At 43.0% G+C, this 57671-nt stretch carries 52 protein-coding genes and 1 tRNA gene (2 of these 53 cut by a window edge); 25 read left to right on the top strand and 28 right to left on the bottom strand.

Features of this window, described 5'->3' with window-relative positions; all coding sequences use genetic code 11:
- The 3 genes in view from I595_RS09980 to I595_RS09970 are tightly spaced (at most 13 nt apart) and all read right to left on the bottom strand, a layout consistent with a single transcriptional unit that may run on beyond the window.
- Nucleotides 1-621, bottom strand: partial view of a peptidylprolyl isomerase gene (locus tag I595_RS09980; RefSeq protein ID WP_054559280.1) — the 5' portion only. It extends 492 nt beyond the left edge of the window; 621 of the gene's 1113 nt are visible here — the first part of the coding sequence; it begins with the start codon at nt 619-621; its stop codon lies beyond the left edge, outside the window.
- A gap of 13 nt (nt 622-634) precedes the next feature.
- Nucleotides 635-1192: a gliding motility-associated peptidyl-prolyl isomerase GldI gene (gene gldI, locus I595_RS09975; RefSeq protein ID WP_054559279.1), complete on the bottom strand. Its 558-nt coding sequence runs from the start codon at nt 1190-1192 to the stop codon at nt 635-637.
- On the bottom strand, nt 1183-2199 hold the full coding sequence (locus tag I595_RS09970; protein WP_054559278.1) for a DHH family phosphoesterase: 1017 nt from the start codon (nt 2197-2199) through the stop codon (nt 1183-1185). Before I595_RS09970 ends, gldI begins: the two co-directional genes overlap by 10 nt.
- 75 nt (nt 2200-2274) lie before the next feature.
- On the opposite strand from I595_RS09970, the gene I595_RS09965 reads away from it, so the two are divergent.
- Nucleotides 2275-3318 (top strand): alkaline phosphatase D family protein, encoded by a 1044-nt coding sequence (locus tag I595_RS09965; protein ID WP_054559277.1) that lies wholly within the window; start codon nt 2275-2277, stop codon nt 3316-3318.
- Nucleotides 3319-3366: 48 nt separating this feature from the next.
- Nucleotides 3367-3786 carry a nucleoside-diphosphate kinase gene (locus I595_RS09960; protein ID WP_054559276.1) on the top strand — a complete coding sequence of 140 codons (420 nt, stop codon included), beginning with the start codon at nt 3367-3369 and terminating at the stop codon, nt 3784-3786.
- 50 nt (nt 3787-3836) lie between these two features.
- Here the strand turns inward: I595_RS09960 and I595_RS09955 are convergent, their stop codons facing one another.
- Genes I595_RS09955 through recF form a run of 3 tightly spaced genes read right to left on the bottom strand, consistent with a single transcriptional unit; the run spans nt 3837 to nt 5651 of the window.
- Nucleotides 3837-4133, bottom strand: a complete 297-nt coding sequence (locus I595_RS09955; RefSeq protein WP_054559275.1) for a DciA family protein — start codon at nt 4131-4133, stop codon at nt 3837-3839.
- A complete protein-coding gene (locus I595_RS09950; RefSeq protein ID WP_172675933.1) occupies nt 4133-4567 on the bottom strand; it encodes a hypothetical protein in 435 nt (144 codons plus the stop codon). Before I595_RS09950 ends, I595_RS09955 begins: the two co-directional genes overlap by 1 nt.
- Nucleotides 4568-4571: 4 nt before the next feature.
- Complete coding sequence (recF, locus tag I595_RS09945) at nt 4572-5651, bottom strand: DNA replication/repair protein RecF (protein WP_054559273.1); 1080 nt, start codon at nt 5649-5651, stop codon at nt 4572-4574.
- A gap of 113 nt (nt 5652-5764) precedes the next feature.
- Here recF and I595_RS09940 point away from each other — a divergent pair, with 113 nt between their 5' ends.
- The 7 genes from I595_RS09940 to I595_RS09910 all read left to right on the top strand — a co-directional run bounded on the left by I595_RS09940 (nt 5765) and on the right by I595_RS09910 (nt 11926).
- Complete coding sequence (locus tag I595_RS09940) at nt 5765-6523, top strand: tetratricopeptide repeat protein (RefSeq protein WP_054559272.1); 759 nt, start codon at nt 5765-5767, stop codon at nt 6521-6523.
- A gap of 6 nt (nt 6524-6529) precedes the next feature.
- Nucleotides 6530-7012, top strand: a complete 483-nt coding sequence (gene ribH / locus I595_RS09935; protein ID WP_054559271.1) for a 6,7-dimethyl-8-ribityllumazine synthase — start codon at nt 6530-6532, stop codon at nt 7010-7012.
- 112 nt (nt 7013-7124) lie between these two features.
- Complete coding sequence (locus I595_RS09930) at nt 7125-7409, top strand: hypothetical protein (protein ID WP_054559270.1); 285 nt, start codon at nt 7125-7127, stop codon at nt 7407-7409.
- Nucleotides 7409-9250 (top strand): DNA mismatch repair endonuclease MutL, encoded by a 1842-nt coding sequence (gene mutL, locus I595_RS09925; RefSeq protein ID WP_054559269.1) that lies wholly within the window; start codon nt 7409-7411, stop codon nt 9248-9250. The genes I595_RS09930 and mutL overlap by 1 nt, the downstream gene beginning before the upstream one ends.
- Nucleotides 9251-10006: a rhomboid family intramembrane serine protease gene (locus tag I595_RS09920; RefSeq protein WP_054559268.1), complete on the top strand. Its 756-nt coding sequence runs from the start codon at nt 9251-9253 to the stop codon at nt 10004-10006.
- Nucleotide 10007: 1 nt separating this feature from the next.
- On the top strand, nt 10008-10886 hold the full coding sequence (locus tag I595_RS09915; RefSeq protein ID WP_054559267.1) for a rhomboid family intramembrane serine protease: 879 nt from the start codon (nt 10008-10010) through the stop codon (nt 10884-10886).
- On the top strand, nt 10886-11926 hold the full coding sequence (locus I595_RS09910) for an endonuclease/exonuclease/phosphatase family protein (RefSeq protein WP_054559266.1): 1041 nt from the start codon (nt 10886-10888) through the stop codon (nt 11924-11926). Before I595_RS09915 ends, I595_RS09910 begins: the two co-directional genes overlap by 1 nt.
- Here the strand turns inward: I595_RS09910 and I595_RS09905 are convergent.
- The 11 genes from I595_RS09905 to udk form a co-directional block, all read right to left on the bottom strand.
- Entirely contained in the window at nt 11912-12226 is a 315-nt protein-coding gene (locus I595_RS09905) for a DUF6122 family protein (protein ID WP_054559265.1), read from the bottom strand. The two genes, I595_RS09910 and I595_RS09905, sit on opposite strands and share 15 nt — an antisense overlap.
- Nucleotides 12219-12854 carry a WbqC family protein gene (locus I595_RS09900; protein WP_054559447.1) on the bottom strand — a complete coding sequence of 212 codons (636 nt, stop codon included), beginning with the start codon at nt 12852-12854 and terminating at the stop codon, nt 12219-12221. Before I595_RS09900 ends, I595_RS09905 begins: the two co-directional genes overlap by 8 nt.
- 7 nt (nt 12855-12861) lie before the next feature.
- Complete coding sequence (lepB, locus tag I595_RS09895; RefSeq protein ID WP_054559264.1) at nt 12862-14607, bottom strand: signal peptidase I; 1746 nt, start codon at nt 14605-14607, stop codon at nt 12862-12864.
- Between the two features lie 44 nt (nt 14608-14651).
- Nucleotides 14652-15356 carry a 4-hydroxy-tetrahydrodipicolinate reductase gene (gene dapB / locus I595_RS09890; protein ID WP_054559263.1) on the bottom strand — a complete coding sequence of 235 codons (705 nt, stop codon included), beginning with the start codon at nt 15354-15356 and terminating at the stop codon, nt 14652-14654.
- Between the two features lie 3 nt (nt 15357-15359).
- Entirely contained in the window at nt 15360-16013 is a 654-nt protein-coding gene (locus tag I595_RS09885; protein WP_054559262.1) for a DUF5683 domain-containing protein, read from the bottom strand.
- Nucleotides 16000-16905, bottom strand: coding sequence for a ParB/RepB/Spo0J family partition protein (locus I595_RS09880; RefSeq protein ID WP_054559261.1), 906 nt, complete (start codon nt 16903-16905; stop codon nt 16000-16002). The genes I595_RS09885 and I595_RS09880 overlap by 14 nt, the downstream gene beginning before the upstream one ends.
- Complete coding sequence (locus I595_RS09875; protein WP_054559260.1) at nt 16906-17679, bottom strand: ParA family protein; 774 nt, start codon at nt 17677-17679, stop codon at nt 16906-16908.
- Nucleotides 17680-17873: 194 nt separating this feature from the next.
- Nucleotides 17874-19943 (bottom strand): methylmalonyl-CoA mutase, encoded by a 2070-nt coding sequence (gene scpA, locus I595_RS09870; protein ID WP_054559259.1) that lies wholly within the window; start codon nt 19941-19943, stop codon nt 17874-17876.
- Nucleotides 19936-21312: a methylmalonyl-CoA mutase subunit beta gene (locus tag I595_RS09865; RefSeq protein ID WP_054559258.1), complete on the bottom strand. Its 1377-nt coding sequence runs from the start codon at nt 21310-21312 to the stop codon at nt 19936-19938. Before I595_RS09865 ends, scpA begins: the two co-directional genes overlap by 8 nt.
- Nucleotides 21313-21373: 61 nt before the next feature.
- Nucleotides 21374-21691 carry an FtsB family cell division protein gene (locus I595_RS09860; RefSeq protein WP_054559446.1) on the bottom strand — a complete coding sequence of 106 codons (318 nt, stop codon included), beginning with the start codon at nt 21689-21691 and terminating at the stop codon, nt 21374-21376.
- Nucleotides 21692-21693: 2 nt separating this feature from the next.
- Nucleotides 21694-22302, bottom strand: coding sequence for a uridine kinase (gene udk / locus I595_RS09855; RefSeq protein ID WP_054559257.1), 609 nt, complete (start codon nt 22300-22302; stop codon nt 21694-21696).
- Nucleotides 22303-22489: 187 nt separating this feature from the next.
- On the opposite strand from udk, the gene I595_RS09850 reads away from it, so the two are divergent.
- The 4 genes from I595_RS09850 (at nt 22490) to I595_RS09835 (ending at nt 27515) form a co-directional block, all read left to right on the top strand.
- Nucleotides 22490-22981, top strand: coding sequence for an acyl-CoA carboxylase biotin carboxyl carrier protein subunit (locus I595_RS09850; RefSeq protein ID WP_054559445.1), 492 nt, complete (start codon nt 22490-22492; stop codon nt 22979-22981).
- A 1-nt stretch (nt 22982) separates the two neighbouring features.
- Complete coding sequence (gene accC / locus I595_RS09845; protein ID WP_054559256.1) at nt 22983-24425, top strand: acetyl-CoA carboxylase biotin carboxylase subunit; 1443 nt, start codon at nt 22983-22985, stop codon at nt 24423-24425.
- Between the two features lie 6 nt (nt 24426-24431).
- On the top strand, nt 24432-25973 hold the full coding sequence (locus tag I595_RS09840) for an acyl-CoA carboxylase subunit beta (protein ID WP_054559255.1): 1542 nt from the start codon (nt 24432-24434) through the stop codon (nt 25971-25973).
- A gap of 315 nt (nt 25974-26288) precedes the next feature.
- Complete coding sequence (locus I595_RS09835) at nt 26289-27515, top strand: multidrug effflux MFS transporter (RefSeq protein WP_054559254.1); 1227 nt, start codon at nt 26289-26291, stop codon at nt 27513-27515.
- Here the strand turns inward: I595_RS09835 and I595_RS09830 are convergent.
- The 7 genes from I595_RS09830 to nagB form a co-directional block, all read right to left on the bottom strand.
- A complete protein-coding gene (locus I595_RS09830) occupies nt 27505-28578 on the bottom strand; it encodes an anhydro-N-acetylmuramic acid kinase (protein ID WP_054559253.1) in 1074 nt (357 codons plus the stop codon). The two genes, I595_RS09835 and I595_RS09830, sit on opposite strands and share 11 nt — an antisense overlap.
- 166 nt (nt 28579-28744) lie before the next feature.
- Nucleotides 28745-29413, bottom strand: coding sequence for a class I SAM-dependent methyltransferase (locus I595_RS09825; protein ID WP_054559252.1), 669 nt, complete (start codon nt 29411-29413; stop codon nt 28745-28747).
- The gene (locus I595_RS09820; protein ID WP_054559251.1) at nt 29406-30962 is read right to left on the bottom strand and encodes a glycoside hydrolase family 3 protein; all 1557 of its coding nucleotides are present in this window, start codon (nt 30960-30962) and stop codon (nt 29406-29408) included. The genes I595_RS09825 and I595_RS09820 overlap by 8 nt, the downstream gene beginning before the upstream one ends.
- Nucleotide 30963: 1 nt before the next feature.
- The gene (locus I595_RS09815; protein ID WP_054559250.1) at nt 30964-32235 is read right to left on the bottom strand and encodes an MFS transporter; all 1272 of its coding nucleotides are present in this window, start codon (nt 32233-32235) and stop codon (nt 30964-30966) included.
- Nucleotides 32236-32249: 14 nt separating this feature from the next.
- On the bottom strand, nt 32250-33728 hold the full coding sequence (locus tag I595_RS09810; RefSeq protein WP_054559249.1) for a glycoside hydrolase family 10-like protein: 1479 nt from the start codon (nt 33726-33728) through the stop codon (nt 32250-32252).
- Between the two features lie 79 nt (nt 33729-33807).
- Nucleotides 33808-35493, bottom strand: a complete 1686-nt coding sequence (locus tag I595_RS09805; RefSeq protein ID WP_054559248.1) for a carboxypeptidase-like regulatory domain-containing protein — start codon at nt 35491-35493, stop codon at nt 33808-33810.
- Nucleotides 35494-35505: 12 nt separating this feature from the next.
- Entirely contained in the window at nt 35506-37428 is a 1923-nt protein-coding gene (gene nagB, locus I595_RS09800) for a glucosamine-6-phosphate deaminase (RefSeq protein WP_054559247.1), read from the bottom strand.
- Nucleotides 37429-37588: 160 nt separating this feature from the next.
- Here nagB and I595_RS09795 point away from each other — a divergent pair, with 160 nt between their 5' ends.
- From I595_RS09795 to I595_RS17390, 3 genes are all read left to right on the top strand, one after another.
- Nucleotides 37589-38338 (top strand): DeoR/GlpR family DNA-binding transcription regulator, encoded by a 750-nt coding sequence (locus I595_RS09795; protein WP_054559444.1) that lies wholly within the window; start codon nt 37589-37591, stop codon nt 38336-38338.
- A 1-nt stretch (nt 38339) separates the two neighbouring features.
- Complete coding sequence (gene murQ / locus I595_RS09790; RefSeq protein WP_054559246.1) at nt 38340-39155, top strand: N-acetylmuramic acid 6-phosphate etherase; 816 nt, start codon at nt 38340-38342, stop codon at nt 39153-39155.
- 409 nt (nt 39156-39564) lie between these two features.
- On the top strand, nt 39565-40089 hold the full coding sequence (locus I595_RS17390; RefSeq protein WP_157449715.1) for a hypothetical protein: 525 nt from the start codon (nt 39565-39567) through the stop codon (nt 40087-40089).
- 8 nt (nt 40090-40097) lie between these two features.
- Here the strand turns inward: I595_RS17390 and I595_RS09780 are convergent, their stop codons facing one another.
- Nucleotides 40098-41216, bottom strand: coding sequence for a PQQ-dependent sugar dehydrogenase (locus I595_RS09780; RefSeq protein ID WP_054559244.1), 1119 nt, complete (start codon nt 41214-41216; stop codon nt 40098-40100).
- A gap of 153 nt (nt 41217-41369) precedes the next feature.
- On the opposite strand from I595_RS09780, the gene I595_RS09775 reads away from it, so the two are divergent.
- The 5 genes from I595_RS09775 (at nt 41370) to I595_RS09755 (ending at nt 52156) form a co-directional block, all read left to right on the top strand.
- A complete protein-coding gene (locus tag I595_RS09775) occupies nt 41370-49679 on the top strand; it encodes a T9SS type B sorting domain-containing protein (protein WP_054559243.1) in 8310 nt (2769 codons plus the stop codon).
- A gap of 199 nt (nt 49680-49878) precedes the next feature.
- The gene (locus tag I595_RS09770; RefSeq protein WP_054559242.1) at nt 49879-50178 is read left to right on the top strand and encodes a hypothetical protein; all 300 of its coding nucleotides are present in this window, start codon (nt 49879-49881) and stop codon (nt 50176-50178) included.
- A gap of 100 nt (nt 50179-50278) precedes the next feature.
- A tRNA-Pro gene (locus tag I595_RS09765) sits at nt 50279-50353 on the top strand.
- 252 nt (nt 50354-50605) lie between these two features.
- Entirely contained in the window at nt 50606-51040 is a 435-nt protein-coding gene (locus I595_RS09760; RefSeq protein WP_157449714.1) for a hypothetical protein, read from the top strand.
- Nucleotides 51041-51097: 57 nt separating this feature from the next.
- Nucleotides 51098-52156 carry a quinone-dependent dihydroorotate dehydrogenase gene (locus I595_RS09755; RefSeq protein WP_054559240.1) on the top strand — a complete coding sequence of 353 codons (1059 nt, stop codon included), beginning with the start codon at nt 51098-51100 and terminating at the stop codon, nt 52154-52156.
- Here I595_RS09755 and I595_RS09750 read toward each other — a convergent pair.
- The gene (locus I595_RS09750; RefSeq protein ID WP_054559443.1) at nt 52138-52626 is read right to left on the bottom strand and encodes a CIA30 family protein; all 489 of its coding nucleotides are present in this window, start codon (nt 52624-52626) and stop codon (nt 52138-52140) included. The two genes, I595_RS09755 and I595_RS09750, sit on opposite strands and share 19 nt — an antisense overlap.
- Nucleotides 52627-52932: 306 nt before the next feature.
- Here I595_RS09750 and I595_RS09745 point away from each other — a divergent pair, with 306 nt between their 5' ends.
- Nucleotides 52933-53469: a DinB family protein gene (locus I595_RS09745; RefSeq protein WP_054559239.1), complete on the top strand. Its 537-nt coding sequence runs from the start codon at nt 52933-52935 to the stop codon at nt 53467-53469.
- 54 nt (nt 53470-53523) lie between these two features.
- Here I595_RS09745 and I595_RS09740 read toward each other — a convergent pair whose 3' ends face one another.
- Nucleotides 53524-53943 (bottom strand): Dabb family protein, encoded by a 420-nt coding sequence (locus tag I595_RS09740; protein ID WP_054559238.1) that lies wholly within the window; start codon nt 53941-53943, stop codon nt 53524-53526.
- Nucleotides 53944-54029: 86 nt separating this feature from the next.
- On the opposite strand from I595_RS09740, the gene I595_RS09735 reads away from it, so the two are divergent.
- Together I595_RS09735 and I595_RS09730 are read left to right on the top strand one after the other, a co-directional pair.
- Nucleotides 54030-54656, top strand: coding sequence for a LysE family translocator (locus I595_RS09735; RefSeq protein ID WP_054559237.1), 627 nt, complete (start codon nt 54030-54032; stop codon nt 54654-54656).
- 15 nt (nt 54657-54671) lie between these two features.
- The gene (locus tag I595_RS09730; protein ID WP_054559236.1) at nt 54672-55541 is read left to right on the top strand and encodes a hydroxymethylglutaryl-CoA lyase; all 870 of its coding nucleotides are present in this window, start codon (nt 54672-54674) and stop codon (nt 55539-55541) included.
- Here I595_RS09730 and I595_RS09725 read toward each other — a convergent pair whose 3' ends face one another.
- Nucleotides 55542-55898 carry a DUF6686 family protein gene (locus I595_RS09725; RefSeq protein ID WP_054559235.1) on the bottom strand — a complete coding sequence of 119 codons (357 nt, stop codon included), beginning with the start codon at nt 55896-55898 and terminating at the stop codon, nt 55542-55544.
- A gap of 110 nt (nt 55899-56008) precedes the next feature.
- Between I595_RS09725 and I595_RS09720 the strand changes: the two genes are divergently transcribed.
- Nucleotides 56009-57671, top strand: partial view of a TonB-dependent receptor gene (locus tag I595_RS09720; RefSeq protein ID WP_054559234.1) — the 5' portion only. It continues 761 nt past the right edge of the window; 1663 of the gene's 2424 nt are visible here — the first part of the coding sequence; it begins with the start codon at nt 56009-56011; its stop codon lies beyond the right edge, outside the window.

Genomic DNA, 57671 nt, shown 5'->3' with positions numbered 1-57671 from the left:
TTGTACGGCATCAAACTTTCTGGCCTCTTTCCCTTTACGGATAATGTCAATGGTATTCATGGTTACCGGAATTTCTGGCTTATCGCCCGGAAGGGTTTTTACATTGGCGATACTATCCACCACGTCAATACCTTTTACCACTTCACCAAATACGGAATGTCTACCATCTAACCACGGGGTGGGTTTATGTGTGATAAAAAATTGGCTCCCATTGGAATCAGGCCCTGGATTGGCCATGGAAAGAATCCCTTTTTTGGAATGCTTCAGGGAATCCACAAATTCATCCTTAAAGGTGTAACCAGGGCCACCGGTCCCGCTGGCCAACGGATCACCGCCTTGAATCATAAAGTCCTTCATCACACGATGAAAGGTTAGGCCGTCATAATATTTCTTATCCTTGAACTCATTGCTCACAAAAGGACTGTTGCCTTCTGCCAGTGAGACAAAATTTGCAACGGTCAGGGGAACAGCTTCTTGGTGCAGTTTTACCACAATATCGCCCTTGTTGGTTTGGATGTCTGCATACAATCCATCTGCCAAATCTGGATTTTTACCTGATTTACAACTAGATAAAGCAAGCACCAGGACTATGGTTACATATGAAAATAAGTGTTTTGTCATTTGTATTCAATTTTTAATTTAAGCTATCGTTATGTTTTATAATCTTCAAAATTTCCAAGTTGGTACAAATAGGGGTGGTTGGCGCTATTTTTTTATTGTCTCCCGTAAAGCCATAGGCTTGTGCCGAAGGAAAAAGGAAAATACCGCTTTCACCCTCCTTTAAAAGTTTGACTGCGTTGCGCAAACCAGGGAACAACTGGGATTTGTCCACCGCATGTTGTACAAGGCCAATATCCTGTTTTTTGTAAATGGTGTCACCTTCCAAGCTTAGGACATGGTATTGGAGCAAGACTTCATCGTTGGTTTTTGGGTAATAATCGCTATTGCCGTTTACCTTATCCTTGTAGTACCAAAAACCCGTTGCGCTAGCCGTATACGTGTTTAGGGTGTCCGCAGCGATCAGCTCCGTAATCCGTGCCTCTTCCGCGGCAATCAGTTTTTTGTTCCGGGAGATGGAAGCTTGGTTCACATGGCCTGATTTTTTTTGAACCGGTTTTCTTGGGGCAGGTTCTTTGCATGCGCCCAAAGCTAAAAGTATCATGCTCAGGAAGACTATTTTATTCAATAACATAATTGCGATTTATAGTCTTTTAACAGGGTCATAAATTTTTCCGTGGTTGCTTGGAGGGAGGTAAGGCTGCGGCCACCCGCTGCATTGTCATGGCCCCCACCATTGAAATGGGCCCTTGCAAATTTATTCACCGAGAAGTCTCCAATAGATCTAAACGAAATCTTGATGATTTGCTCTTCCTTATTTTCAATAAATATGACGGCCAAATTAATATTTTCCAAGGTGAGTCCATAGTTCACAAAACCTTCTGTATCCCCTTTTTGGAAATTATGTTGGTCCAGTTCCTCTTGGCTCATGGTCATGTATGCGGTGCAATACTCTTCTAAAATAACCAGATTGTTTAAGGCCACCCCTAATAAACGGAGTCTTGAGGGTGAGCTGTTATCATATACGTTCTGGTGAATCTGCATATTTTCCGCCCCCTTGTCAATTAAGTCTGCCGCCACCCTATGCGTAGTACTGGTAGTAGATCGGTATTTAAAGGAACCCGTATCCGTCATGATGCCCAAATATAGGCAAGTAGCGATATCTTTGGTGATTTCTTCATGGCCGTCCAAGGCTTGTATGAGGTGATATACCATTTCACAGGTAGAACTCATACTTACATCAGAGTATGTGATTTTTGCATAGTTGCCCGGTTCTTGGTGGTGGTCTATCATTACAAAGTCTGCTTTGGTCTCTGTAAGAATAGTTTCCATCTGCCCGGTTCTAGAAAAGTCATTAAAGTCCAAGGTAAAAATTAGGCTTGCCTCGGCAATTGCTTTTATGGCCTGTTGGTTCTGCCGCTCAAAATTAAGAACTGCGGCACTGCCCGGAACCCATTTTAAAAACTTTGGAAATTCGTTGGGAACTATGACCGTTGTGTTATGGCCTCTTCCGTTGAGAAAATGTGAGAGGCCCAGTGTGGAACCTATAGCGTCACCATCCGGATTTTTGTGTGGAATGATAACGATTGACCGGGGTTGTGCCAATAGTGAGGAAAGCTGCTGCGCATCTCTTAAATTCATGCGGGCAAATATACGATAATATCGGACAGGCTTTATTTTGGATATGCTATTTTTGAGTGTTTAAAACAAGGTATCATGAAACATCTTATTCATATTTTTTTACTTGGTTTTTTGATGTATGGCTGTAAATCCAAACAAGGGGTACATCTGGGGGATTCTCCAGATTCCACCAAACACCGCCCAGATTTCTCCATCGCATTTGGCTCCTGCAATAAACCGGGTATGGAGAATGTTTTCTGGGATGATATTTTGCAAGCTCGCCCAGATGTTTTTATCTGGGGAGGGGATAATGTGTACGCGGATACTGATGACGTTTCAGAAATTGAGGATTTTTATAAGGCACAGCACCAGGTGCCCGGGTACGCTGCCCTAAAGGAGCAGGTGATGGTAACGGGTACTTGGGACGACCATGATTACGGAGCCAATGATGCGGGGGTGGAGTTTCCATCAAAGAAAGGGAGCCAGAATGCCTTTTTAAATTTTCTGGAAGTTCCCAAGGACGATGCTAGAAGGCTAAGGGAAGGGGTGTATTCCAGTCAGGTATTGACAAAACCTGGCGGTACCCTTAAAATCATTAATTTGGATACAAGGTATTTCCGCACGGCAATAACACCGGACAAGCGCGAAGGCAGGCGATATAGACCCAATACCTACGGGGATGGAACCCTGCTAGGGGAAACACAATGGAAATGGTTGGAAAATGAACTTAACACTTCTAAAGCGGATTTTAATTTAATCGTTAGTAGTATCCAATTTTTATCGGATTTGCACGGTTGGGAAAAATGGGCCAATCACCCGCACGAGGTGGATCGCCTAAAGAAAGTGATTGTCGCCTCCGGTGCCAAAGGGGTAATGATCTTATCTGGTGACCGTCATATCTCTGAATTTTCCAGGGCTACCGTGCCCGGCTTGCCCTATCCTCTGATAGATTTTACAGCTAGTGGCCTTACGCATGCTTACACGGGGTTTAGCGGAGAGGAAAATCCATACCGTATCGGTGAGGTGGTAGCGCAAAATAATTACGGTCATATTACCTTGGATACGGATACCAAAACGGTACGCTTTAGAATCATGGGTGATGGGGGCAAGGTCTTGCAGGAGCTAAAACAAGCCTATTAACATTTGTTCAAAGCGTTAAAAATGGTACTTTTGCGCAAATTTTAAGAAATGACAGGAAATAGAACGTTTACCATGATAAAGCCAGATGCCGTAGAAAACGGTCATATTGGTGCCATTTTGGAAAAAATAACAGGCGCAGGATTTAGAATCGTCGCCATGAAATATACCCAGCTGAGCAAACGCGATGCGGAAGCTTTTTACGCCATACACTCAGAAAGGCCTTTCTTTGGTGAATTGGTGAGCTTTATGACCCGTGGGCCCATTGTTGCGGCCATTTTAGAAAAGGAAAACGCAGTGGAGGATTTTAGGGCATTGATTGGGGCCACCAACCCAGCGGAGGCTGCGGAGGGGACCATTCGTAAATTATTTGCGGAAAGTATTGGGGAGAATGCCGTACACGGCTCTGATAGTGATGAAAATGCCGCAATAGAAGGTGCCTTTCACTTTTCTGGCAGGGAAATCTTTTAAGCAATTTGTCACCTTATAAAAAAAAGGCCAGTTGTTAAAGTGGCCTTTTTTTAGCGTAATACCAATTTTTTTACCAGTTCCTTGCCCAGTTCATCATTGAGCATTTTAATGATTTTGCTTTTACCCATGCTCAGCTCTTGCCTAAGTACGGATGACGATAAGGACACGTACAATGTTTCGTTTTTTAAGCTTACCTCGGTGGTGTAGTTATTGACCCCGTTGCCCATAAGGTTAGCCCAAGCCTCCCTAACATCTACTTTGTCAATACCGTGCTGTAGCTTGTTTTCCTTGATAAATGCCTTAAGGGCATCGCCCATATTTAAATACTCATTGTATCTTTTGGCCATTATGGGGTGATATTTATGGGTTCATATCTTTTGTAGGTGTATTTAATGTTATCTTGGTTAACGATGCTGTAGGTGTCATCCGTAATGGTTGTAATGCGTTCTTCCCATTGGATAAGCTCTTTGCTGTAGGACAGATTGTATGCGCCTTCCTTTTCAACGATGGTAAAGGGCTCTGCATCATTGGAAGTTTGGTAGCTCCCGTCAAATTTAGGATACACTTTTTTTTTGAAACCTTTGAGTTCCTCCACCTTTATAAAATCTACCGTTGGGTTTACCTTGTATTCTTTGGTTTGCCCATTGGGGAACTCTACTTGGGAAATTTCCCAATACCCGTTCAGTTTTTCAATATCCCCAGAACTGACTTTTTGGGTACAGCCAATTAGGCATAAGGTGAAACCGCATAGTACCGAGATTTTAAAGTAGAACATCTTCATCATCTTACAAATTAAAAATTTTATAACTCTGGTTGATGCTTTTGACCACTTTTTCTGTTCGGTCTGCATGCGTATCAGAAATAAACAACTGGCCAAAATTATCGTGGTCCACCAAAGCAACGATGCTTGCCACCCTATTTTCATCCAGTTTGTCAAAAATATCGTCCAACAATAAAATGGGTGTTGTCTTTGCCTGTTGTTTAATAAAATAAAACTGCGCTAATTTTAGGGCAATAAGAAACGACTTTTGTTGTCCTTGACTCCCAAATTTTTTAATGGGATAGTCGTTAATGGTAAAGTCCAGATCATCTTTATGTATGCCAACACTGGTATACTGCAATGCCCGATCTTTATCAATGGCTTGTTCCAAAAGGGTATCCAGACCTGTTTCCAAAAGTTTGCTTTGGTAGGCTAGGGCTACGCCTTCCTCTTTTTCTGCTATTTTTTGATATTGTGCCTTAAAGATAGGGATGAAACTTTCCAAAAATTCCTGTCGTTTTTTAAAAATAAGGGTTCCCAATTCTGCCAATTGTTCATTGTAGATTCCCAAAGTGGTTTGGTCAAAGGTCCTGTTGGCGGCAAAGTATTTTAAGAGTGAGTTCCGTTGGGTCAATACCTTGTTGTAGCGTAGGAGATGGTCTAGGTAGACCTTGTCCGACTGTGATATGACACCATCCACAAATTTGCGCCTTGTATCGCTGCCTTCAATAATTAGGTCTCTATCGGCAGGGGAGATAATAACCAGGGGCAAAAAACCAATATGTTCTGCAAATTTATCGTAGGCCTTTCCGTTTCTTTTTATGATTTTTTTGCTCCCTTTTTTAAAACTGCATAGGATTTTTTCTGTCCGCTCTTTCTTAGAAAACTCGCCTTCCACCACAAAAAAGTCTTCTCCATGTCTAATGTTTTGTGTGGTTACGGGGTTAAAATAACTTTTACCAAAGGCAAGGTGGTAAATGGCATCAAGCACATTGGTCTTTCCAACACCATTGGACCCCACCAAACAGTTAATGACCGGGTCCAGTTCAAATGTCTGGGCGTCAAAATTCTTATAATTAACTAGAGATAAGCGTTTTAAAAACATAAGCGGTTGAAAACCAATGGGATTCTTAACTTCAAAGAATCCAAAAATAACGAATAATTTACCTTTCGGTTTTGGATAAAAACTTTATTTTTGCGCGATTAATTAAATAGAGCATGGCTACATATAAAAAGCGGGGCTACAAACCTAAGAACAAGGCAGAGGAAATAGAATTGGACGAACAAAACAGCACCACGGCTGAGGTTTTTAGTTCTTTGGATGAGGGCGCCTCCAAGACGGAGCAATGGTTCACCAAAAACCAAAATTATATTTTGGGCCTTATAGGATTGGTAGCTATTGGGGTTTTAGGCTATTTGGCCTACAACCAATATGTGCAGAAACCAAAGGAAGCCAGTGCCGCGAACGAATTATACTATCCCCAACAATATTTTGAACAGGCCATGGCAGAGGGAGCCGCCAAGGATTCCCTGTTGAATCTGGCCCTTTCTGGTGCCGAGGGTAAATTTGGCTTTTTGGACATCATTGAGGAATACCCCGCAACCAAAGCCGCAAATTTGGCAACCTATTCTGCGGGCATGTCATTTTTAAATTTACAGAACTATAAAGAGGCCATTGAATATTTGGAGGACTTTAACTCTGATGATGCCGTCTTGGGCGCTTTGGCCAAAGGTGGAATTGGTGATGCCTTTTCACAACTGGACCAAAAAGAAGACGCTTTGGATTATTATGAAAAGGCCATTGCGCATGATACCAATGGATTTACGACGCCTAGATTTTTGTACAAAGCTGGAATAATAGCCATGGAATTGGGCTATGCCGATAGGGCCGCCACGTATTTTGAACGAATCCAGGACGAATTTAAAGATTCCAAAGAGGCCAATAATATCGAGGCCTTGCTGGGAATGGTGAAATAACCCTAAATGGCAACTGTAACTAAAAACCTTTCCGCTTACGATGGCAATAGCGTGCCCAACGCCGAAAAATTGCGTTTTGGTATTGTAGTGTCCGAATGGAATTCCAATATAACGGAACCTTTGTTCCATGGCGCCAAAGAAGCACTAGTGGATTGCGGAGCCATCGATAAAAACATTATACGTTACAACGTGCCAGGTAGTTTTGAATTGGTCTTTGGCAGTAAAAAGCTCATCGAAACAGAAAAGGTAGACGCCGTAATTGCCATTGGGAGCGTGATTCGTGGGGAAACCAGTCATTTTGACTATGTCTGCGGAGCCACCGCCCAAGGTATTAAAGATGTAAATCTTGCCTATGATGTGCCCGTTATTTTTTGTGTCCTAACGGACGATACCTTGCAACAAGCCAAGGACAGAAGTGGTGGTAAGCATGGCAATAAGGGCACAGAAGCTGCTATTGCCGCTATAAAAATGGCGGTATTGGGCAGCTGACCATAACCGTTGGGAGTGGTTCCTCCCTTTTTCCGTTAACATTTTTTGTGATCGTATTCCTATCGTTTTTTTGCTTTTTAAGTACCTTTGAAAGTAATCACCAGGGGCGATTATGCGAAATTTTTTGAAGCTTAAAAAAAACCGGACTTTTGAGTACAAACCACGTTATTACAAGGGTGAAGGTAGTCCGTACAAAATAGAGCACAAGCTGGACCAATATAGAAGTACGGCGCATCATACCAGGGGATTAAAAAACAAGGTGTCCACCGCTTTTGATGATTTAAAACGTGAGGGCGATAAAAATTTAAGGTTGAGATTGCTCGTCATTTTAGCAATCCTGATACTCATTTTTCTATTTATCATAGATTTTGATCTATCCATATTTTTGACTAGCTAATGGCTGATATCATTAAACTTTTACCAGACCATGTTGCCAACCAGATTGCAGCGGGAGAAGTGGTGCAACGGCCGGCCTCCGTGGTAAAGGAACTATTGGAAAATGCCATAGATGCGGGGGCAACCCATATAAAATTGATTGTAAAGGACGGTGGTAAGGCATTGATACAAGTCATTGATAATGGCATGGGCATGTCAGAAACAGATGCTCGGTTGGCCTTTGAGCGACATGCCACCTCTAAAATTTCCAAGGCGGAAGATTTATTTAACCTAAGCACCAAAGGCTTTAGGGGTGAGGCCTTGGCATCCATAGCTGCCATAGCACACGTGGAGCTGCACACCAAAGCTGATGGAGCCGATCTGGGAACCTGTTTAAAGATAGAAGGCAGTACGGTAGTTTCCCAAGACGTCACCGTTACGCCAACTGGGAGTTCCGTATCCGTGAAGAACCTATTTTTCAATATTCCTGCGAGAAGGAATTTTTTAAAGTCCAATCAAGTAGAGCTAAGGCATATTACGGATGAGTTTCATCGGGTAGCCTTAGTGCATTATCAGGTCTCCTTTCAGTACTTTAACAATGGTTCCGAGCTTTTTAATTTGCCCAAAGGCAACTTTAGGCAACGTATTGTCCATGTCTTTGGCAATAAAATGAACGAGCGTTTGGTCCCTGTTTCCGAAGAAACGGATGTGGTAAAAATCTCCGGATTCGTATGTAAACCGGAATATGCCAGAAAGAGTAGGGGAGAACAGTTCTTCTTTGCCAATGGCCGGTTTATTAAAAGTCCCTACTTGCATCATGCCGTTGGTGCTGCTTTTGACGGACTGTTAAAACCTAACTGCCATCCTGGATACTTTCTTTTTTTGGAGGTGGCCCCAACGACGATTGACATTAATATCCATCCTACCAAAACAGAAGTAAAGTTTGATGATGAACATACCTTGTACGCCATCTTAAGGTCTACTGTTAAACACAGTCTTGGCCAGTTTAATGTAGCACCTGTGCTAGATTTTGAGCGTGACGGTAATTTGGATACGCCCTATGGTTATCAGCTAAAGGAAGCTGCCTTGCCCAAGGTTGGCGTAGATATAGCGTTTAATCCATTTGAACCAGGGACGGCAAAGCGGGTATCCGGAAACAATAAAAAATTCCAGAAACAGCAGGTGAAAGGTTGGGAAGCACTATACCAAGATACGGATACGGACCAAGAACATTTTAGTAGCGTCCAGTTTGAAACCGAGCCTATGCACCAAGATATTTTTGGGGCGGATGAGGAGGCGGTTGGTCACCAGCAGGCTACTTTCCAAATGCAGAAACGTTTTATCGTTACCACGATTAAATCCGGTATGTTGGTTGTAGATCAAAATAGGGCACACAAGCGGGTTTTGTATGAAAGACTGCTCCAGCGCATAAGTGCGGTAAGCCCGGTAAGCCAACAGCTGTTGTTCCCTGTAACGCTTAGCCTCACTACAAATGAGTTAGACATCATTGCAAGAGTACAACAGAATTTAATCGCCATGGGATTTGTCATGGAACCCTTAGAGGATGGTATCCGTGTGACCGGTATCCCAAGCGTTATCGCAGAGCAGTCCGTAGAAGAAGTCTTCCACGCATTGGTGCGGGATTATGAAAATGAGCTGGCACCCCATAACGCACCAACTAATATAACGGCAGCCATTCTTTGCAAAACCCTTTGTATAAAAAATGGACAGGTTTTGGAACCGGAAAGCCAGATAGCGTTGGTCAACGATTTATTTGGTTGTGATGAACCTAAAATTGATCCGTTTGGTAGAACCACTTTTGTCACGCTAGATGTGAATGAAGTAGCTAATAAATTTATGTAAATGAATAGAATCACAGAGGCTGTCAAACATTTGTTGATCGTCAACATTTTGTTTTTTTTAGCGACCTATCTATATCAAGATGAGATGTACACATGGTTTTCGCTGTGGTTTCCCCAAAACGAAAACTTTGCGGTGTGGCAAATTGTTACGCATATGTTTATGCATGGCGGTCTGGCACATATTGGATTTAATATGTTTGCGCTATGGATGTTTGGTACTCCAGTAGAGCAAGGCCTTGGTAAGAACCGCTTTCTGTTCCTCTATTTTTCCGCGGGTTTGGGGGCCGTACTTTTTCAGTTGGGGTTCTATTATTTTAGTTTTCTTCCCGTGCAGGAAGAGTTGTTGGCCACAGGGCTGCGCAGTCAGGATATTGTAGATATGATGCTGAACAACCGTTTGGACCAGGGCCTTAGCGATAACCAAATTGCTGCTCTAAAGGCCGCATTTCCCACCTATCAGGATACGTATTTTGCCAGAATGGTGGGTGCATCGGGTTGTATTATGGGCGTTATGGCCGCATTTGGTATGATGAATCCGGAAGCTAAACTTATGCTTATATTTTTGCCTATTCCCATCAAAGCCAAATACTTTATACCAGGGATTATTTTGCTGGACGTAATTTCAGCGGTAACCGGTCAGTCCTTTTTTAGTCCAAGCAATACGGCCTATATGGCCCATGTCGGTGGTGCTGTGATCGGGTTTTTGATTATGTGGTATTGGAAAAAGAATCAGTTCAATCAAAACCGTTTATACTAAGATGAAAAACGGAGATATTAGATACCATTTTGCTAGACTAAATGCCGCCGAGAAAATCATCGTAGCAAACACTGTCGTGTTTTTATTGGTGAATCTCATGGCGGTTTTGTTTGGAACAAATGCGGCAAATTCCATCACAGCTTGGTTGGAACTTCCGGATGATATCCTTGAGTTTCTTTGGAAACCATGGACCATTATTACCTATGCTTTTTTACACGGCGGATTCTTCCATATTTTTTGGAATATGTTGCTGTTGTATTTCTTTGGAAGGTTTTTCTTTAACCTTTTTGATAGTGAACGGTTCCATGCCGTTTATTTTCTTGGGGTTGTTGCGGGAGGTGCACTTTTTATGCTTGGTTACAATATTTTCCCGACACTCATTGATAATAGTACGGTTTTGATCGGCGCATCTGCTGGGGTCACCGCCGTATTGATTTTTATATGTACCTACCTGCCAATGCAAGAGGTGCGCATTATCTTCTTTAATGTAAAACTATGGCAGTTGGGCCTTTTTGTCATTTTAAAGGATATTTGGACATTGTCCACAGGGCAAAACGTAGGGGGAATGATGGCGCATTTGGGAGGGGCCATGTTAGGGTATGTCTTTGCTAGGCAGCTTCTTAACGGTACGGATATTGGAACCGGGTTTACCAAGTTGGTAAACGCTATTAAAGATTGGTTTAAACCCCGCGAAAAAAAGCCCTTTACAAATGTATACAAGAACAAGGCCAAGGCTGGTACCGTAAGCAAAGCGGCTTATGACAAGGCGGCACGGCAAAAGAAAATAGATGCCATCTTGGATAAAATCAGCAAATCTGGCTACGAGAGCCTGTCCCGGGATGAGAAGGATTTTTTATTTAAGGCCGGTAAGGAAGATTAATGATTAAAAAGTTATCTTTTTTTAAAAAGCTTGGTTACGCCCTTAACCTTTTTGTTGCTTTTGGTCTAGGGCTTTCGTTCATTGCCCCCCATGTGCCGGCAGATAGCGTGCCTTGGTTTTCCATGATTGCGATGTTAATGCCATTTTGGCTCATAGCCAATATTATCTTGTTTTTTTATTGGCTGGCGCAAAAAAGCGGGTTGGCGCTCATATCTGCCACCTTATTGGGCATTGGTGTTTTTTTGATGCCACCTCTTTTTAAATTTCAGTCTGCAGTCCTGCCTATTAAGGAAGACCTTAACGTAATGAGCTTTAATACAAGGGGTTTTAACCGCTATGAACACTTAAAAAAACAGGATGTAGATAGTTTGATTATTGATTTTGTGTCTGCGGAAGATGCGGATATCATTTGTTTTCAGGAGTTTTATCATGCCATGAAACGGAGTGACGCCCTTGAACAATACCCCTATAAGTATATTGATTTTGTGTATGGGGAGGATTCAGGTAGGGTCATTCAGGCCATTTATTCCAAATATCCCATTCTAAAGGTAGAACTCATTGAGTTTCCTAAAAGTGCCAATGCTGCTGTATATGCGGATATACAAATGAACAAGGATACCATTAGATTGTATAACGTGCATTTGGAGTCTTTTAGGATCATTCCGAACATATCTACCGTACAAAAAGAGAAATCCACCCAACTCCTTAGCAGGATAAAAAGGGTGTTTGAGCTACAAAAAGCCCAGACCAGACTGCTAAAGGCGCATATGGAATCTTCTCCTTACCCCATTGTCCTTGCAGGGGATTTTAACAACACAGCCTATACCAACATATATACCGGCCTAAAAGGAAATCTACAGGATACCTTCTTGGAGGCAGGTTCTGGTTTTGGTAGGACGTACTTGCTACAAAAACTCCCAATGCGGATTGATTACATCCTAGCCGATGAGAATTTTGAGATTACGGGACATAAAAATTATGATGTAGAATACTCGGACCATTATCCCGTAATGGCTTCTATGAAATTAAAGACGCAGTAACAGACAATCCACGGTATCCGCTAAGATATGCAGTAATAAGGCCAAACCCACGATTCTAGTTTTTTTTAAAAGGAACAAGAGTACGTACAACATAATAAAGGGGTAGGTGTGCAGTAGGTGAAAGTTAATGCTGCATCTTTCATCATCAAATATGGGCGAAGCCCAAAGATGGTCCAAATCTATGCATATACCCGCCAATAAGATAAGACAGACCAGCTTCCATTTTTCCCGGTACATGATATATGCTATGGCAAAAGGGACCACAAAATGGATACCGTAATGCACTAAAAACCTAAACATTTCCTAAGACGGATTCTTGGTTTTTTAGGTAGTTTAGCGCATTGGTTCCCTCGTTAAAAAGCAAATCTAGTGCACTGGTATTTGGGGTAAACCCGTTTCTGTCATCAAATACCTGAAAGTATGCGGTATTCCTGAATTCAATACCATTCTTCGCCTTTATCAAGGCTCTGGCATCCATGGCATTGGCTATGTTTTTTTGATAAGCAGCGGTCCTCTTTTTTGGTAATGGAAAGCCTAGGGCATTACATAGGAACCCAATTGTGGCCAGGTTAAATGCCATTAGAAACTCATAGTTGTCCTTATAAAGTGGTTCAAGCTCATCCTCATAAAACTCAAAGAAGGCAGAGGTGCGGTAAGCGGTCTGTAGCGTTCGCCAATGCTGTTGCTTCCAACGGTAACTATTGTCAATTCTAACTTCCGCGTACTTTTGCCTACCTGTTTGGCCACCAACATGCTTTATTGGGATGGTTAAGGTGTGTAGGCCAATATCCGTACAAATATGGCAGCGGTTTCTGTAGGTCTGTTTCTGGTAGTTGTCATGCACCTCCCAAATCACCTCATTACCTGCCATGGTGGCCATGGTGGCTATGTTTGGAAAGTATGCGGGATGTAGTACCACTTCCTTCATTTGGGCATTAGGCTTCCTTAGACTTTTTTTTCTTTCTAAACCAATCAAAAACAAAATATCCCGCTAGGGCAATTAGAAAGTACTTAAAATAAGAAACCGGTTCTCCTTCCCCATTTACCGTGGTGAAAATTCTGTCCCATCTGGGCCTTTCATTGAACTTTATGCCATCTTGAAAATTATCAAAGCTCAACCAAATAAATACTGGTTTACCCACAATATGGTCTTCTGCCACGTAACCCCAAGCACGGCTATCCTCGGAATGGTCCCTGTTATCGCCCATCATCCAATAATAGTTCTGCTTAAAGGTGTAAGACTTGGCTTCCTTGCCATTAATGAGCACCCTATCCGCTTCCACTTTTACGTCATTGTGTTCGTAATCCCGAATTATTTTTTTGTAAAGCGGGATGGTTTTTTTGTTGATTTCCACCGTGGCCCCGGCTTCTGGAATATAAACGGGACCAAAGTTGTCCATGTTCCAACGGTAATAAGGGCTTTGTGGAAAGATATTCCCCCCAGGCGTTCCGGCAGGTGTGTTGATCATAACAACGGAATCTATCCCATTGTTATTTCTAAGGGCATCGGCCATTGCCTTGGTCATGTTGGCCTGTCTTCTCCTTGGTGCCTCCTCTGATAGGTTTAGGCTTAGTTGCCGAATGACGTCAATGGATAATCCTTTCTTATCCGTATAAATGGCGGGTTTTCCATTTTCGTCCGTTCCGGCCGCAATTCCCATACTTCGTAAGGCGTTAACTTGGCCCTGGGAAAGGTTTGTTGGGATGTATTTGCGCATATAATCATCCGCATCTACCTCTTTTAATAATCTTGATGAGACACCTTTATTGGAGTAAACCATATAATCATGCATTAATCTGGCACGATCGGATAGTTTTAACTGTTTCCCGTTGATATGTACATACCCATCTACCACAGCAAGTGAGTCTCCCGGTGTACCCACCAACCTTTTTACATAGTTGGATTTTTTGTCAATGGGTTTTCTTACCCCTTTACTTTTTTTAAAAAATTGTTGTACGGTATCCGCGGGCCAACTAAAAACCACGATATCATTTTTTTCCGGGGTTTCAAAGCCCGGCAAGCGCATATAGGGCAGTTGAAATTTGTTCCAAAAGGATTCTTTATAAGTTTCTGGGTTTACATCGGCCACATAGGAGGGTGTTCCAACTATGGGTAAGGTGTCATGGACCATGGGCGCCGCCAGGGTGGTCATTGGGAGCCTGGCCCCAAAATGAAATTTGCTCACAAACAGAAAATCCCCAACCCGCAAGGTTCGCTCCAAAGAGGGCGTGGGAATCACGTAGGGTTGAATAAAATACGTGTGCACCAAGGTTGCTGCTACCACGGCAAAGATGATGGAACTAATCCATTCTCCAAGCCCGGTGCGAGGCTTTAAATCCCTATCCTTAATATAGGTCACATCTTGGGTGTAATTAATGTAGCCTATGTAGAACCCCAGTGTTAAAATCACCAGCCAGGTATGTAAAACTTTGTTTTTGCCAAAACTACGGATGGTCTCCACCCATACCACCGGAAACATCAGAAGGTTGATGATTGGGATAAAAAGCAATAAAACCCACCATTTTGGTCGGTTTATGATTTGCATCAATACAATGCCATTATAAACAGGAATTGCTGCCTCCCAAGCTTTTCTGCCAGCTTTAACGTATAATTTCCAAGTGCCCAGAAAGTGGATAACTTGGATGAGTAAAATAAAAATAATCCACTGTGTACCGTTCATAAAGCTATTTCTTTCTAAGACCAAAAATGGTCTGGATTGTTACATTAGTTTGATAGGTTTAACACATCTTTCATAGAAAATACACCCTGTTTTCCCAAAATCCATTCTGCCGCTACAATAGCGCCAAGGGCAAAACCTTCCCTGCCGTGCGCCACGTGCTGTATGGTAATGCTATCCTCTTTGCTTGTGTAATTTACGCTATGAGTTCCGGGTACTTCACCGTCGCGTTTTGCATAGATGGGTAGTTTTCCCTTCTCTTTCCCGTCCAAGCTCCAATCTTTTTTAGGATGATGTTCCAAAACACCCTCGGCAAGGGTAATGGCCGTACCACTGGGGGCATCCAACTTATGGATATGATGGATTTCTTCAAGGCTAGCCGTATATTGTTCTAGACCGGACATCATTTGGGCCAATTGCCTATTGAGCTCAAAAAAAATATTGACCCCAAGACTAAAATTGGAAGCGTAGATAAACGCACCTTTTTCCGCGTTACAAATTTGAAGGGCCTTCTCATAGTCCCGCAACCATCCTGTTGTTCCCGATACTACGGGAACGCGGTTCTTAAAGCAATGGGTAATATTGTTAAAGGCCGCATTTGGAGTGCTAAAATCTATGGCCACATCCATGCCATCATAATCTATGGCCTCTGTATCATCATCTATTTTTGCAACAATGGTATGTCCTCTGTCCTGCCCAATTTTTTCGAGCATTCGTCCCATTTTACCGTAGCCAAAAAGTCCAATGTTCATCTGTTAAAATTCTATAAGAAGTGCTAAACCGTAGTTGGGCGTGGCATCTATTGGGTTAAAATCCAAATAGGGTTTTATGTCCAGTCCAAGCCTATCATCTACGTTATATTGTTTTAAGTGGGCATCTACATTGGCATCAATTACGTTTAAGGCATAAAGCCCAATGGTCACCACGAGCGCCAGGTCGCGGTTTCTTTGGGCAGCTTCTTGGGCGTCTTGTAAGGCAGCAAGGGAAAGGTCTGGCCCCAATCCGTCACCACCAATGTCAAAAAACTGATCGTCCGTAAAACCTACCCTTCTTCTTTTAAAAGCATCCCTAAAATCATTATAGCTCTTGGCATTACTGGCATAAGTTGCTATACCTATCCCAATGGCTCCCCAAACAATGGGGGCCTTCCAATACCGCTTGTTGTAAATCTGTCCCAGACCGGGCAGGATGGCCGAGTAAAAAGCGGCCTTGCTCGGTGCCAACGGATTAATTTCGATACTCTTGTTACTGATATCTTCAAAGGAAATCCCCTTACCCTCCAAATCCTGCTGAACACTGTCCAGTGCTTGTTCCTTGGGCGCAGTAGTTGCCGGAGCCTCGGTTTCTTGTGACAGCGCAAGGTGGCAGCACGCAAGTAACAACAGCAGTAGTGTCCTATTCTTTATCACCGGAAAGAATTTTTTTTAACCGCTGAAATTCTTCTTTGGAATGAAAAGGAATTACAATCTTGCCCTTGCCTGTTTGGGAGGCCGTTATGGCCACCTTTACCGCCAGGTGTTTTTTGATGGAATCTATATGTTTGGACACAAAGTTGGGCAGTTCTGCATTATTTGTTGGTGCTGCCTTGGTCGTTGGTGCCTTTAATTGTTTTACCAGCTGTTCTGTCTCCCTTACGGATAATTTTTCGGCTAAAATACGTTCGTATAAGGCCAATTGCTCCTTACCTTTTTCTACATTGACCAAAGCCCTTCCGTGACCCATGCTCAAAAAGCCATCGCGCATACCTGTTTGGATGATGGGATCTAATTTAAGTAAGCGCAGGTAATTGGTAATGGTGGAACGTTTTTTACCAACACGTTCGCTCATTTTTTCCTGTGTTAATTGAATGTCGTCAATTAAACGTTGGTAAGAAAGCGCTATTTCAATGGGGTCAAGGTCTTGCCGCTGAATGTTCTCAACCAGCGCCATTTCCAGAGATTCTTGGTCGTTGGCAATCCTTATGTAGGCGGGTATGGTTTTTAGACCGATAAGTTTTGATGCCCGGTACCTGCGCTCGCCAGAAACCAACTGAAAGGTATTGAAATCCAATTTCCTTACTGTAATGGGTTGGATAATGCCCAATTCCCTAATAGAGCTTGCCAATTCTTTCAAGGCTTCGTCATTGAATTGGGTACGGGGTTGAAAAGGATTCACCTCAATGGCATCAATTTCCAGTTCCACCACATTACCAATGACCTTGTCCGCGTTTTTGTCCCCCACGGATTGGATATCATTCTCAGGGTCCTTTAAAAGCGCGGAAAGTCCTCGCCCTAAAGCTTGTTTTTTTGTTGCTTTCGCCATTTAGACTACTTCCTTATTTTTCTTCAACAGTTCGTTTGCCAAGTTCAGATAATTTGCCGCACCGCGACTACTGGCATCGTACTTTATAATGCTTTCACCATAACTTGGGGCTTCGCTCAATTTCACGTTTCTTTGGATAATGGTATCAAAAACCATATCTGCAAAATGCTTTCTTACTTCTTCCACAACTTGATTGGACAATCTGAGCCTAGAATCATACATGGTCAGCAACATCCCCTCAATATCCAAATCTGGATTATGTATTTTTTGTACACTTTTTACCGTATTCAATAGTTTTCCCAGACCTTCCAGTGCAAAATATTCACATTGGATGGGAATCATTACAGAATCTGCTGCGGTGAGCGCATTAAGGGTCAAAAGCCCAAGCGATGGGGCGCAGTCTATTAGCACATAATCATATGCACTGCGCAAGTGCCCAATGGCCTGCTTCATCATGTATTCCCTATTGTCCTTGTCCACCAATTCTATTTCAATGGCCACCAGATCTATGTGCGCCGGAATCAAATCTACGTTTGGGGAGTTGGTGGCCACAATGGTTTCCGCCGCTGTGCTGGAATGTTCCAACAATTGATAGGTGCCAATTTCAACGGATTCCACGTCTATTCCAAGACCTGATGTTGCGTTGGCCTGGGGGTCTGCATCAATTAATAAAACCTTCTTTTCCAATACACCTAAGGATGCCGCCAGGTTCACCGTGGTAGTGGTTTTTCCCACGCCGCCTTTTTGGTTGGCAATGGCTATAATTTTACCCATGTTACAAGTAAGTTAGTGGGTAAAAATACAATTTATTAAAACGCTATGAAATGTATTTTGTTAACACCAAGTGAATAAGAACCCCTACAGCGTTAAGCTTCGTTAAAGTGCCGCTTGTATGTGGGTGTAGGGTTTTTTACAAACTTGAAAAATGGAGAAGAAAGGGCATCGCATCCCAATTGGGTTCTATGGGGTTATTCATCCATCAAAATCTCCAAAATGGTAATGGCAGCCTCGCTGATTTTAGTGCCAGGCCCAAAGATGGCCAAGGCGCCATGTTCGTAAAGAAAATCGTAATCCTGTTTTGGAATTACCCCGCCAACAATGATAATAATGTCTTCCCGTCCATATTTCTTTAATTCGGTAACTACCGCTGGTACCAAGGTCTTATGACCGCCTGCTAGGGAGGAGATGCCCAGAATATGAACATCATTTTCCACTGCTTGTTTGGCCACTTCTTCCGGGGTTTGGAACAAGGGCCCAATATCTACGTCAAAACCTAGGTCTGCATACCCTGTGGAAACTACCTTAGCGCCCCTATCATGGCCATCCTGTCCCATTTTGGCTACCATTATCCGTGGTCTACGGCCCTCAGAAGCCGCAAATTCGTTGGCCATGGTCTTGGCTTTGTCAAACAGCTCGTCTTTTTTTATTTCTTTGGAATACACCCCGCTTATGGATTGAATTTTGGCCCTGTAACGGCCAAAGGCCGTTTCCATGGCATCGCTTATTTCACCTAATGTTGCTCGTTCCCTGGCCGCAACTACGGCCAAAGCTAATAAATTATCACCTTGTTCCCCTTTTGTTTTTTGGTGTGCGGCTTTACTGATGTTGGCAAGGGCCTCTGATACCTTTGCCGCATCCCTATTATTTTTAATGGCAGCTATGCCGGCTACTTGTTGCTCCCTAACCTTTTGGTTGTCCACCTCAAGAATTTGCAGTTGGTCCTCATCTTCCAATACGTATTTATTGACCCCCACCAGCACTTCTTGCCCACTGTCTAACCGCGCTTGTTTTTTGGCAGCCGCTTCTTCTATCCTAAGTTTTGGAATCCCGGCTTCAATGGCCTTGGTCATTCCTCCAAGCTCCTCAACCTCTTCAATGAGTTTCCATGCCTCTTGCGCAATTTGCATTGTTAGGCCCTCCACGTAGTGACTTCCTGCCCATGGATCAACAGTTCTTGTGATTTCGGTTTCCTTTTGCAAGTAGATTTGGGTGTTACGTGCAATGCGTGCGGAAAAATCTGTGGGTAGTGCAATGGCTTCATCCAAGGCGTTGGTGTGCAAGCTTTGCGTGCCCCCAAAGGCGGCGGCCATGGCTTCAATGGTGGTTCTGGCAACATTGTTGAACGGGTCTTGTTCGGTAAGGCTCCACCCACTGGTTTGGCTGTGGGTTCTTAGCATCAGGGATTTTTGGTTTTGGGGTGCAAAGCCTCGTACCAGCTTTGTCCAAAGCACCCTAGCAGCCCGCATTTTGGCAATTTCGGTGAAATGGTTCATGCCAATGCCCCAAAAAAAAGAAAGTCTGGGCGCAAACTCATCAATTTTGAGTCCTGCTTTGAGTCCCGTTCTAATATACTCGATGCCATCGGCAAGGGTATAGGCCACTTCTAGGGCCGCAGGCGCACCCGCTTCGTGCATATGATAGCCAGAAATACTGATGCTGTTGAAACGTGGCATCTGCTTGCTGGTATATTCAAAGATGTCTGCAATGATCTGCATGGATGGGGTTGGTGGGTAGATGTAGGTGTTCCGTACCATAAATTCCTTTAAAATATCGTTCTGGATGGTCCCGGAAAGTTGGTCGAGGCCAACCCCTTGCTCTTCTGCAGCCACGATATAAAATGCCATAATGGGGAGCACGGCCCCGTTCATGGTCATGGAAACCGACATTTTATCGAGCGGAATCTGGTCAAACAAAATTTTCATATCCTCTACGGAATCAATGGCGACACCCGCCTTGCCCACATCACCCACTACCCGCTCGTTATCACTATCGTAGCCGCGATGGGTAGGAAGGTCAAAGGCCACCGAAAGCCCTTTTTGGCCAGCTTCAAGATTTCTTCGGTAAAACGCGTTACTTTCCTCTGCTGTTGAAAAACCTGCATACTGCCTTATGGTCCAGGGCCTGCGTACATACATGGTGGAGTAGGGGCCCCTTAAAAAAGGTGGCATTCCCGCTGCAAAATCAAAACCTGTATGCTGTTTTGTGGAAGCAGGGCCAAAATCTTTTAGTTGAATGTCCTGAAGGTTTTTTCTACTCATTTTTAAGACGATTTTGTTCCAACCCCTCAGCAAGTCGTTTTTCAATAATGGGGGGTATGAGCGTTTTGTGGTTTTTGGTTTTAACAAAGGGATAAAGCGCTAGGTTATTGCCCATCCGGTCCGCTGGATTTTGGTAGGTATTGGTTCCTAACAGCACCAGTTCACCAGCGTCAAATTTGGCCTGTTCCTTGGCCGCACTTTCCTTGATTTTCTTTTGAATGGTTCCAGATTTTAAGCAATTTAAAAATCCTCCGGCGGATTCAATCTGCTTAAAAAGTGTCAAGGCCTTTTCGGCAAGTTGTTTGGTCAGGCTTTCCAAGTAATAGCTGCCCGCTGCGGCATGGATGGCTTCATCAAAATAACTTTCTTCCTTTAACAGTAAAAGCTGGTTACGGGCAATACGCTCCCCAAACTCGTTGTCCTTGTTAAAAAGGGAATCGTACCTAAGGTTACAAATGGTGTCTGCCCCACCTAAGATGGCTGCCATACATTCAGAAGTGGTACGTAACATATTTACGTTATAATCGTAAATGGTTTTGTTTCGTTTGCTTGGGGTGGCCAAAATTTTGCAGCTTGGGCCCTGTCCAAATCCGGCAGAGACGCTTGCCCACATCCATCTCATAGCCCGTAATTTGGCTATTTCAAAAAAGTAGTTACTGCCCAATGCCAAATGAAAAAGGGGCAGGCTTGTGTCTTGTAAACCATATTGAAGGTATTCCACCATATGCGCTACCGTGTAAGACAATTGTTGTACCATATTGGCACCGGCCTGTTGATATAAGGAACCATGAGCGCCCATTACGTGAACATGGCCGTAAGGACTGCTATAGGCCAACACTTCTTTTACTGCAGCTAAGTCTTGAATTTCTGAGTGGTACCAATTGCCTGTTTTGGCAAAATTTCCAATGGGATCAAGGGAAAGAAAAACAGGGCTATTTTTGTCCTTAAAAAAGTCTATTATGGTTTTGGTTGCGCCTACATCCAGAAATTGAAGGTGAAAATAGATAACGCTCCCCTTCATTGGAATTCCAGTAAACAGGCGATCTAAATCCAGCTGTTTGTTTGGAAGGGTAAAGACCAGATGGTCTGCCCCCCTTTGCAAAATATCCAGGGCTTTTTTATTGGATTTTGCAACATCATGTACAAAAATATGCTGGCCAATGTACCACTGGTGCTCACTGGGCAGGGAAAACTTGGGCTGCCCCATCACATCTTCACTATGGTAAAAAGGTTTCACGTGGATGCCTTCCAAAGATTCCCAAATCAGGGTGTCATTATAGTCCGCCCCTTTTAGGTCCACCTGTATTTTCTGTTTCCATTCTTTTGCGGAAACGGGCCTAAACTCCTTAAAAATGCCTGTTTTTTCCATGGTTAGGGTTGTGGGTTCAAAAAGAAGGCAACAGTTGGTTTTCTGCCGATTCTTGGCAAGCTCACTTGGTGCTGTCCTTGTGTTCTATCAAAAAGATTTCTTCATTGTCCTTCTTCATATAGTATTTTTCACGTGCAAATTTTTCTAGTTCTTCCTCGCTGGATAGGGTTTTTAGGATTTTTTTATCCTTCGCAATCTCGGACTGTAAGAACTTTTTTTGTTCCTCCAATTTATTAATTTCTTTTCTTAATTCTAAATGAATCAATAAAGAATTGGTGTCAAAAAAAGCCATCCAAATCACAAAAAGTGTCAAAACCAGCACGTACATGTTGGTCGCTACCCTAAACCATTTTTTCTCACGCAGTGTTTTCCAGCCCATGGTCATACCAGTTTTTCAATGATAAGGGTACGCACCATATCTACCGCCACGGTGTTATAGTGGTTGTTGGGGATGATAAGGTCCGCGAATTCCTTGGACGGTTCTATAAATTGGCTGTGCATTGGTTTTACGGCCGTCTGGTACCGGTGTAGTACCTTTTCCAAATCATGTCCGCGCTCTTTCATATCCCTTTTTAAGCGTCTGATCAGGCGTTCATCAGAATCTGCATGAACGTAAATTTTCATATCAAACAATTTTCGTAGCTCTGGATTGCCCAATACCAAAATTCCCTCAACGATGATCACTTTTTTGGGTGCTGTAGTAATGGTCTCTGCCAATCGTGTTTCCTCAACAAAGGAGTAGACTGGGATATCAATCGTTTCATGATTCCTAAGGGCGTTCACATGGGCAATCAGTAATTCAAAATCAATGGAGTTGGGATGGTCAAAATTTACTAGGCTCCGCTCTTCCTTGGTCAAATGGGATAAATCGTTATAGTAGGAATCCTGGGAAATAACCACCACTTCATTCTTGGGCAGCTCTTCAATAATCTGTTTTACCACCGTGGTCTTACCACAACCTGTACCTCCCGCAATGCCAATAATCAACATTAAAATTTGCTTTAACCCAAAAGTAAGGTTTTGTCCTCGTTTTTGATAGCCATGAAGCCGGGATAAAAAGAATTTCTTTTAAAATACAAGCCTGATATTTCTCATAAAAAGCCTGTTTAAAATACAGTACTTTTATTGACAATTGTAAGCGGATATGCTATCTTTCAATGGATTATACGCAGTACCTATGGAAAAAAACTATAAAGTAAAGGTAAATGGCGAGTTTGAGTTTGACCTTACCAAAAAAGACGTGGACGCACTGGATATTTTAAAAACTGCCAATGGAGATTACCACTTGCTGGATAACCATAGTTCCAACCAGGTTTCCATGCAGAAGACGGATTTTGTGCAAAGGGCCTATCATGTAAAGATAAACCATGCCATTTTTGAAGTTGAGATTAGGACGCCCTTGGACGGACTAATAAGTTCTATGGGATACGTGTTTGGTGCAAACAAGAAAGTAGCAAACATTGATGCGCCAATGCCCGGGCTTATTCTGGAGGTCTTGGTGAAAGTAGGGCAAGAAGTGAAGGAAAACGACCCACTCTTAATTCTTGAAGCCATGAAAATGGAAAATGTGATCAATTCACCCCGAGATGGGGTTATCCAAAGTATTTCCGTAAATCAAGGCGATACTGTCGAAAAAAACCATACCCTAATCACTTTTGAAGAAGAATGAAATGAAAAAAATACTGGTAGCCAACCGAGGGGAAATTGCCATACGTGTCATGCGTACCGCCAAAAAAATGGGAATAAAAACGGTAGCTGTTTTTTCAGAGGCCGACAGAAATTCACCCCACATCCGTTTTGCGGACGAAGCGGTCTGTATAGGACCGCCACCCTCCAACCAGAGTTACTTAAGAGGGGATAAGATTATTGAGGTCGCCAAATCATTGAACGTAGATGGCATTCATCCAGGCTATGGTTTTTTAAGCGAAAATGCGGATTTTGCAGAAGCGGTAGAGAAAAACGGACTCACTTTTATAGGCCCCAAGTCCCACGCCATACGTGTTATGGGAAGTAAATTGGCAGCCAAAGAGGCTGTAAAGAAATACCAAATTCCCATGGTGCCCGGTATTGATGAAGCCATTACCGATGTGGACAAAGCCCATGAAATTGCCAAGGAAATTGGCTTTCCGGTGCTGATTAAAGCTTCTGCCGGTGGTGGGGGAAAGGGAATGCGCATTGTCGAAAGAGAAAAGGATTTAGCTTCGCAGATGACCCGTGCCATTAGTGAGGCTACCTCAGCTTTTGGTGATGGTTCTGTGTTTATAGAGAAGTATGTAACATCGCCACGGCACATTGAGATTCAGGTGCTTGCCGACCAACATGGCAATACCTTGCATTTTTTTGAGCGGGAGTGTAGCATTCAGCGTAGGCACCAAAAAGTGGTAGAAGAAGCCCCTTCGTCCATCCTTGGCCCAGAGCTTCGACAGGAAATGGGCGAGGCTGCCATTAAGGTGGCACAAGCCTGTGATTATATCGGTGCAGGTACGGTAGAGTTCCTTATGGATGCCGATCATAACTACTATTTCTTGGAAATGAATACCCGGCTGCAGGTAGAACATCCAGTTTCCGAAATTATTGCCGGGGTAGATTTAGTGGAACTTCAGATTAAGGTTGCCCGCGGAGAGGCGCTTAACATTAAGCAAACCGATCTAAAGATTCACGGACATGCCATGGAATTGCGTGTGTACGCCGAAGATCCTTTAAATGATTTCCTGCCAAGTGTAGGAACCTTGGAACGGTATCGATTGCCGGTGGGTCCGGGCATTCGTGTGGATAATGGATTTGAGGAAGGAATGGACATTCCCATCTATTATGACCCGATGCTCTCTAAATTGATTACCTATGGGCAAACTCGTGAAGAAGCCATTGAATTAATGATTCAGGCCATAGCAAATTACGAGGTAAAAGGTGTGGAGACCACGCTTGCCTTTGGCACATTTGTCATGCAGCATGAAGCCTTTAGGTCTGGTAATTTTGATACCCATTTTGTAAAGGACCATTACGCACCGGAGAAATTGCAGGAGCAAAGGCGGGCCAAGGCAAGACTAGCCGCCTTGATAGCTTTAAACCACTACTTTCAGGGCCAAAAAACCATAAGACTTCCCAAAAACTAAGACCAGATGGATTCAAAAATAAAAAAACTAGAAGAACGCCTAAAGTTGGCGCACCTAGGTGGTGGTGAAAAACGCATTGAAAAACAGCACGCCAAGAAAAAATTGACGGCAAGGGAACGTATAACCTATTTCTTGGACGAAGGGTCTTTTGAGGAAATGGGCGTTTTGGTGACCCACCGGACCACCAGTTTTGGAATGGACAAACAAATTTTTTACGGGGACGGTGTGGTTACGGGCTATGGTACCGTAAATGGTAGATTGGTGTATGTATATGCGCAAGATTTTACGGTTTTTGGTGGGGCATTATCGGAAACCCATGCAGAAAAAATTTGTAAAGTGATGGATCTGGCCGTAAAGGTAGGGGCACCCATTATTGGACTAAATGATTCCGGAGGGGCTAGGATACAGGAAGGCGTAAAGTCTTTGGGTGGCTATGCGGATATCTTTTTTAGAAATGTACAGGCCTCTGGGGTGGTACCCCAGTTATCTGCAATCATGGGGCCTTGTGCAGGCGGTGCCGTGTATTCGCCAGCGATTACCGATTTTATTTTAATGGTAGAGCAGACCAGTTATATGTTTGTTACCGGACCCAATGTGGTAAAGACCGTGACCAATGAGGAGGTGACCTCTGAAGAGCTGGGCGGTGCCAGGGCACATGCCGCTAAATCCGGGGTGGCCCATAAAACCTCACCCAATGATGCTGCCTGTTTGGATGATGTAAAAACACTGTTGTCCTATTTGCCACAGAGCAACAAGGAAAAACCAAAAAAATTACCCTATGAGCTTGGGGATGAAATTAGGGAGGAACTAAAGGCCATTGTACCGGAAAATCCTAACAAGCCTTATGACATGCAAGATGTCATCCGCGGCATCATCGATCGGGACTCTTTCTATGAGATCCACAAGGACTATGCAGAGAATATCATTGTGGGTTTTGCCCGTTTGGGTGGCCGCAGTATTGGAATTGTTGCCAACCAACCCATGTTTTTAGCCGGGGTTTTGGGGGTTAAAAGTTCTACCAAAGCGGCACGCTTTACCCGTTTTTGTGACGCCTTCAACATCCCATTATTGGTTTTGGTAGACGTTCCTGGTTTTTTGCCTGGGACCGATCAAGAGTGGAGCGGTATTATTACCAACGGGGCAAAACTATTGTATGCCCTCAGTGAAGCTACGGTACCAAGAATCACCGTAATTACCAGAAAAGCTTACGGTGGTGCCTATGATGTTATGAACTCTAAGCACATTGGTGCAGATTTTAACTATGCTTGGCCAACGGCAGAGATCGCGGTCATGGGTGCTAAAGGAGCCAGTGAGATAATCTTTAGACGGGAAATTGCGGCCGCAGAGGATCCAGCCGCCAAACTCAAAGAAAAGGAAGCAGAGTATTCAGATAAGTTTGCTAACCCTTACCGTGCGGCGCGCAGGGGTTTTATTGATGAGGTCATTTTGCCAGAAACCACCCGGAGAAAGCTCTTAAAGAGCTTTGCCATGTTGGAAAAGAAGCATGTAGACCCACCAAAGCGCAAGCATGGAAACATCCCGTTGTAAGAATTAATTTGGAGAGGTTTTATAGGGAAGGATGACCATAGGTTTTAAGGATTACCTATTCCCTTAGTTTAAAACTTTTTTGATTGCAACCTATTTTCCCAAAGGTGTCTTACTATTCCATTTAGTATGTTTACGCCAACCTTTGGCGCATTAATTCGTGTAAATAAGTCCCTAATAATATTAAATTAGGAAGGTCTTGGCAGTGTTATAGCCACATTCAGAAGTTGGGGACCTGGTAACCCACGACCATCATAAAAAAACAAACAACATCATGCTTTAGGGGGTTAAGCCAAACGGTAGTTGTACTTTTGCCAGATGCAAACAGAACCGTCAAAACCCAATTTTGAGTTTATCGCCCTAATGGCCTCTTTAATGTCCATTGTGGCCCTGGGTATTGACACCCTACTCCCTGCAATCCCCAATATTTCTGAAAGTATTGGAATAACGGAAACACAGAACACCCAGCTTTTGGTGACCATGATTTTCCTTGGTTTGGGAGTAGGACAGTTGTTTTTTGGACCGCTGTCTGACCAATATGGCCGTAAACCTATGGTGTATGCAGGTTTTGTGGTGTTTGGTGTCTCTAGCCTTATCTGTGTTTTTGCCCCCAATTTGGAGGTAATGGTCATAGGAAGGATTTTGCAGGGGATTGGGCTATCTGCCCATAGAACCATTGCGGTTTCCATTATCAGGGATTCCTACAAAGGGGATTATATGGCCAGGGTCATGTCCTTTATCACTGCCTTTTTTATCTTGGTTCCTGTGGTTGCACCTGCCCTTGGCAAGTTTATTTTAGACCATTTTAACTGGCAGACTATTTTCTACGTCCATCTGTTTTTAGGGATTCTACTATGGGTCTGGTTTTGGAAACGCCAGACCGAAACCTTAAAACCAGAGTATCAAGTAAAATTTTCATTTCGCAGCTTTGTCTCCGGAACCAAAGAAATGTTGCGTCATCAGGAAACTGTGACTTACACCTTGGTGTCTGGCCTCATAACTGGGGCGTTTTTGGTGTATTTAAGCTCAGCCCAATATATATTTGAGGACCAATATGGCTTGCGGGACGCCTTTCCCTACATCTTTGCAGGCTTGGCGGTTTCTATAGGCACATCCACGTTTACCAACGGAACCATGGTAATGCGTTTTGGTATGCGAAAGCTCTCCTTGGCGGCCACCGCTCTTTTTTGTCTCATAGCCGTTTCTTATGTGTTGATTTTTTTCAACACGCCCAACCCCAATGTAACCGTTTTGGTGGCTTTCTTGTTTTTGCAGTTTTTTTGTTTGGGATTTATGTGGGGAAATTTTCGTTCCATCGCCATGGAACCTATTGGGCATATTGCCGGTATCGGTGCGGCCATCAATGGTTTTGTTTCTACGCTGATTTCCATCCCAATTGCCACATTTATCGGGTCCTTTTTGGAAGATTTGGCGTTGCCGTTGTTCGTGGGCCTCGCTTGTTGCGGGCTAGGGGCAGTGGTACTCATCCTTCTTTCTAGGCGAAAGAAGTTAGTGTTTTTGGACAAATTTAAAGCTAGGGCATAAAAATGACCCCGCTGCAAGATGATCGTTGTGCGCCTGTAACAGAGGCCAGAACGTTAATTTCGCCTATTTCCCTTAGCACTGCCATAAATGCAAAAACCAAGGCTTCCTTGTATTCAATGAACTTTTTGGGTGGAATATGGACCTTGCACGCTTTCCCTAACTTTTCCTGTAGTGTATCCATAAAAAAGGAATTTAGGGCGCCACCACCGGTGACCAGTACTTGACTACCTTCTTTTGGTCTTTGGCCTAAGATAACTTTTGCTATTTGCTCACAGTTATGGTGGATAACCGTATGTAACGCATCTGCCGTGTTTGCCCCATTTTCTTGTAGCAATGGTACTACCGTTTCACTAAACCATTCGTACCCTGTGGATTTTGGGTACGGCAAGGTGTAGTAGTGCAAGGCGTTAAGTTTGGCCAATAGCCTTGGAATTAAGGTTCCCTTTCTTGCTAGTTGGCCATTTTCATCATATTTTAATCCAATTTTTTCGGTCAGGTAATTTAAGGGCATATTGGCCAAACCAATATCAAAGGCCACTCGTTTTCCATCCGTATCAAAGGAAATATTACTGATTCCCCCCAAGTTGAGGCAAAAGTCATATTCCGGCAGCAACAGCTGATCGCCAATAGGCACCAGAGGGGCTCCCTGACCGCCCAATGCCACGTCCTTTGCCCTAAAATCACAAATTACCTTATGTTTGGCGACCTTTGCCAGTAAGCGCCCATTCCCCAATTGAAAGGTGACGCCCTCTTCCGGTCTATGATGGGAAGTATGGCCGTGGCTTGCTATAAAGTCCACTGTAACAGCGTGTTTTTCAATGAACATTTTTGCCTGTTCTCCCAGCCAAATACCATACGCATCATGCAACTTTTCATGTTCTTTATCCGGAAGGTGAATGGCGTTTTTTAGTTTTTTGAGCAAGTCCTTGTCGTAAGGGACGGTATGGGTTTGGCGAATAGCAAAATTCCATGCCCCTGCTTCCTGCCAAATATGGCATAGGGCAATGTCCAATCCATCCAATGAGGTGCCAGACATCATGCCGAGTACATTGTATTTTGTCATAGGTATAATTTTTTAGAATCGGATAGGATTTGTTTTTTTAAGGTGGGTGTCTAGATTCTTGGATGCCTTTCAACACTTAGGCTTCCCCATGTTTCCATCACCAGTTAAGAAGATCATAGCAATCTGTCATTGTGTACATCAATTTTTACCTTCCTATGATAATTCATTATTCACTTTTTTTTATTTCAATAATCAATGAGATGGGTTGTCCTTTTTCGTTCAAAACCTCTTGAAAACCAAATGAAGCATTGTTGAGCTGGTTTAAAACTAGTGACCAACCTTCAAAATTTCTAGCATACCATTGATGCCCGTCCGTGAAATCTCCCGGAAGACCCTTCCATGAATCTTGGACCCATTGGTTTTCGTAAGTATTGCCATTTGTAACCAAAAAATAAGGATGCAGGGTTTGTATCAAAATTGTTCCGCTGGATTGCAAGAAATCTACTGATTTCCTGAGCAAATCCAAAAGATCATCTTTTAGGTATAGTGAAAAGTTGAAGACCATTAAATCAAATGGTCCCCCGGGTATGGGTTTGCCTGCAATGATTTCCTCGAACGATAGCTGATGGAAGCTTCCTTTCCCTTGGTTTTTGGCGTAATCAATGAGTTTAGCCGTGGCGTCAATACCTGTAATATGGGCATTAACATGATGAATTTTACGTACTAGCCAGCCTTCACCGCAACCCATGTCCGCAATCTTAGTGGCTCCAATACGATATATGGCTTTTAATATGGCAGGATTGGTATATTTTCTGGACGGGATTTCATCGTTTTTCACAATTTTTATCCACTCTTGTGCATTTTTTTCCCAAGAAGTTTTTACTGTTTTATCCATGGTTTGGGTTTGGAATCGTTACCGGCAGCTTTCCCCGGGCTATATGTTTGCCTAGAAAATGTTCTGCAGCGTGTTGCTGAAATGGTTTAAAATCTTGATAGGCCAATACCGTGGCCAATGATTTATGGTAGGCCAAATGCTTTAAAATATAAGGGTTGCCAAAAACATAAAGCACTACTTTTTTGCTTTGGAGTAACTGGTTGATATGCCGCAACTCCGCTAGGTCCATCCCAAAATAATCCATAGGTTTTGCGCAAGGGGGATAAAGCGCAATCAAAATAGAATCATCATTTTGGCCAATAGGACTTGCCGTGAGACTATCCAAAAAGGTAGTATCTTCTTTTTTTCCAAAAGCCAAAGTTCGATAGTTGTTTTTTCTAAAGTCCTTGATTATAGTCTCGGTACCTGTAAGTAGGGTGAGGCTTTGTTTTGCCAGTTTGGGAATAAGATCATGGTAAGGGGTATTTAAAATTTTTGGCCGATCATTACGGAAGGCTTTTTCCTTTAGTCTCCAGATACGTTGAAAGCTCTGTTCGATGCTATTGACCTCCCCATGTTTTAATATGGCGCTTATACCCGCTACGATATGCTCTGAAAAGCACAACATATCGTTGCCCGCTTCAAAAGCCCTTAGTTCCAGCATACCTTTTTTGGTATATAGGGTAGACACGGCGCGCATATTGAGCGCATCCGAAATAATCAAACCGGAGAACCCAAGTTTTTGCCGCAAAATACCTTGAATGATGTCCACAGAGACCGTTGCTGGCATCGATTTGTTTTTAGACAGTGCGGGAACCATAAGATGACCTATCATTACAGCGTCTACACCATAATTTATAAGTGCTTTAAACGGATGCAGCTCATTATTGAAAAGTTCAAGCTTTGTTCTGTTAATCAGGGGCAGGGATAGGTGGGAATCTACCTCGGTATCGCCATGGCCAGGAAAATGTTTGATACAGTTTAAAATGCCATTAGCGGACATTCCGTTGATGTATTCTGTTGCTGCCACGGTAATCAGTTCCTTTTTATCGCCAAAGCTGCGATATCCAATAACAGGATTGTTTGGATTGCTGTTTATATCAATCACTGGGGCCAAGTTCCAGTGGATTCCAGCTTGTAAACAATCCATGGCAATATTCCTTCCTACTTCATGGATAAGGTTTTTTTCGTGGACAGCCGCACCAAGCGTAATTGCATACGGGTATTGAGGCGTATTTTCAACGCGCATGGCCAGTCCCCACTCTGCATCCATGGCCATTAACAGTGGTGTTTTAGCCACCTTTTGGTATCTCTTGACCAATTGTTTTAAGCGCTTATAGGTGTTCGCTTGGTAGGCTATTTCCTTAGTGCCCTCAAAGTTGGTCGCAGCACTGGCCCTGCTATGAAAAAAACAGAGCGCCCCAATACAGTGATTTTGTATAAGTTGTTCCAGTTTTTTTATTTCCGCTTCTGTATCATTAATAAATGCGGCTGCCATAAAAAGCTGCCCTACTTTATCCCTGAGGGTAAGATGTTCCTTGATTTCCGGATATGTCATTAATGCATCCATTCTATACGTTTTCCTTTTTACCGTAATCTGGTGGATAGTTTAAAAAACGCAGCAAAAAAAGTGAGGGTAGCCCCGCTAATACCACCCATGTAAAAAAGCCAGAATACCCGAGCCATTCTTGCAGATAGCCACTGGCCATACCCGGCAGCATCATTCCCAATGCCATGAAACCCGTTGCAATTGCGTAGTGTGATGTCTTGGAAATGCCTTCCGCCACGTAAATTAGATACATGAGAAATGCCGCGAATCCAAATCCATAACCAAATTTTTCAAAAAGCACGGTCGCTGTCACCGCAACTATGGACGTGGTTTTGGTAAAGGCCAAAAGCGCATAAAGTAAGTTGGGGATGTTTAAGGATAGCACCATGGGCAACATCCATTTTCTTAAACCATCCCTAGATATCACAATACCACCTAAAATACCTCCAATGGATAACATAATCACCCCAGCCGTACCGTAGATAGTGCCTACCGTTTCTGTAGCATAGTTAAGACCTCCGGCCGTGGTTTCGTCTAATAAGAAGGGGGCGGCCATCTTTACTAGTTGCGATTCCCCAAGCCGATAAGTTAAAATAAACGCAAGGGCGATACCTATATTTTTCTTTCTGAAAAAACTACCAAAAACCTTTAAAAAATCTTGTTTAGCATCTGTGTTGGCTTTTTGTAAAACCTCAAATTTTGGCGCAGTAAATAGATTACCCATGGTTAGCGTTAACATGAGGACTGCCATCCCTATCATTGTGAGGGACCAAGCTTTGGCCGGATCGCCATATTTGTTTTCTAAATATCCTGCAGCAATCACCACCAGACCTTCCCCGGTAACCATTGCCAGTCTGTAAAAAGTACTCCTTAAACCTATAAAAAAAGACTGTTTCTTTTCTGTTAACCCTATCATATAATAACCATCAGAAGCAATGTCGTTGGTTGCCGAGGCAAAGGCTGCCATCCAGAAAAATGCTAGGGTAGAGGTTAAAAAGAAATTACTGGAGACGGTAAGGCCAATGCCCAAAAATGCGACTGCGATGATGCCTTGCATGCCCAAAAACCAATTTCTTTTTGTGCTTTTTAGATCCACAAAAGGGCTCCATAAAGGTTTAAGTACCCAAGGTAGGTACAACCAGCTGGTATATAGTCCAATTTCAGCGTTGCCCAGTCCAAGGTTTTTGTACATGATGACTGATACTGTGACTACTATGACATAAGGTAATCCCTGTGTAAAATATAGAAGCGGTACCCACCACCATGCATTTTTATCTTTTTTGGCCTGTTGCATCCCGTTTTTTCTTATTAATGAAGATACTTTATATTCCTATAGTTTCCGAAAGCATCCCTAATTTCTATGCTTAGGCCGTGGTTTTGTACTTTGTTGGATTTCCATTGAAGATAAGCTAAGGTATCATTTGGTGCTAGGTACACCCGATCCAACACCTTAGTTTTATTGTTCTTTTTTATTTTATAGAGTGATATGTACCGGGGAATGCTATCCTTATGCACAACGGATACTGACTTTTTTCCTCCGGAGATGCTTTCCATCGCTACACTCGGCAGTGATAGGGCCCTTTCTTTTTGTATTTTGAAAGTGGGCGGGAGTGAGGGTTCTTGGTACTGTTTTTTTCTTAAATGACGAACTACGTTGCTGTGCTGGCCAATGAGCGATTTTGCGCTAAAAAAAATATTCCCTTGAATATTGTCCAGTTTTCTGGCCAAGGTCAATTGCTTTGGAATTTCTTTTTTTCGGTTCCAGGCCTTATCCGCATTATTCTTTATTTTGTAGGGACCGTTGCCCATGTACACGTTGGTGTTACCAGCTTCATTATTCCACCATTCGGCGATGACCCTATGTGGCGCTGCGGGATAGTCCAAGCTCCAATATGCCTGTGGCGCTAGATAATCCAACCAATTATTTTCTATCCAGCTAATGGGATCCGCATACAAATCCTCATAATTGGTCTGGCCGGCCCTTGTTGCAGAACCTCTGGGGTCGGTAGTGTTGTTCTTCCATACCCCAAAAGGACTAATTCCAAACTGTACCCAAGGCTTCAGTTCCTTAATGGTGTTTTGTGTATATTTTACCAGGGAATCCACATTGCTTCTTCGCCAATCTGCCAATGACTGTCGTTCCATTGCATACGTTGAGAAAGCCAGGGAATCGTTAAAAATTTCGTTTTCGATTCTGTAGGGATAAAAGTAATCGTCAAAATGAATGGCATCGATTTCGTAATGTTCAACTACTTCTGCGATAATGTCCACCAGGTGCTGCTGCACCTCAGGAATTCCTGGGTTGTAATAATATTTATTGCCGTATTTAACCATCCAGTCCCGGTGTTGATAAAAATCATGGGAGGCTGATAACGAAAGGGTATCCAGATTAAATGTAGCCCGGTAGGGATTGAGCCAAGCATGAAATTCCATGCCTTTTTTATGGGTTTCTGAAACCAGCCATTTTAAAGGGTCACCGAATGCGAGCTCTGGTGGCTTACCTTCTTTGCCAGTAAGGTACCTTGACCATGGGGCTAGTTTTGAAGGGTAAAAGGCGTCACCGGCGGTACGTATTTGAACGATGGCGGCGTTAAAGTGAAGTTGCCCGTAAAAATCCAAAATTGCTTTAAAGTCAGTTTTTTGTTTTTCCACTTTGTCCCCTGGCTGTTTTGGCCAGTCTATATTCACTACGGTCGCTATCCAAACACCCCTGAATTCTTCTTTTGGTGTCCTGGTAACGGCACAGGAGGCGAGCACTAGAATTAGTAATAATGGTGTTTTTTTCATGGAATGTATAGAAAAAGGCCCGGTTATTTTAGTAACGTGGGCCTTTATTGTTGAATAATTAAACTAACTCAAAACTAATTTATATGGACGGATCTGCCGGCGTATTGGGATTGCTGTTTCGTTCAATATCTGGATATGGGTAAAAATTCCTGTTTCTTTCTTCGTCATAGTTCATTGATGTTCCGCTTGGTTGCGGTCTGTTGAACCTTCTGCTATCTTCAAGACTAATGCCCGTTAAAAATAGTTCTGCCCTACGATTTTTGTAAATTTCCTGGAGTAGGGCATCTGTCGTTGCGGCTCCGGAGTATTGGGGCAAACCTGCATTTAGCCCAAAAGGATCGTCTGTATCCGTTAGCACTTCATTCAAGGCAGTTGTGGCAGCGGCAATATCAGGATTGGATTTCCTAAGTTGTGCCTCTGCGATGATGAGGTTCATTTCATCCGGTAGGTACACCGGTATGGATTTGGTCAAATCATCAAAAAATCCTGCAAGGTCCTCTATAGGTAAGCCATTTTGGTTGGTTTCATCCAGGGGCACTAAGTAAAAGGCCAACCTGCCATCAGCAGTGTCAAATACAAATTCCGTGGGAGGTCCAAAATTGTCCCTAGGTTTAAAATTAGGGGCATCATTTTGGAAAACCCTTGTCCAGACAGGATTTAAGTTAATGTTGTCATAAGCAAATACGGAAGTAGATAAGTGGTCTACACTAGTGGCAGCGGAAATAGCGAGATCATAATTGCCAGCAAATAACGCATAACGGGCCTGCATGGCGCGGATGCTATTTTCTAGGTCTATATTCCCCAAGGTTACCGCATTTGTGAATTCCCCTGAAGGTGGGTTGGTGGTCAATTCGCTAAGGGCCTCGGTCAACAAGGTAACCGCAGTTTCAAAACCTTCGTTTCCGGAAACGAAAGTAGCTGTATTATCAGAGTTTGTCGTCACGATGACCTGTTCATAATTTTGCGCTAGATTACCTATGGACATTGCCTTGGTAAAAATTTGCACCACCCCATTACTGGCCCTAGAACCATAGATGGCTGCTGCGGCAGCACCTTTTATAATTTCAATACGTTCAATATCATTTGGATTTAGGTCTACCAACCTGTTTTGCGAGTTTCCCCCTAAGTCAATCAATTGATTACTGCTATTGCTAAAAATAATCCCGTCCACAATATATAATGGGTCAGAATTACCCAAAACGGTACTTGGACCCCTTAATCTTATACTGATTCCCCCTGCAGGGTCACCGGAGTTTTGCTGTACCAAGGCCCCACTAATTTTACCTGATATGGCTTGGTCAACGGCAATGGCACCGTTGTTGACCAGTTCTTCTGCTTTTACCGTAGATATGGCATTCCCTAAGGTTCGTTTGTTAACCCCTACGGTATTTCCTGTCACAACCACCTCATCCAAACTCAGTAAATCTTCTTGAAGTAGAATATTGTTTGTGATGGTAGTTGAAGCGCCAATCTCGATCGGCATTCGGTTGGTTTTAAAACCAATATAGCTGGTAAGCAATGTGTATGCTCCGGTGTCCAACGTGGCCGTAAACGTATATTTTCCATCAAAATCGGTAATACCGCCGAATGAGGTGTTTTCAATAAACACTGCGGCTCCCGCAATGGGGATGTCGGTACCATTTTCAATAACGGTTCCAGTAACCGTTACTTGTTGCTGACCGTATAGTCCAAATGAGGAGCTTACGAAGCAAATAAGTAAAAGCCTGAACCAAACATGTCTCAGATTGTAAAACGCTTTTTTCATATAGTTGCTAGTTTAGTTTAAATTAAAATTATGGCGAACAAATCCCTCCACGGCCTCATATTCCGCTAAACCTAGGGCGTTATAGGCTTCAGCCGTTTCTTTGTTCCTTTGTTCTGCCCTTTGCCAGAACTCCCGTTCATCATTACCCGGAAACATGGCACTATCTTTTTGGGATTGATGTTTAAAAATTGCATTGATTTTTCTAGACATATCCTTAGGTCCAATGGGCACTGCCATTTCCATATCGGCAATATCCCATTCTTGCCAAGCACCCCGATATAGCCATACATAGCAATGGCGTATCCACTCCGCCCGTTCCATCACCAGTTTTTCAATTGCTTTGAATACGATATCCAGACAGACCCTGTGGGTTCCATGTGGGTCAGAAAGATCGCCAGCTGCAAAAATCTGCTGGGGTTGTATCTTATTTAATAAATTGTAGGTAATCATTACATCTTCCTCTGAATATGGTTTTTTCTTTACCGCTCCGGTTTCGTAAAATGGCAGATTCAAAAAATGGGCATTTTCTTCCTTTACTCCACAATAACGACAAGCTGCCATTGCTTCACCTTTTCGGATAAGACCCTTTAACTGCTGTATCTCATTAGTGTCTATCTGGCCCGGTTGTTTTTTTGATAAAAAAGACCTTACCTCGTTAGATCTTTTTTTTAGGGCAGTATCCGATGTGTCAATTTCCGTTGCAAAATCTAAAAAGCGGATAACCTCATCATCAAAAACCGCGATATTTCCTGATGTTTGGTAGGCTACATGTACATGGTGCCCTTGGTCTACGAGTCTCAACAAGGTACCTCCCATAGAAATCACATCGTCATCTGGATGGGGGCTAAAGATCAAGGAGGTTTTTGGGTAGGGCATTGCGCGCTCTGGTCTTTGGCTGTCGTCAGCATTGGGTTTTCCACCGGGCCAGCCGGTGATGGTAGCTTGCAGCTGATTAAAAACCCTTAGGTTGATTTGCTCGGCAGAACCAACCTCCGCAACCAAGTTCCCCATTCCGTACTCATTGTAGTCTTCATTGGTCAACTTCAAAATGGCTTTGTTTAATTTTTTAGACAACCAAATGGTAGCTCGCTTTATTAAATGGTCCTGCCAGAGGCATTCCGTGACCAACCAAGGGGTTTTAATCCTGGTCAGTTCAGAGGCCGAAGCTTTATCTAATATAAAATCACAATTTTGGTGTTGTTGTAGAAAAGTGGCGGGAACCGACTCTTTTATCTCGCCCTCTACACTGTCTCTTATCACCTGTGCCTTACCTTCGCCCCAGGCCATTAGAATAATCCGTTTGGCCGCCATTATGGTTCCTACTCCCATGGTAATGGCCTTTGTAGGTACATTCTCTTCCCCAAAGAAATCGCTTGCGGCATCCAAACGGGTAACACGGTCCAAACGGACTAAACGGGTCTTACTTGTTTCTGTTGAACCAGGTTCGTTAAAACCGATATGACCTGTTCTGCCAATACCCAAAAGCTGCAGGTCTATACCCCCTAAGTTGGTGATTTTCTCCTCATACGCTTGGCAGTAGTCTCTTAAGTCTTCTTTTGACAATGTGCCATCTGGGATATGGATGTTTTCTTTTGGAATGTCAATATGATCAAATAAATGCTCATTCATAAACCTAACGTAGCTATGAATGCTTTTGGGATGCATAGGGTAATATTCATCCAGATTAAAGGTAAAGACGTTGCTAAAGCTAATCAGTCCCTTTTTGTGAAAATCAACCAAATAGTCATAGACTTTTGTAGGGGTGGAACCAGTTGCTAAACCTAGGACAACAGATTCCTTGGTTTTGGCCTTGGTCTTTATCAAGGAGGCAATTTCATTAGCTACGTAATAAGAAGCCTTGTCCGCATTTTCATGGACATAGGTTTGGATTTTTTCAAATTTCTCCTCCTCGTTAAACTGCTGCCGTTCCCGCATAATTATTTATTTCAACAGTGTTAAATCAAATTTATGTTAAAAACAGCAAATACCGACAAAAAATATAGTTTATCTTCTAAAATTAACATTTAATCGCTGAAAAGTGCAGTATTATGCTGTTTTTGCTAAATACAATTTGGTTTTGTTTAACTTTGATTTCATGCTAAAGGAGGAAAGAAAACAGTTTATTCTTAACGAAGTACGTATTCATAGTCGTGTATTACTTACTGATTTAGCTTCCTTGTTGAAGGTTTCCGTAGACACGGTGAGACGGGATATTAAGGAGTTGGACAAAGAAAATAAGCTTAAAAAGGTACACGGAGGGGCAGTTTCCCTGGGGTTTGACTATTACCATATTCCGTCACATCAAGTATACTCCATTGAAAAAAAGGCGGCCATTGCCGAAAAGGCGATTCATCTGTTAAAAGACGGTCAGGTCATCTTGCTAAGTGGGGGCACAACAAATTTGGAGTTGGCAAAGAGGTTGCCGCATAAATTACATTTAACCTGTTTTACACCTAGCTTATCCATTGCGATACAATTACTGAGCAAGAAAAATGTAGAAGTCATATTTATTGGGGGCAGGGTAAGTAAGGATTCGCAAATTACGGTAGGTGGCAGTGCTATAAATATGTTATCTGAAATAAAGGTAGATCTTTGTTTTTTAGGGACCAATAGTATCCATCCAAGGGACGGGTTAACAGAGTTTGACTGGGAAATTGTTCAGCTTAAAAAAGCCATGATTCATAGCTCCAAAAAAATTATTTCGCCGAGTATTTCAGAAAAATTAGGTTCTTTGCAACGTTACAAGATATGTGGCCCTGAGGAAATTGATATTTTGATTACCGAACTTGAACCTTGGGATTCAAAATTGGAGCCATTTAAAAATTTAAATATTCAATTACTATAGCGTGGAGCATACGAGCAATAAAATCACCGAACAATCCTCCTTACATGATCATCTAGAAAAGCGATCTACACTAGAATTATTAAAGGGTATCAACCAGGAGGATAAAAAAATTGCGGATGCCGTAGCGCTGGCCATACCGCAAATAGAACAGTTGGTGGAAGCCTTGGTGGCCCGTTATGACAAAGGTGGCAGACTCTTTTATATTGGTGCCGGCACTAGTGGAAGATTGGGTATTTTAGACGCATCGGAGATTCCACCAACGTTTGGGATGCCTCATGATCGAGTCATTGGTATCATCGCCGGTGGTGATGGTGCCATAAGAAAGGCAGTGGAAAACGCAGAAGATGATACCAAGCAGGCTTGGAAAGACCTAAAGGCATTTAATATCAATTCCAATGATGTTCTGGTGGGGATAGCCGCCTCTGGCACCACACCTTATGTTCTTGGGGGCATCGCCGATGCCAAGGCGCATGGCATATTAACCGCAGGGATTACCAACAACCCCGGCTCCCCCCTGGCACACCATACCCATATCCCCATAGCGATTAATGTGGGCCCTGAATTTGTTACTGGCAGCACCCGTATGAAGAGCGGTACAAGTCAAAAATTGGCGTTGAACATGATTTCCACCGCTTTTATGATTCGGGTAGGACGTGTAAAAGGTAACAAGATGGTAGACATGCAATTGAGCAATAATAAATTGGTAGATCGCGGCACCCGCTATTTGGTGGAAGCTTTGAACTTGGAGTATGAGCAAGCGGAAGCCGCCCTTAAGAAATACGGTTCGGTCAGGGAAGCCATTCAAAATTTAAAGTAGGACTTACCTTTTTAATTGGGAATATGCATCCGCCAACCCCAAAAAAGCTTTTTTTGTTGGATAGCGTCGGGGCTTTGGTCTCTGCGTTTTTGTTAGGGCTAGTGATGGTTTGCTATACAGCTCTTTTTGGTATGCCCATTATACCACTTTATATATTGGCTGGGATAGCTTTATGTTTTTGGCTGTATTCTTTCTGTTGTTATCTATATTATCCAAAAAATTGGCGTGGGTACATGCAGTTGATAGTGTGCATGAATTTTGGGTATTGTTTGATTACTTTAGTACTGGGCATTACGTATTACGATTTGCTGACGATGTTTGGAGTTGCATATTTTGGAATGGAATTGATTTTAATTGTTGGCATCGCATTACTGGAGTTAAGAACGGCAAGGTCAAAAGTCTCTGGGACATGAGTGATTTTCAGGAACGTTTAAAGGGTGGACATCCCAATTCATTGGGAAATACGGTAGCGATTGTTGATGAGGTATTGCAAAACAAGCATTTGTTCGATGAATTTTTTAGCTGCTATTTTAGCGATAACGAGGTGGTGAGGTTACGGGTTTCCAACGGTATGAAAAGGATTTGTAAGGCAAATCAGGAAATATTGGTTCCTTATTTGGATAGGTTTTTGAGTGAAGTGGCCCTAATTCAACAAGCTTCCGTCCAATGGACCTTGGCCCAACTTTTTCTTCAACTGGAAAAATGGATGACCAAACCCCAAAAGCAAACTGCCCAGAACATCCTAAAAAATAACTTGATCAAGGCCCAAGATTGGATCGTGCTTTGCCAGACCATGCAAACTTTGGGTACATGGGCAAAAAATGAGTATAGCCTAGAGCGTTGGTTATATCCGCAGCTAAAAAGGCTTTCTGGGGACAAAAGAAAATCCGTGGCCGGAAAGGCCCTAAGGATTTTGGCAACCTTGGAAAATTAAAACATGGCCTATTTTGGGTCTAAGCGGTAAATGCCCTTTCCTTCAACCCCAACATATATGAACCCGTCAGGGGCTTGGCGAACGCTACGAACCCTGCCGATACCGTCCATGAGCTTTTCACGATAGGTTACTTTGTTGTCTTTTAGTTCCAAACGTTCCAAATACTGGAAAGCCAAAGAACCCACAAGAAGGTTCCCTTGCCATTCTGGGTACTTTTTAGAAGTTATAAAATCCATCCCTGAGGGGGCTATGGACGGCACCCAGTAATATATGGGCTGTTCCATGCCAGGTTTGGAGGTTTCATCTGTAATTGAAGTGCCACTGTAATTGATTCCGTACGTGATAACGGGCCAACCATAGTTTTTACCTTTGGCAATGATATTGATTTCATCACCGCCCCTAGGGCCGTGTTCGTGATCCCAAATCTCACCGGTAAATGGATTTTTGACCAATCCCTGCGGATTGCGGTGGCCGTAGCTAAAAATGGCCGTTTTTGCCCCTTTTTTATCCACAAAGGGATTATTGGCAGGGATGCGTCCATCATCATGAATTCTGTAAATTTTACCACCATCCTTCGTTATATCTTGCGGGTTTTCATCACGGTTGCCACGATCACCTATAGTAAAGTACAGCAACCCTTTATCATCAAAGGCCAGTCTAGAACCCCAATGTTGCCCTTTTTTAGTGTTGGGGGTACCCTTATAAAGGAGTTGTTTATCAGAGAGTTGGTCACCCTCTAATTTGGCTCTCATGATAGCGGTGTTACCGCCATTGTCATCACCTTCTGCAGAGGCGAAAGAGAAGTATATCCATCCATTTTTATCATAGTTGGGATGTAAAGCCACATCCATGAATCCACCTTGGCCCCTAACATAGATATCGGGTAGATTTCCAATATTCTTTTTTTTGCCATCCTTGCAATAAAATAGGTTTCCTGCCTTTTCAGTAACCAAAATGGCCCCGTCGGGCAAAAATGCCATACCCCACGGATTTTGGATGCCATCATAAACCAAAGTAGCTGAAAATAAGTCTTTTATGGGGGTTTTGATGCTTTTGTCCGTAGCTTGGCCGCAAGCTGTAAAGAGCATTACAACGAATAAATTGGCAACTAGTACAAGCTTTTTCATAATTTTATCGTTAGAGAGTCATATATTCTAGGTGAATTACCATTTTTTGTAGTCCACTGTAATTATGAATTAAATATATTTTATAAGTAAAACAATTACAATATAGTGTATTGGGTCCCCAAATCCCAATATACTAATAACCGAACTTAACCTATGCCCCGCAAAAAAACAAGGCGTCATCTGTATGCCGTGCTATTGGTGTTATCATCAGTTGTAGTTTATTCGGCAGTTTTTAAAGCAAATACGGTAGTATCCAAGCCTGCAAGCCTTGTTGCCCCAACTAAGGTGCAGCAAGAAACTGGGCACCCTGGGCTTTCGGAGGGCATGCCAACCACCAAGGTGTTCAAAAATACCATTGCTCCATTGTTCAACACTATTATCCAAGGAGCTAACGAGGAAGTTGTTTGTCCAAATGATGGCAGTACTTTGGCAAAATTCTTTTTGTGTGGTACCAGCGATATTAGAACTATAAGCCTCAATGTCTCGGGAGCTGCTTACCAATGGCAACGGCTAGACCCCAATACCTGCGCTCCCAGTGTTATTGATGATTGCCCTACCATAAACACCTCTTGTACATGGAATACCGTTGGCAGCAATGCTACCTATGATTTGTCTGCTGCGGGAGAATATCGGGTAAGGGTAGACTCTGGTCAGTTTTATTACTTTAAAGTAACCCAGAACCCACTTAATCCGCAATTGATTCATGAAGATATTGTTTGCGGTAATCCTGGGAGGGTAGAGGTCACCAACGTACCAAGTGGTTATGAGTACAGTTTAAACAGTGCCGCAGGACCATATCAAACTGATCCATTTTTTGATATTGCCGCCCCCGGCAATTATAATGTTTGGGTTCGGTTGATCGGTTCCGGAGCCAGTGCTTGTCTATTTCCTTCCAATACGGTCACCGTCCAGAATTTGGATATTACCGTAGAAGTCACTAAAAATGACATCCAATGTAGCGGGGAACAAGGTGGAATAAACGTTGATGTTTCCGGTGTTCCTGGTTTTTATACCTATCGCCTCATCAAAGATGGTATTACGGTGGATACCTTTGGTCCTAACGGAGCTGATAGCTATACCTTTGCCAATGTAGGCAGGGGTGTTTATAGCGTTCGTGTGGTCACCAACGATTGTGATGTTACCATTACCAATGATACCAGTGGTAATCCAATAGAGATCGGTACCGGAATTAGTCCTCTGGACGTTTCTGCGACGGCATCGGATAGTTTTGGATGTGGGGCCACAACCGTTGATGTAACCGTGAATACCTCTGGAGGTACGGCTCCCTACAGGTTTAGTCAAGATGGGGGCGTAACCTTTAGCTCCACTTATACGGCCTCTACCCAATTTGCCGTGAACGCTTCAGGAACCTATAATTTATTGATAGAAGATGCCAACGGCTGCCAAAGGACGGCTTCCGTGGACGTAGCGGATATTCCCCCTCCAACTTTTAACATTGCATCGTTTGATGCCAATTGTGGCGGGGCCAATGATGGCCAAATCGTGGTCAACCTTACCAATGGGTTTGGGTACAATATTGAATACAGTATAGACAATGGTACCACCTATCAAGTGTCCAATGTATTTTCTAGCTTGGCACCAGGTGCCTATGACATCATGTTGCGATATACGCAGGATGCTTTTTCTTGCACCACGCCTAGCCAGAGTACTTCTGTGTCCACACCCACAACAATCAATGCAACGGCAACGGCGGACACACTGCCCAGTTGTACCAATGAAACGGGAGGGCAAATTACCATTTCGGGGGTTTCTGGAGGAACGGCCCCGTATGAATATAGTATTGGGGCAGGATTTAGCCCTAGTGATGTTTTTGCCAATCTTGGCGTTGGTACGTATACGCCACTGATCAGGGATGCCAATGGCTGTGTTCAAAACCTAGCGGACATCGTTTTCGCTGCCTTGGATAAACCAACGGATTTGGACTTTGCCATATCCAGTTTGGACTGTATTACCACTACGGCTTCGGTGGTGCTTACCGTCACAGATGGGATTGCACCGTATACCTATGAAATTATCTCGCCTTCCGCAAGTGCCATTGCCAATGGCAATAATCCAACGTTTACCAATCTTGGATTAGGAACCTATACGTTTCAGGTAACAGATGCTGTAGGTTGTTCCTACACCGAAAACTATGCGATTACGGATATCAGTTCCATACAGGCAAGGGCCCAGCAGTTAAGCCCAATAACCTGTTTTGGGGATTCTGACGGAACGGGACGATTTATCATAGATGGGTTTACCACCACCTACAGCTATAGTTTGGACGGGGGAACCGCCGTTACCGGACAGAATTCAAGTACGATAGATCTTAATGGTTTAGCAGCAGGAAGTTACGTGTTATCAGTAACAGACGAGGACACCAACTGTACGGATACCGTGACTTTGACCATAGAAGGTCCTGCTGCTGCTTTAACCATTGATAGTTTGGATGTGGAAGCCATGAGCTGTCAGAACGGTAATGTTGGAAGCGTACGCATCAATACATCCGGTGGATGGGGTGGTAATCGCTACACGGTGACCTTACCTGATGGTTCCACCAGAGGCCCAAGAAATGGGCGGACGTTTTCCAACCTTTCCCAAACTGGGGATTACGATGTTAGTGTGACCGATACCAATGGATGTACCGTAACAATACCTAATGCATTTACCTTAACAGCGCTCAGTGCGCCAACTTTGACTGTGGATGTTGCAGCGTCGGATTTTTGCTATGATGCTTTCGACGCTGCTTCCCTAGTTATGGCCGCCACTGGTGGACAGGCACCTTATGAATATCGCATTAATGGCGGACCTTTGCAGGCAAGTGATACCTTTTTGGGTCTGAACCCAGGGAATTATACCATAGAATTGGTAGATGCCAATGATTGTAGGGATTCCTTAAACCTTACCATTCAGCCACAATTGGTGGCAACCGCAAGTATTATACAAGAGTTGGAGTGTTCAGGTCCCGATGCCTCCATACAAGTAACGATTGCTGATGGCTACCCAACTGCAGGAAGCTATGTGGATTACGATGTTTATGTAAATGGAATATTGAGCACAGCAAACAATGCCATTTCGGGTAATACGTTTGTGCATACCGTACCCAATGATGGTTCAATTACTGCAGATACTTCCTTTAGATTCGTTGTCAGGGATTCCCAAGGTTGTGAGAATACTTCTGATGAAGTGGTCATTTCCCCTACCGAAACTATCGCCGGAAGCACAACCGTTGTAAACACCAGCTGTGGTAATGCTAATGGAATCGTGACTTTGATACCGGATACTAGTCAAGGTATTGCTCCTTATGAATACAGTAATGACGGTGGTGCTACCTTTGGGAGCCAAAACATCTTTTCAGGCTATGCCGCGGGTAGCTATTCTAATTTCCTGATCCGGGATAGTCGCGGATGTGTTAGCCCTCCCATAAGTGCTATCATAGCCCCTAGTGTTGTGTTGGATGCTTCCTTGACCGCGACCCAAGCCCAATGTTCCAGTGCTACTTCTGGTAGCATAGACGCCAGTATTACTAATGGGGTAGCCCCATTTGACTATAGATTGATGGATGAATCGGGCACGGAAATTCAGTCTTCCCTTACCAATCCCAGTAATATCCATACGTTTAACGGTTTGCCTACAGGGGTTTACACCGTGGTAACACGGGACGCACAAGGTTGTCAAGATTTGGATACCATACGTATTACTGATGGCGATTTGACCATCATCCCAGTTCCAGACCCCTTATCGGACTGTGCTACCGGATTAACATTAACCATAGAGATCGTAGGCGGTACCGGGCCATTTTTATTACGATTGGTGGGAGAGGCCATTCCAAGATATTCGCCCAACAATCCTCCAAGAATACATACTTTTTCCGGACTGGATTTTGGTACCACCTATTTTGTGGAAGTGGAAGATACTGCAACAGGTTGTATTTATATTGAGGAAATCCCACCTTTTGATGGACCGTCTCCGCTGGACGTTACCGTGGCTTCCACCAATGCTTCCTGTGATGCTTTGGGCAGTGGAACCGTTTCTTATACCGTTACCGGGGCCACGGGTGCAACGGTGGATATATCTATAGTGAATACCACCAGTGGTGCCTTGGTTTTTGGTCCAACTTCAGTTCCCGCCTCGGGTCCTTTTCCAGACTTGACAGGTTTGCAACCTGGGAATTACCAGGTATTGGCAGAAGATCCTAATAATGGTTGTGAAGCTGGTGCCATAGCCAATGTGGCGTTGAATGCACCAAGTATCCAAATTGTTGGTAATATACCAGCTACCTGTAATGCCGGGGCACTTATCACCGTAAATGGACAAGGTGGCACAGCTCCGTATTCCTATGCCTTTGTTCCCAATGGGGCTGCGGCTCCAACCGTTTTTTCCGCTACCTCTACCTTTGAGATTTCAGGACCTTACCCAAGTGATTATGATTTTTATGTACAAGACGCCAATGGTTGTATTGCACTGGTTACCGATACTGCCTCTGAGGGTGCGGGTATACCTGCGCCAACTATAGACGTCATCAATCAATGTACCGCTACCAGCGGGTATCAAATAAATGTTACGTCGCCATTGACCGTTCCCGCAAGCGGACCCGAAACTACATTTCAATATGATATAGGTAGTGGTTTTCAGGACAGTCCAAATTTTGTGGTTCCTAACCCTGGAACGTACACAATAACCATTAGAGATGGTAATGGCTGTTTTACCACAATTAATGCAGAAGTATTCGATTTCTTTTCTATCACAGCGGATGCTACCTCGGTACCTACCTGTAATGCGGGTGACGGTGTTATAACCGTTAGTACCAGCGGGGGCAGTGGTGTATTTGACTATCAATTGATAGATAATGGCACAGGACTTCCAGTGGTTGTTTCCCAGCCCACCAATGTATTTACAAATATTTTACCGGGGGATTATTCTGTTATTGTTACGGATTTAAACTCTAACACGGCGCCTCTATGCTCAGATACGGCAACGGTTGAAGTATCTACCGTGGATAGTCCGATCATATCGGGAACCCTAGTAGGTGACATTAGCTGTTTTGGTGCCAATGATGGCACTATCCAAGCACAACTGCAAACCGGCACGGATACAGATACTCCCTTAACGTTTATACTGTACGATGGAGGCACCACTACCGTAATCGCTGGCCCACAAGGATCACCCTTGTTCGATAATTTGGCTCAAGGCACCTACCAGGTAGAGGTCACATCCAATAGGGGATGTACGGACCGTACAGGAGATATCGTAATCAATGAGCCAACTGCTTTGCAATTGAATACGTTGAACACGGAGTTTAGTTGTAACCCGTCCAGCAATCAATTTAGTACGGCAACCATAACGGCCTTTGTGGATACCAATGGAGATGGATCGGGAACACCTACTGGAACTGGACCGTACACCTATAGTATGGATGACGGTACTCCCGCCTTTGACGGCAGCAACTTCCAAACCAGCAATGTCTTTGAAGTCATAGATAATGGAACTAATCAAAGTATTGTTATTACCGCCCGTGATCAAAATGGATGTGATATTTCCACTACGGTAAACATCAATGCGCCTACAGATTTAACCTTTAGTTTTAATGTCAATGGAATTAGCTGTGACACCACTGGTTTTGGGATATCCCCCGGAAATATTGAAATCGTTGTTGACCAAGGCTCAGGGAATTATGAAGTTGAGATTTTGCCATTGGGCTCAGAGCCAGCAAGAAGTTCGGGAGGTACGGATAGGGTAGTGTGGCCGATCTCCACCCCAGGAGATTACATTTTTGCGGTTACCGATCTGTCAGGAGGGGGCTGTAGTTACTTAACGCCGATCGTTAATATGCCAGAGTACAACACTATAGAAGCGACTATTGCGGAGGTAAGACCCGTAAGTTGTTTTGGAGGAAATGATGGTGAGATAAGCATCCAAATAGCAAATTATACGGGGGTCTACAATTACGAGGTATTTTCTAGGGATAACGCTGGTGCAGAAACCTCAACAGGGGTTACCGGTACTTTTGATACCAACACCCCTATCGCCACACCTGAAGTAATCACTGGATTGCCCGCTGGAAATTTGGTGGTGCGGGTAGAGGCCCTGGATAGTCCATTTTGTGATGTATTGAGCAACTTGGTGACCGTACGTTCACCAGATAGGCCACTGACTCTTAGCCTTACCCAAACCGCTGAGGTTACCTGTAGTATACCTGGTCAAGGTGAAATTACGGTAAGTGGAGATGGCGGTTGGGGATCGTACCAATATCGATTGGTTGCCCCTGATGGGAGCATAGTCGTGGATTACCCTAACATAAATCCAATTTTCCCTGGTTTGTCAGAGGGTATCCATACGGTGTTCATAAGGGATAACAATAATTGCGAGGAATCTTTGACTATTGATTTGGCCCTTCCAACGGCAATATTTGCAGACGTTCAGGTAGTGAGTCCGCTCCGTTGCAATAATGATAATGATGGCAGTATAGAGGCCTTTAATATAACAGGAGGCCAAGGTCCCGGAAACTATCAATTTCAGCTAAATAGGCTAGCAGATGGTACCAACAGCGGCCTACAGGTAGGTGACCCTGTATTTACAAATTTAAGTGCTGGCGATTATACCATAACGGTTTTTGATGGATGGAACTGTAGTTACACAACGGTGCCCATAACCATTCAGGATCCAGAAATTGTAAATGCGGAATTGGTGGAGTTGCAGCCACCTGGTTGTGGGGACTTAGGCCGTATGTTGCTTACGGTGACCAATCCAGAGGTGGGTGTCAGTTATTTCTATAGAAGATCGGGAACCTCGGACGCTTTTGAGCCTTTTAGCGCAACGGACCCCTTGGCCACCTCAGTGGAAATAGCCGAAGACATTACGTTAGACCCGGGACCGTTCCAGTACGATGTTCAGAATTCCAACGGTTGCCCATTTGAACTGTCCAACCAGATTTCCCTAGACCCCGCGGCACCTTTGGTCATCGATTTAGATTTGACCAACGCCACCATCAACTGTGCGGGGGAGGCTACGGGCATCATTCGTTCAGAGGCGTTTGGAGGCATTGGTAATTACGTCTATACCTTACTGAGTTCTGATGCCCCTCCATTTCCTTCAGTTACAAATACATTACGCCCCGCTCAGGATTCAGGTATTTTTAGAAACCTGCCTGCCGGAACGTATTTTGTATTTGCACAAAGTGGAGGTTGCGAAGCCATTTCACCTCCAATTATCATTGATCCAAGGCCACCATTGGTGTTGGATAATTTGGAAGCGATTGATGCGAGTTGTTTTGGTGAGATGGATGGACAAATTATTTTGGAAGCTAGCGGTGGAACAGGTGTTATCAGATATTCCATTTCAGATACCCTAAGTGAATTTTTTGAAGGGGATGATCCCGCTACTCCAAACAGAAAGACGTTTACAGATCTGGAACCTAGGCAATATGATATTATCGTACAAGATGAGTTAGGTTGTACCATCACTAGAACGGTAGTTATTGGCCAGCCCATGGAACTGGTTGCAGGGGTAGGGGCAACGACACCGGAGACATGTTTGGGTGATGCGGACGGTACGGCAACCATCACCGTAACAGGTGGGACGGCACCCTATTTTACCAGTGTCAACTCTGCCGATGATGCCGATTTTGTCCAAAACGACGGTCTATTTTTTGATAATTTGGAAGGAGGCGAAACCTATGTGGTATTTGTGCGTGATTCAGCAGGCTGTGAAACCAACGTCATCGTAGATATTGGAATAGGCGTGGATTTGGTGGCCAATCCAATAGTGGAATACGGATGTGATGGTATTTTCCCAAATAGTACGGTGACCATAGATTTACAAGATATGTCAATGCTATCCCAGGTATTGTTTTCCTTAGATGTTGACGATATTATGTTAGCTTCGGATGTTAGGGTTTTTGGGGATTTGGTAGCCGGTGAACATATCGTATATATCTATCACGAAAATGGCTGTGTGACTACTACGGAGTTTGAGGTTGATTCTTACGATCCCTTGATGTTGATTGCGGAAAAGACTGGTCCCAATGAAGTTACCGCCACAGCGACAGGAGGATTTGGAGGCTATGAATATTTCTTTCAGGGCGATTCTTTTGGGCAAACCAACATCTTCACGATTAATGAAGATGCCAATATCAACATAATGGTCCGGGATCAAAACGGCTGTGTGGCCAATCTGGTCTTACCATTTGATTTTGAGGCGATGCCAGAGTTCCCAGACTTTTTTACCCCGGATGGCGATGGTCTTAATGATGAATGGTTTCCTAATAATTTTGAATTCTTTCCCAACCTTGAAGTTAAGATATTTGACCGTTATGGCAGGGTAGTGGCTATTCTAGCAGAGGTAAAAGGATGGGATGGCACCTATGAAGGTAAGCCGTTGCCAACAGGAGATTATTGGTATGTTGCCAATGCCAACGACAAAGAAAAACAACGATTTGTGGGGCATTTTACCCTATATCGCTAGGGCAGGTTTGCCACTTGTTTTTGGGATTAAGTTTGTTTGTAGGCAAAGTATTGTTAATAAAAAACCATTCAACGTTTTATTTTGGCTGTTCAACAATACATTTAAACCCTTCAACTTTTTTTGCAGTTTTGTAATGGACAATATCCTGTAATTTGTGAAGGTAAATAGCCATACGAACACTGACTTTAGTTTATACAGAATGAACGTTGAACCATTTTCCGAAGAATTTTCTTTTTTATTTGCTCATCACCAAGAACCAAATGAACAGGCGATGGTTAGCCTAAGTATTCTATTGAATACATCGGACGCCACCTCAAAACCTTACGCTATTGACTACAATACGTTATTGGTCAGTTATCACCTTTGGAATGGAAATACGATAGAGGAATTTTGTCAAAAGCAGACCATTAGCTATTTTTTATTTCATCCAGAGCAGGATTCTCCGGTAGCCAGGGAAAGCTTTTACTTGGATATTCGCGAGTTTTTGGTAGGAAACTAATGGTTTCGTCCAAATAAAAATCTCAATTCCATTATTTCCATAACTATTTTAATGCTTATTTTCGCAGACGATTTTAAAAGGTTTGCCTTTTGGATTATTTCGGGATGTGGCGCAGCCCGGTTAGCGCACACGCCTGGGGGGCGTGGGGTCGCAGGTTCAAATCCTGTCATCCCGACTATTTAAGAAAGTGAATCGTGCAAGCGGTTCACTTTTTGTTTTTTAACCTGTTACCATTAAAGCCCAAATACCAAGAAAAACAGCTCATATCATACTATGTATGGCTTCAAAAAATAAGCCTTTGGTAATAAGTGATTGAAAATTCTAACAGTTTCTTGCACTATGTAAGGCATATTCCATCCAATCTTGGGCTTTATTACCTTTGATAAAGCGTAATGTTTATTTTTGATTCTTGCAATTAACCGCCTAAATGAAGTATTTCCCCCATGGCCTCCCAAGCTTTTGCGTGCTCCTAATGCTCTCACAAGTTACATACGCCCAAGAAGTTTGTTATCTTGGGACAGGCAGTGATAAGGCCAAAGCTATTGAGGCTATTTTTCAGCTAACGGACACGCAAAAAAAGAACCTTAAAAATTGGGGTGCGGAACTAAGGTACCGCAATGAGCTTTTTGCATTAAGGGCGGAAGGACTATTAAAAAACAATGCTCAGGCCTCAGTGGAAGATTTACTGGCCATGTCTTACAAGTACAAGGTGTTGTTAGATAGTATGAAGGCTAACGCATACCGTTTGGATAAACGCATGCTCTCCACCTTTAGTCCAGAACAGTATACCACGTATTTAAAGCTATGCCGGCAAATATCAAGAAATCCCATTTTTGTTCCAGTGCTAGTTGACGAAAAATAGCTTTTTTATAAAATTCTGGGTGAAGAGTTTCTATTTTTGTCCACAAAATTTAGCTGCGTGTACAAATACTTCATTAGACCTTTGGTTTTCTTATTGGATGCGGAAACTGCGCATCACTTTTCGTTTGCCATGATTCGGATTTTTAGCCGTTTGGGACTGTCAGGCTTCTTTAGGAGCATGTTCGTCATTAAGGACAAGCGACTAAAACGAAAGGTGTTTGGGATAGAATTTGACAATCCGGTGGGCCTAGCAGCAGGATTTGACAAGGACGCTGTTCTCTACAATGAATTTTCAGACTTCGGTTTTGGTTTTGTTGAAATTGGGACACTTACACCAAAGCCCCAAGAAGGCAATCCAAAAAAGAGACTTTTTAGGTTGCTGGACGATGAGGGCATCATCAATAGGATGGGTTTTAATAACAAAGGTGTTTTTGATGCAGTGGAACGTCTTAAAAAGAAACACAGGGTAATCGTAGGTGGGAATATTGGAAAAAATAAAGTTACGGCCAATACGGATGCCGCAAAGGACTATTTAATTTGTTTTGATGCCTTGTTTCCCTATGTGGATTATTTTGTGGTCAATGTAAGTTCCCCCAATACACCGGGTCTTAGGGAACTGCAGGACAAAAAGCCTTTATCGAACATCCTTTTAAAATTAAAACGTGCCAATACCCTGAACGCCGCCACAAATAAGGTCAAGGAAAAACCTATATTATTAAAGATAGCGCCAGATTTAACAGCGGAGCAGTTAATGGATATTATAGACATCGTGAAGGAAACACAGATAGATGGGGTCATCGCCACCAATACCACGTTAAGTAGAAAGGGACTTAAGTCACACCTAACAATTGCTGAAGAAAAAGGCGGGCTTAGCGGCAAACCCTTGACCCAAAAAAGTACAGAGGTCATTCGGTTTTTAGCAGAAAAGAGCAACCATGCCTTCCCTATTATTGGCGTGGGCGGTATACATACCGCCAAAGATGCACTGGAAAAATTACAGGCGGGGGCATCGCTAGTACAGTTGTATACAGGTTTTGTTTATGAAGGTCCCGGTTTGGTGAAGCGTATCAACAAGGCCATTCTTGAAAACGATTCCGCTCAATCAATGGCAACATAATCAATCTCCAAAGCAAAGGTAGCTTCCTTTTTGTTCCCGATTAAAAAGCCAAGTTCTTCAATTTGGTTTTCTGCAAAGTTAGGCGCCTCCAATCTCCGTCCCCTATAGGTAGGGTACATAGCGCCCAAGGCTATGGTGACGGTTTCCCAATCCCCAGAAGTGTCAAAATATTGGATATAGGACCAATAGGCGCGTTTATCATTTTTAACCCTAAATTGATACCGTTGCCCATCCCCTTTAAGTCTAATTTTAATGGTTTGGTTGGGCAAAACGGGGTAGGTGCCCGTATTATATCGTGTAGAGGCAAAGCCGCCATTGTTCTCCAATGAAATAGTGCCTGTGAACACCCCGTTTCCTGCATCGTTAATCAACAATTTACTATTGGAACGCCCACCCATGACATTATCATTTACAATTTGCCAGTCGCTTACATCTGCTTTTTCTGAAAAGTCAAAAAGTATGGTTTCCATAGGTACCAAGAATATTAGCAAAGAAAAAAGGATAAAACTACTTAACTTCATAAAATATTGAAACATAATGCTAAATACCTGTTGTACATTTGGGTAAATCTTGGCAATTTCGCTGCGTTATCTAGAGGGAACAAGTGAATTTTACATTGTGAATCAAAAAATTTTAGGTTTAAAAGGATTCTTCAACATACTTTTTTTCTCAAAATCACCCGAACTTACATTCAACTTTTAACCTAGGCCAAAAGGTACCATGGTCAATAAAAGTAAAAGATTTAAGCGTTGAAATTCACCAGTTAACAAAACTTCATGAAAAACATTTTAATTTCTATTTTGCTGGTCATGGTGCCGGTGCTACTATTTTCACAGGACCTCCAAATGCCCAAAACTGAATTCACCCAAATGTATTTACCAATTTGGCAGGAGGCCCAAAAGCATTGCCTAGAGGTAGCTGAGGCCATGCCAGAAGCAGGGTATACGTACCAACCCACAGCGGAAACCAAAACCTTTGCGGGACAGATGGTCCATATTGGATATACCATTAAACTGCTGACCCAGCGCTATGTGCAAGGCATGGAGGTGGTGCCCAATGCCCCCGACCCAGCCAGCATGGGCAAGCAAGAAATAATTACGTTCCTTAAAGAAGGCTTTGCCTACACGGAGGCCGTAATCAGAACCATAGACCAGGCGCAGTTGGACCAAACCTGTACCATGTACCATAGTGGAAATACCGTAAGTAGGGCATTTGCGCTATTTTACGTACAGGACCACCTTACCAACCACAGGGCTAAAGCCAACCTTTACTTAAGGTTAAAGGGTATAGAACCGCCTAAATATACCTGGTGACCATGGGAAATTACAGCCGGTAGCTTAAAATATAAATACGGCATGTTAGCTTATCTATCTGGTCCAAAAATCCACAACGGTAACATCCTCAAGAAACGGTGTGGCCAAGGCAACAAAAGCTTGATGCGCGGGATGGGGCAAATAGCTATCCCTGTCCCTTTCTGAATGGAAAGTGACCACAAAACAGTGGGTAAGTCCTTTATTTAGCCCTTCTGGACTGGTGTTGATGCCCCATTCATAAGATTTGATTTCTTCTATTTTATTGGGGAGGTCACCAAATGCGTCCTCCATCTTTTTTAATTGTTTCGTTGAGGTGCTTTCCTTGAATTTAAATAGCACTACATGCCGTAACACACTGTCCATGCTCATGTTTTTTTTAGTGGTGGTTATTTCTTCAACTTTTCCATCTATCTGTTTACAGGCCACAAAAGTTAGTAAAAAACATAGGCTGGTAAGGGTAATGAACTTTTTCATTGATTGTCGTGTTTATGTCCAAGATAAGGGTTTCATGTTTAATGTGAAGTAGTATTGTTATCTTCCTTGCCTAAATTAATGAAAGGTTGAATTACGATATCCTTACTGCCTTTGTTCTGGCTACCGGGGCCTTGGCGATTACGCCGGGACCAGATAACATTTTTGTGATGGTACAAAGTATTGTCCATGGCAAAAAATATGGGTTGGCCACAGTTGCGGGCCTTATGTCCGGTTGCTTGGTGCATACTACCTTATTGGCCCTGGGGGCATCAGCCATCCTAAAGGAAAACGAAACCCTTTTCCTTGTGGTTAAACTTTTTGGTGCGGGGTACCTCCTATACCTAGCTTTTAAGGTGTATGCAAGTGAGGCTAAGATAAAATTAGCGGATAGCAGTACGGCAAAAAAGAGTGTGTGGGGGCTGTTTAAAACCGGTTTTTTAATGAATGTGCTCAATCCAAAGGTCACGCTCTTTTTCTTGGCCTTGTTTCCTGGGTTTCTATTCAGTGATGCCATGGGCCGTGTAGCACAGTTTTACGTGCTTGGCTTTTTGTTCATAGCGGTTTCCTTTTTGATTTTTGGCAGCATAGCCCTAATGGCGGGGCAGCTTAAAGGATTTATTACAAAGAACCAACATGCCGCAGTCTTTTTTAAATGGATGCAAATCTTCGTTTTTTTGGCAATTGCCGTTTATCTGCTCCTATCGGATAAATAACATTAATTTTATACCATGTCTAACGATAAGGTAAAAGTAATTGAATGCCCACGGGATGCCATGCAAGGCATCAAGACTTTTATTCCTACGGGACAAAAAGTGAAATATATCCAGTCTTTATTGGGATGCGGCTTTGATACCATAGATTTTGGCAGTTTTGTATCGCCCAAGGCTATTCCACAAATGGTGGATACCGCCAAGGTTTTAGAACAGTTAGATTTATCCAACACTACCAGTAAGCTTTTGGCGATCGTGGCAAACACAAGAGGTGCCAATAGCGCCTGCTTGCATGAACCCATTGATTTTTTGGGCTACCCCTTTTCTATTTCAGAAAATTTTCAAATGCGAAATACCCATAAGACCATAGCAGAATCGGTGACCACATTGCAAGAAATTTTGGACATTGCCCATACCGCAAACAAAAAGGTGGTTACTTATATTTCCATGGGGTTCGGTAATCCTTACGGTGACCCATGGAATGTTGATATCGTAGGCGAGTGGACGGAAAGGCTTGCTGCCATGGGCGCAACCATTTTATCGTTGTCAGATACTGTTGGAACTTCAACACCTGAAGAAATTGACTACTTGTTCTCCAACTTGATTCCCCAATATCCGGAAATTGAATTTGGGGCACATTTGCATACCACGCCCACCAAATGGCATGAAAAAGTAGATGCAGCCTATAAGGCAGGTTGCAGGCGTTTTGATGGGGCAGTACAGGGTTTTGGTGGATGCCCCATGGCCAAGGATGAACTCACCGGGAACATGCCCACGGAAAAAATGCTATCCTATTTTACGGCCGTAAAGGCAAATAGTGACGTCAACGCCATGGCTTTTGAGGCAGCTTATAACAAGGCCACCGAGCTGTTTTCTATTTACCATTAATTAGTTTAGGGTGTTCTCTAGGTAGTCGTCAAGATTTAACTGGAATAAAGTGCCCTGTATTAAATCATCTATGGCCTCTATCTCATAATAGTTAACAGCCAAGGTTATCTGATGTGCCGGAGTATCCAGTAAAAGTTTTTTACATCCGTCACTTGCCCTACAGTACCCATCATTACGGTATTTAAGCAATACATTCCTTACAAGGAGTGCAAAGCGATATAGCTCTTCCGTTGTGAGAAGTAAGCCGGTATCCCTAAAGACAATTTGAATTTTTTTTGGATTGGAATTTGATGTCCTACAGTATGAAAAAGCCACGCCGAAATTATTACTGTAAATAGGATAAACTTCATGTGCCATAATGTGTGCCAATTTAAAATTCTATTCAAAAATATTAATATTATTTAGACTAAATAAAAATAAATAATATATTTGACTCATAGTATTTATAATGAATCTAAATAATAACAATGAAAACAAATTTTATTCTATTTTTTTGTTTGCATTTAAGTGTGATTCTTTTTTCGCAAACGCAGATACAGGGTACTATTCTAGATGAAAATGATAGGCCATTAATGGGGGCTACGGTCATTCTGTCTAATTATGGAGGTGCCACAACCGATGAGAAAGGACATTTCAAATTTTTAGATATAGCGAATGGTACTTATACCATTACGGTATCATATATTGGCTATACATCACAATCTAAAAAGCAGGTTGTTTTCAATGAAGATAATATTGTGGTGGATTTTTTCTTAAACGCCAATACAGAAGCGTTACAAGCGGTAGAAATAATTGGTCGTAGGGCAACCACATATAAAAACGAGTTGAGTTTTGGTGCCACAAAAACCGCAACCTTAATTAAGGATACGCCACAGGCAATAAGTTATGTTACCAAGGAAGTGATGGAAGATAGGCAGGCTTTTAGAGTTAACGATGTGGTAAAAAATATTAGTGGAATTAACCAATTCTCTTATTACAATGATTTTACCATTCGCGGATTTCGCTCCCAACAGGAACTTATAAATGGACTTAGGGTCATAGGACTTTTTGGACCACAGATATTGACATCTAATTTAGAGCGGGTAGAGGTCATAAAAGGACCTGCATCTGCCGTATTTGGGAATTCGTCCCCAGGTGGCACTATGAATAGGGTAACAAAAAAACCTCTGGCCGAAGAGCGCAAGGCCATCACATTTACCACTGGTAGTTTTAATACGCAACGGGCAACCTTGGATTTTACAGGTCCATTGGATAAAAAAGGTACTTTATTGTACCGCTTAAACATTGGTTTTGAAGACTCAAATGATTTTCGGGATATTCAGGAGTTTAATTCCCTTATGATAGCACCTTCCATTTCTTTCCTCCCCAGTGATAGAACCCAACTTAATTTTGACTTGGTTTTAACCAGTTTTGATGGCAAGCTTGATAGGGGGCAGCCTATTTTTGGGGCATCGGCAGGTACAGACTTGAATTCTACGCCCATATCCTTTGCCATTGGTGCTGCTAATGATTACCACGAAACCCAGGTAGCCTACAGCACACTCTCATTGAACCACAAGTTTACCGATAATTTTTCATTCAATGCATCTTACATGCGTTATGCGTTTAAAGAAGATCTTTTTGAACATAGGACATCAAATCGATTTGCAGTGGATGGAGCAGGAAATGAAATACCAACACTAATGGGAATGCGCATTAGTGCTCGGGAACAAGAACGCATTAATGATAATGTAAGCACTTACTTCTTGTATGAAGGTAAAACAGGACAGTTAACCCATAAATTATTGGCTGGTTATGATTACATTCAATCGGTTCGCCCGGTTGGTGGTGGTGGTATTTTTACCAGTAGTGGAGCTATTTATAGAACGGTAGATGGTGGACTCGCTAACTATGACCCGGAAGAAGCAAATCGTTTTTTATTGGACGATAACGGAAATCCAGTTCCTAATATTCCTCATTTTAATTTGCAAGACCCTACATACCTACTTGGTTTTCCGAGTGATTATATTTTGGGTAGAAACGAGTTGGCCGCACAAAAGTTTTTTACGAACGGTCTGTATATCCAAGATCAAATCAAGTTTAAGAAGTTGCAAGTTCTTATAGGTCTACGTCAAGAGTGGTATACGGACA

The organism is Croceitalea dokdonensis DOKDO 023 (assembly GCF_001306415.1).
Taxonomy (GTDB): Bacteria; Bacteroidota; Bacteroidia; order Flavobacteriales; family Flavobacteriaceae; genus Croceitalea; species Croceitalea dokdonensis.
This window is presented reverse-complemented; position numbering and strand designations above follow the sequence as displayed.

Excerpts from the sequence above, each read along its gene's own strand:
- dapB (WP_054559263.1), bottom strand. The coding sequence starts at position 15,356 with ATGAACATTGGACTTTTTGGCTACGGTAAAATGGGACGAATGCTCGAA.
- I595_RS09725 (WP_054559235.1), bottom strand. The coding sequence starts at position 55,898 with ATGGCACATGAAGTTTATCCTATTTACAGTAATAATTTCGGCGTGGCT.
- gldI (WP_054559279.1), bottom strand. The coding sequence starts at position 1,192 with ATGTTATTGAATAAAATAGTCTTCCTGAGCATGATACTTTTAGCTTTG.
- recF (WP_054559273.1), bottom strand. The coding sequence starts at position 5,651 with ATGTTTTTAAAACGCTTATCTCTAGTTAATTATAAGAATTTTGACGCC.
- I595_RS09920 (WP_054559268.1), top strand. The coding sequence starts at position 9,251 with ATGAATAGAATCACAGAGGCTGTCAAACATTTGTTGATCGTCAACATT.
- I595_RS09810 (WP_054559249.1), bottom strand. The coding sequence starts at position 33,728 with ATGAAAAAAACACCATTATTACTAATTCTAGTGCTCGCCTCCTGTGCC.
- I595_RS09760 (WP_157449714.1), top strand. The coding sequence starts at position 50,606 with ATGAAGTATTTCCCCCATGGCCTCCCAAGCTTTTGCGTGCTCCTAATG.
- I595_RS09820 (WP_054559251.1), bottom strand. The coding sequence starts at position 30,962 with ATGGATGCATTAATGACATATCCGGAAATCAAGGAACATCTTACCCTC.
- I595_RS09780 (WP_054559244.1), bottom strand. The coding sequence starts at position 41,216 with ATGAAAAAGCTTGTACTAGTTGCCAATTTATTCGTTGTAATGCTCTTT.
- accC (WP_054559256.1), top strand. The coding sequence starts at position 22,983 with ATGAAAAAAATACTGGTAGCCAACCGAGGGGAAATTGCCATACGTGTC.
- I595_RS09950 (WP_172675933.1), bottom strand. The coding sequence starts at position 4,567 with ATGAAGATGTTCTACTTTAAAATCTCGGTACTATGCGGTTTCACCTTA.
- I595_RS09965 (WP_054559277.1), top strand. The coding sequence starts at position 2,275 with ATGAAACATCTTATTCATATTTTTTTACTTGGTTTTTTGATGTATGGC.
- I595_RS09830 (WP_054559253.1), bottom strand. The coding sequence starts at position 28,578 with ATGACAAAATACAATGTACTCGGCATGATGTCTGGCACCTCATTGGAT.
- I595_RS09775 (WP_054559243.1), top strand. The coding sequence starts at position 41,370 with ATGCCCCGCAAAAAAACAAGGCGTCATCTGTATGCCGTGCTATTGGTG.
- I595_RS09730 (WP_054559236.1), top strand. The coding sequence starts at position 54,672 with ATGTCTAACGATAAGGTAAAAGTAATTGAATGCCCACGGGATGCCATG.
- I595_RS09840 (WP_054559255.1), top strand. The coding sequence starts at position 24,432 with ATGGATTCAAAAATAAAAAAACTAGAAGAACGCCTAAAGTTGGCGCAC.
- I595_RS09805 (WP_054559248.1), bottom strand. The coding sequence starts at position 35,493 with ATGAAAAAAGCGTTTTACAATCTGAGACATGTTTGGTTCAGGCTTTTA.
- I595_RS09850 (WP_054559445.1), top strand. The coding sequence starts at position 22,490 with ATGGAAAAAAACTATAAAGTAAAGGTAAATGGCGAGTTTGAGTTTGAC.
- I595_RS09930 (WP_054559270.1), top strand. The coding sequence starts at position 7,125 with ATGCGAAATTTTTTGAAGCTTAAAAAAAACCGGACTTTTGAGTACAAA.
- nagB (WP_054559247.1), bottom strand. The coding sequence starts at position 37,428 with ATGCGGGAACGGCAGCAGTTTAACGAGGAGGAGAAATTTGAAAAAATC.
- I595_RS09825 (WP_054559252.1), bottom strand. The coding sequence starts at position 29,413 with ATGGATAAAACAGTAAAAACTTCTTGGGAAAAAAATGCACAAGAGTGG.
- I595_RS09770 (WP_054559242.1), top strand. The coding sequence starts at position 49,879 with ATGAACGTTGAACCATTTTCCGAAGAATTTTCTTTTTTATTTGCTCAT.
- I595_RS09835 (WP_054559254.1), top strand. The coding sequence starts at position 26,289 with ATGCAAACAGAACCGTCAAAACCCAATTTTGAGTTTATCGCCCTAATG.
- I595_RS09865 (WP_054559258.1), bottom strand. The coding sequence starts at position 21,312 with ATGGAAAAAACAGGCATTTTTAAGGAGTTTAGGCCCGTTTCCGCAAAA.
- I595_RS09960 (WP_054559276.1), top strand. The coding sequence starts at position 3,367 with ATGACAGGAAATAGAACGTTTACCATGATAAAGCCAGATGCCGTAGAA.
- ribH (WP_054559271.1), top strand. The coding sequence starts at position 6,530 with ATGGCAACTGTAACTAAAAACCTTTCCGCTTACGATGGCAATAGCGTG.
- scpA (WP_054559259.1), bottom strand. The coding sequence starts at position 19,943 with ATGAGTAGAAAAAACCTTCAGGACATTCAACTAAAAGATTTTGGCCCT.
- lepB (WP_054559264.1), bottom strand. The coding sequence starts at position 14,607 with ATGAACGGTACACAGTGGATTATTTTTATTTTACTCATCCAAGTTATC.
- I595_RS09915 (WP_054559267.1), top strand. The coding sequence starts at position 10,008 with ATGAAAAACGGAGATATTAGATACCATTTTGCTAGACTAAATGCCGCC.
- I595_RS09745 (WP_054559239.1), top strand. The coding sequence starts at position 52,933 with ATGAAAAACATTTTAATTTCTATTTTGCTGGTCATGGTGCCGGTGCTA.
- I595_RS09880 (WP_054559261.1), bottom strand. The coding sequence starts at position 16,905 with ATGGCGAAAGCAACAAAAAAACAAGCTTTAGGGCGAGGACTTTCCGCG.
- I595_RS09910 (WP_054559266.1), top strand. The coding sequence starts at position 10,886 with ATGATTAAAAAGTTATCTTTTTTTAAAAAGCTTGGTTACGCCCTTAAC.
- I595_RS09905 (WP_054559265.1), bottom strand. The coding sequence starts at position 12,226 with ATGTTTAGGTTTTTAGTGCATTACGGTATCCATTTTGTGGTCCCTTTT.
- I595_RS09795 (WP_054559444.1), top strand. The coding sequence starts at position 37,589 with ATGCTAAAGGAGGAAAGAAAACAGTTTATTCTTAACGAAGTACGTATT.
- I595_RS09970 (WP_054559278.1), bottom strand. The coding sequence starts at position 2,199 with ATGAATTTAAGAGATGCGCAGCAGCTTTCCTCACTATTGGCACAACCC.
- I595_RS09815 (WP_054559250.1), bottom strand. The coding sequence starts at position 32,235 with ATGCAACAGGCCAAAAAAGATAAAAATGCATGGTGGTGGGTACCGCTT.
- I595_RS09900 (WP_054559447.1), bottom strand. The coding sequence starts at position 12,854 with ATGAAGGAAGTGGTACTACATCCCGCATACTTTCCAAACATAGCCACC.
- I595_RS09955 (WP_054559275.1), bottom strand. The coding sequence starts at position 4,133 with ATGGCCAAAAGATACAATGAGTATTTAAATATGGGCGATGCCCTTAAG.
- udk (WP_054559257.1), bottom strand. The coding sequence starts at position 22,302 with ATGTTGATTATTGGCATTGCGGGAGGTACAGGTTGTGGTAAGACCACG.
- mutL (WP_054559269.1), top strand. The coding sequence starts at position 7,409 with ATGGCTGATATCATTAAACTTTTACCAGACCATGTTGCCAACCAGATT.
- I595_RS09860 (WP_054559446.1), bottom strand. The coding sequence starts at position 21,691 with ATGGGCTGGAAAACACTGCGTGAGAAAAAATGGTTTAGGGTAGCGACC.
- I595_RS09940 (WP_054559272.1), top strand. The coding sequence starts at position 5,765 with ATGGCTACATATAAAAAGCGGGGCTACAAACCTAAGAACAAGGCAGAG.
- I595_RS09875 (WP_054559260.1), bottom strand. The coding sequence starts at position 17,679 with ATGGGTAAAATTATAGCCATTGCCAACCAAAAAGGCGGCGTGGGAAAA.
- I595_RS09740 (WP_054559238.1), bottom strand. The coding sequence starts at position 53,943 with ATGAAAAAGTTCATTACCCTTACCAGCCTATGTTTTTTACTAACTTTT.
- I595_RS09750 (WP_054559443.1), bottom strand. The coding sequence starts at position 52,626 with ATGGAAACCATACTTTTTGACTTTTCAGAAAAAGCAGATGTAAGCGAC.
- I595_RS17390 (WP_157449715.1), top strand. The coding sequence starts at position 39,565 with ATGAGTGATTTTCAGGAACGTTTAAAGGGTGGACATCCCAATTCATTG.